Origin of the sequence: Pseudomonas sp. PICF141 (genome assembly GCF_002286815.1) — a bacterium.
Lineage (GTDB): Bacteria > Pseudomonadota > Gammaproteobacteria > Pseudomonadales > Pseudomonadaceae > Aquipseudomonas.
The window spans coordinates 172589-230259 of sequence record NZ_MUNM01000037.1; the positions used below are offsets into that span (position 1 = coordinate 172589).

A 57671-nucleotide genomic window follows, 5' to 3' on the forward strand; every position below is an offset into this window, starting at 1 on the left:
TCCGATGCAGCCGGCGCAGGCACTGTTCGCCGGCTTCTCACCGCGCTCGGGCCAGGGCGACCTGCGTGAGTTCGTCGACATCATCAACGCCGCCAAAAAAGACCTGCTGTTCGTCACGGCGTTCGCCTTGCCAGACGAAGTGCTCAACGCCTTGCTCGGCCTGCCTCACGACGACATCTTGCGTTATGGCTTGCAAAACACCGTCAGCCGCATCACCGGTTTCCACGCTGATCGCACCGCTCAATTTGCCGCCACTGCGCTGCTCAATACCGGCCTGGAAGGCTGGCTCAAGGAAAACATGAAAGGCCAGAAGGGCAGACTGCTGGTGCACACCAAAGTCATCGTCGTCGACTTTACCAGTGACACACCGACGATCATCAGCGGCAGCCACAACTTGAGTGAGGCGGCCAGCAACGGCAATGATGAGAACTACCTGATCATCCGTGGCGACACCGACCTGGCCGATCGTTATGGGCTGGAACTGCTGCGCTTTTACGAGCATTACCGGTTCCGCTACTTCGCAAAAAAACTGGCCCTCAAGCAGGTCCGACCGTTGGCTGCGGACGACAGCTGGACCGATGATTATTACCTCGAAGGCGATCTGCGCATGTTGTCGCGGTTGCGTTTTGCCGGACGATAAACAGCCTGGCGGGCTCCCTGTAGGAGCGGGGCTCACGATAGCGGCAGATCAGTCAACATAGATGTTGAATGTAAGGCCCTCATCGCGAGCAGGCTCGCTCCCACAGTTGACCGGGGTGTCCAGATAGACTCGTTCTAATGTGGGAGCGAGCCCTGCTCGCGACAGCAATCTGTCAGCCGCCTCAAACATGACTCGACAGCCGTACATTCAACAGCTCCCGTGCCCGAGGTGCAGTGCGTAAAGTGCTGAGGGTTTTCTGCAACCATGGCAAGTCGTGGCGGGGTTTGCGGGTAATCGGTGGTTTGGGCCTGAGCTTGCCGATGTGCTTTTTGAAATTTTCTTCCAGGGTTTGCCGGGTGCCAATACCCTTGAGTTTCTTCAGCAGTCTCCCTTCCTTGTAGAACAACACAGTCGGTGTGCCGGTGACATCCGGATGCCTGGGGGACTCGCTCGTGTTCAGCATGTAGACCTGCGCGTGATCCCTGTACTGCTCGGCAATGGTGCGGAAAACCGGCTCGGCCATTTCGCAGGCGGGACAGTGTTGGTTGCCGAAATACAGGATCACCGGGCGCCAGGTTTTCAGGGCTTTGCGATAGGCCGGAGCCAGCGTTGATGGGTGAGTCATCGAACTCATTGAAATCTCCTTTTCAAAGACTATCGAAGGCCTGTTGACGTTAAAGGAGGCAAGCAGGTGGGTCTACTATCAGAAATTACAGGTGGGGTTCTGCTTCATTTTGAACCGCAATGGCTTCCATCGACAGCGTCGCTGACACGTTTACCCATTGCTTCGCCGTCCCGGTCAAGGACCCGAACGGCGTGGCCATTGCGACTTTGTGCATCGTTGCTCCACGGGTCGATGCGAAGAACAATTACAACGACTATCGTCGAGTATTGATCAACAGCGCCAAAGCCTGGCCCGGCGTATCAACGAATAACGGTGGCTGCCTGCGGCCGCGAGAGTGAGGGGATCGACCATGTATTCCGCCAAACATACAGCTGCCGTGGAGAAGGGCTTTGCCCACACCGGTGCCAATCTTGTGCGCGACGTCAGCCTGCCAGCGTTGGTGCTGCACCGTGACGCGCTGGAGCACAACATTCGCTGGATGCAGGATTTTGTCAGCAACAGCGGCGCGGAACTGGCGCCCCACGGCAAAACCAGCATGACCCCAGCGCTGTTTCGCCGCCAACTGGACGCCGGTGCCTGGGGCATCACCCTGGCCAGCGCCACGCAAACCCGCGCGGCGTACGCCCATGGTGTGCATCGGGTGCTGATGGCCAACCAATTGGTCGGCACGCCGAACATGGCGCTGATCGCCGATCTGTTGGCAGACCCGACCTTCGATTTCTATTGCATGGTCGATCATCCGGATAATGTCGCGGACCTCGGCGGCTATTTCGCTTCGCGCGGTCTGCGCTTGAACGTGATGATCGAGTACGGCGTGGTCGGCGGTCGTTGCGGTTGCCGTACCGAAGCCGAAGTGCTGGCGCTGGCCAAGGCGATTGCGGCGCAACCGGCATTGGCGCTGACCGGCATCGAGGGTTACGAAGGGGTGATCCACGGCGATCACGCCGTAAGTAGCATCCGTGCGTTCGCTGATTCTTTGGTACGCCTGGCGGTGCAATTGCAGGACAGCGGCGCGTTCGCCATTGCCAAGCCGATCATCACGGCGTCGGGTTCGGCCTGGTACGACTTGATCGCTGAATCCTTCGAAGCGCAGAACGCCGGCGGACGTTTCCTCAGCGTGCTGCGTCCTGGCTGCTACGTGGCCCACGACCATGGCATCTACAAGGAAGCGCAATGCTGCGTGCTCGATCGTCGCAGCGACCTGCACGAAGGTTTGCGCCCGGCGCTGGAAGTCTGGGCCCATGTGCAGTCGTTGCCCGAACCGGGTTTTGCGGTGATCGCCCTGGGCAAACGCGACGTCGCCTATGACGCCGGTTTGCCGGTGCCGTTGCGGCGTTACAAGGCCGGTGTGGTGCCAGCAATCGGCGAAGATGTGAGCGCCTGCAAGGTGACCGCGGTGATGGACCAGCACGCGTTCATGACCGTGGCGCCGGGGGTTGAGTTGCGGGTGGGCGATATCATTTCGTTCGGTACTTCGCACCCGTGCCTGACATTCGACAAATGGCGCATCGGGTGTCTGGTCGATGAACAGTTGAATGTCATCGAAACCATGGAAACCTGTTTTTAAGGTTCCAGACCGAGGTGCGGTGATCGCGAGCAGGCTCGCACCCACCTGATTCGCTGTGACGGTGAGTCATTTGAAGTGCCGGCGCAGAAGGTCGAACGGGTAGTGGACACTACGGCGGCGGGGGATTCGTTCAGCGCAGCGTATTTGGCGTGTCGGCTCAAGGGGGGCAGCCCGGTCGAGGCTGCCGAGGCGGGGCATCGGTTGGCGAGTCGGGTGATTCAAGTGCCAGGGGCGCTGATCCCGAGATAAGCGGTGGATGGCCGTTTGCCGCGCAACCGGATCGCGGGCAAGCCCGCTCCCACAGGTTTTTTGGTGTGGCTGCAATCGGTGGCAATTCACAATCCCTGTGGGAGCGGGCTTGCCCGCGATGAGGCCCTAAAGCCAACTCATCAATCCCGGTAAAACACCTGCACCAGGTGATAACCGAACTTGCTCTTGATCGGCCCATGCACCACCCGCAGTGGTTTTTTGAAGATCACCGCATCGATCGCACCGACCATCTGCCCGGGCCGTACTTCGCCCAGGTCGCCGCCGCGTTTGCCGGACGGGCACGTGGAGTATTTCTTGGCCAGCACATCGAAGGCTTCGCCCTTGGCGATGCGTTGTTTGAGCTGCTCGGCTTCTTCCGAGGTTTTCACCAGAATATGGCGGGCTTGGGCTTTCATTGGCAGTACCTTGCAACGGTGGTGGCTATGTTGGTGCCAGCGTGGGGCGCGCGATTATGCCTTAACTCAGTCCGCTTGGCCGATCATCGTGCGAATCTTGTTGGCCAACAGGTCCATTGAAAAAGGTTTGGCCACCATGTCCATGCCTTCCTCCAGGAAACCCTGGCGTTCGGCGGCTTTCTCCGCATAACCGGTCATGAACAGCACCTTCAGGCCCGGACGATGCTGACGCGCGATTTCCGCCAGTTGCCGACCGTTCATGCCCGGCAACCCGACATCGGTCACCAGCAGATCGACCCGCAGGTCGGATTCCAGCAAGGGCAGGGCGGCCTTCGCGTCTTCGGCTTCATGGGCGTGATAACCCAGTTCATTGAGCAGGTCGAGCACCAGCATACGCACCGCCGGATCGTCTTCCACCAACACCACCGTTTCACCGGCCACCGCTGCTGGAGTTTCGCCAGTGAGCGGCTCCAGAGCATGCTCCGACACCGCGACGTGCAGGCGTGGCAAATACAGGTGAACGCTGGTGCCCTGGCCCGGCAAACTGTGAAGGCTGACATGCCCGCCCGACTGTTGGGCGAAACCATAGATCATCGACAGCCCCAGGCCGGTGCCCTGGCCGATGGGTTTAGTGGTGAAGAACGGGTCGAAGGCCTTGGCCAACACTGAGGGTGTCATGCCGGCGCCGTTGTCACTGACGGCAATCATCAGGTAATCCCCGGCCCTGACCGGTTCCAAAGGGGGGACATCACGCCCGTCAAGATGAACGTTGGCGGTTTCGATCAGCAGCTCGCCACCTTCGGGCATCGCATCCCGGGCGTTGATCACGAGGTTGAGCAAGGCGTTTTCCAGTTGGCTGACGTCGGTGCTGACGGGCCAGACTTCATCGGCCAGCTTTATTTTTAGCTCGATAGAATCGCCCTTGGTGCGGCGGAACAAATCTTCCAGGGAATGCACCAGCTGATTGGCATTGAGCGGCTTGCGATCCAGCGACTGACGCCGGGAGAACGCCAGCAGGCGATGGGTCAGGGCAGCGGCGCGGTGAGCCGAGGACACCGCGGCTTCGGTAAAGCGACCGATCTCGGCGGCGCGCCCGTCGGCGATGTAGCGTTGCATCAGATCGAGGCTGCCGATGATGCCGGTGAGCATGTTGTTGAAGTCATGGGCGATGCCACCGGTGAGCTGTCCCACCGCTTCCATTTTCTGCGCATGGCGCAAGGCGTCTTCGGCGCGCTCGCGTTCGAGCATCTCGTTCTGCAACCGCTGGTTGGCTTCGGCCAATTGCTGAGTGCGAGCGCTGACGCGTTCTTCAAGGGTTTCGTTGAGGTTGCGCAGGGCTTCTTCGGTCTGTTTGCGCTCGGTTTCGTCGATCACGAAGATGTAAAAACCGTTGACCGCACCGTCCGCGCCATGACGTGGCAGGTAGTTCATCAGGGCCTGGCGGGTGCTGCCATCGCGGTGCGCGGCGCTGATGCTGAAACTGCAGGCCTTGCCTTTCAGCGCCTCGGCAATGTATTCGGCGCGCAGGGCATAGGCTTCGTCGCCCAGCACTTCACGCACGGTACGGCCGTAAAGCTCTTGGGGCGTCAGGCCGTACCATTCCAGGTAGGCGGCATTGTTGAGGCGAAAGCGCTCCTCACTGTCGACGTAACTGATCAGGATCGGCATGGCGTTGATGATCAGTTGCAGCTCGGTCTGGCTCTGGCGCAAGGCCTGCTCGATGTGTTTGCGTTCGGTCAGGTCGAGTGCCGCGCCGAGGAAACGAATCGGTCGGCCATGATGATCCTTGTAGCAACGACCCCGGGCAAACACCCAGCGCAATTGGCCGTCGGCTTGCAGCAAGCGATATTCCTCGGCGTACTCGCTGCCATGGGTAATGCAGTGCTTGATGCTGCGGGCAATCATCGCCCGATCTTCCGGATGCACGCCGTGGAGGTATTCGCTGATCGGCAATTGGCTCGCCAGGTTTGCGTCAACGCCATGCAGTTGGGCGAAGTGGGCATCGGCGATGAAACGGTCTTCGCCGATGTCCCAGTCCCAGGTGCCGACGGCATCGGTGGCGGCCAGTGCCAGTTGCAGACGCTGCTCGGTTTCGTGCTGGGCCTTGAGGCTGGCGGCGGAGCGTTGTTCAAGTTCCAGGGCGATGCGGCGGCGTTCGTTGGTTTCGATGGCCGTGACCAGAATACCGGCGACTTCGGCACTTTCATTGCGAATGGGGCTGTAGGTCAAATCCAGCCAGAAGTCGGAATCTCGCCCATCGCGCTGCAAGGTAAAGCGTTGTTCGCTGTAGGTCCGCACCTGGCCTTGTAGGACGGCGCTGTAAATCGGGTCGGTGAAGTCTTTCAGTTCTGGCCAGATCAGGTGCGTTGGTTGTCCGAAAGCGTGTGGGTGCTTGCTGCCGGCGAGGAACGCGAAGCCATCGTTGTAGATCTGGGTGAGCTGCGGGCCCCACAGCAACAGCATCGGCATTGGCGAGTGAATCACAATGTCCACGGCGGTGCGCAGGCTCTGCGGCCAGTGATCGGCGGCGCCCAGCGGGTTGTTTGTCCAGTCCAGTCGGGCAATCAGGGCCTGGGCGTCGCTGGCGGTCGGTGGTGCGTTCATTACATTGTCCTGCGTGTCAGTCGGTGTGGCGGCGTCTACTATCCTTGCAGGGCGGTAGACGCGGGATGACCCGTAGGGGGTCATGTTTTCAATTGAATGCTTCGCGGGTGTTTTTTGCCATGGAAATCGATGCACTGTTGCAAATGCTGTCCAGCCGCAATGGCTCCGATCTTTACCTGTCCACGGGCGCGCCACCCAGCGCGAAATTTGACGGTGTGCTCAAAGCCCTGGCCGAACAACCGTTCAAGCCCGGGGAAATTGCGGCCATTGCCGCGTCCATCATGGACGCCGAACAGCGCCTGGAGTTCGATCGCGAACTGGAAATGAACCTGGCGGTTTCCCTGGCCGGGGTCGGGCGCTTTCGGCTCAATATCTTCAAGCAGCGTAATGATGTGTCGATCGTGGCGCGCAACATCAAACTCGACATTCCACGTTTCGAAGACCTCAAGCTGCCTCCAGTACTGCTCGACACCATCATGCTCAAACAGGGCTTGATCCTATTCGTCGGCTCGACCGGTTCGGGCAAATCGACCTCGCTGGCGGCGCTGATCGATTACCGCAACCGTCACAGCAGCGGCCATATCATCACCATCGAAGACCCGGTCGAGTTTGTTCATCGGCACAAGAAGTCGATCATTAACCAGCGTGAGGTCGGCGTCGATACCCGCAGTTTTCATGCGGCGTTGAAAAACACCCTGCGCCAGGCGCCGGACGTGGTGCTGATCGGCGAGATCCGCGATCGAGAGACTATGGAGCACGCGCTGGCGTTTGCCGATACCGGTCATCTGGTGATTTCCACGTTGCATGCCCACAACGCCAATCAGGCGCTGGACCGCGTAATCAACTTTTTTCCGGAGGAGCGCAGGACGCAACTGCTTCATGACCTGGGCAATAACCTCAAGGCCTTTGTTTCCCAGCGATTGGTACGTACCCGCGACGGGCAGCGCCGGGCGGCGGTGGAAGTGATGCTGGGAACGCCGACCATCGGCGACCTGATCCGGCGCAACGAACTTGGCGAGCTCAAGGGGATTATGGAGAAATCGTCAGAAGCGGGAATGCAGACCTTCGATGGTGCGCTGTTCGGTCTGTTTGCCGAGGGCGCGATTGATGAGGCAGAGGCGTTGAAACATGCGGACTCGGTGAACAACTTGCGTCTGCGCCTGAAAATGCACGCCGAGGCTACGCCTGGGCCCCATACACCGCCAGGTGAGTGGAATTTGATGGACTGAAGAGGTGCCGACACTGATCAAAATGTTCAAACAGGCTCGTGTGGCGAGGGGGCTTGTCGGAATGCCGCACCCTATCTGCTGGCTTTGGGAGCGCTTCGCACTCCAACGGGGGCAAGCCCCCTCGCCACATAAGCCGCACAGTGGATCTACGGTTCAATCATTCAATTCAGGGCGGTCGCGAAACTGCTCCAATGCCTCGGGATTGGCTAGTGCATCGGTGTTCTTCACCTTCTGGCCATGCACTACATTCCTCACCGCCAGTTCGACCACTTTGCCGCTGATGGTCCGCGGAATATCGGTCACCGCAACAATCTTCGCCGGCACATGCCGTGGCGTGGTGTTGGCGCGTATGACCTGGCGAATCTGTTGCTGCAGCGTTTCATCCAGCTCGACACCGTCGCGCAACTTCACGAACAGCACCACCCGCACGTCATCCTGCCATTGCTGGCCGATGGCGACGCTGTCCAGCACCTGCGGGACTTTCTCCACCTGACGATAGATTTCCGCTGTGCCGATGCGCACGCCACCGGGGTTGAGCACGGCATCGGAACGCCCGTGGATCAACAGGCCACCGTGGGGCAGTTGTTCGGCGTAATCGCCTTGGGCCCAGACGCCGGGGAACAGGCTGAAATAGGACTTTCGCAACTTCTCCCCGTCAGGGTCATGCCATAAACCGATGGGCATCGCCGGAAAATGTCGGGTGCACACCAGCTCGCCTTTTTCCCCGACCACTGGCGTACCGGCGTCGTTCCAGACTTCGACCGCCATGCCCAGGCCCTTGCACTGTATTTCGCCACGGCGCACCGGCAGGACCGGATTGCCAATCACAAAGCACGAAACGATGTCGGTGCCGCCGGACATTGAAGACAGACACAAATCGGACTTGAACGCGCGGTAGACGTAATCGAAGCTTTGCGGCGACAACGCGGAACCGGTGGACAGCACGGTTCTCAGGCTGCTCAGGTCATGGCTGTCGCAGGGCTTCAGGCCAATGCTTTGCAATGCGGTGAGGAACTTGGGGCTGGTGCCGAAGACGTTGATGCGTTCGTCGTCGATCAGGTCGATCAAACGCTCCGGGCCTGGATGAAACGGCGAGCCGTCGTACAGCACCACGGCGCTGTCGACGGCCAGGGCCGAGACCAGCCAGTTCCACATCATCCAGCCGCACGTGGTGTAGTAGAACAAACGGTCGCCGGCGCCGAGATCGGTATGCAGCCCATGTTCCTTGACGTGTTGCAGCAGTACGCCGCCGGTGCTGTGAATAATGCACTTCGGCACGCCGGTGGTGCCGCTGGAATAAAGGATGTACAGCGGATGAGCGAAGGGCACGGGAACGAATTGCGGCTCGCCGCCCGGGTCGTAGAAATCGTCCCAGAGCGTCACATTGGCCTGGCTGTGGAAGTCTGCGATGCGCGCCTGGGGCCGTGCATAAGGCACAACGATCAACTGCTGCAAGGACGGCAGTTGCCCGAGGATTTCATTGACCTTGGCGGTCTGGTCAATCTCTTTGCCGGCGTAGCGATAACCGGCGCAGGTGATCAGCACCTTTGGTTCGATCTGGCCGAAGCGGTCGATCACCCCATGCGTACCGAAATCTGGCGAGGAACAAGACCAGATCGCCCCCAGACTGGTGGTGGCAAGCATCGCCACCAATGTTTGCCAGGTGTTCGGCATGCACGCGGCCACGCGATCGCCCAGGCCGACGCCGGCGGCTTTCAGGCCGTTTTGGAAACCGGCGACCAGGCTTGCCAGTTCGGCCCAGGTCAGCTGTTCCCGTTGGCCGTTTTCGCCGATGGCCACCACCGCCACGGCATCGTCGCGACGGCGCAGCAGGTGTTCGGCGAAGTTCAGCGTGGCGCCGGGGAACCACTGGGCGCTGGGCATTTGTGCGCCCTCAATCAGCACCGCGTCTGGCTGATCGTGAAAACGGATGTCGAAGAAATCGACGATGGCCTGCCAGAACGCTTCCCGCTGATCGATGCTCCATTGGTGCAGGGCAGGGTAGTCGGCGATCTTGAGGTTGTGTCGCTGATTGATCGAGCGCCGAAAGGCCTCCATGCGGGACTTGCCGATGCGCTCGGTGCCGGGTTGCCAGAGGATGTCGGACATGGCTTGGCCTCTCTCGTTCCCACGCTCTGCGTGGGAATGCCTCAATGGACGCTCCGCGTCCGCTTTGGGACGCAGAGCGTCCCGGGCTGCATTCCCACGCAGAGCGTGGGAACGATCAGTGTCAGGGGGGCTAGCGGCGGCTTACTGCGCCAGCCACCCACCATCAATATTCCACGCGGCCCCACGCACCTGGCTACCGGCTTCGCTGCATAAAAACAGCACCAACTCGCCCAGCTGCGGCGGCGTCACGAATTCCAGCGACGGCTGCTTCTCGGCCAGCAAATCATGTTGCGCCTGCTGCGGGTCGATCCCGGTCGCGGCGCGATCATCGATCTGCTTCTGCACCAGCGGCGTCAGCACCCAACCCGGGCAGATGGCGTTGCAGGTGACATTCGTCGTTGCGGTTTCCAGACCGACCACCTTGGTCAAGCCGATCACACCATGCTTGGCCGCGACGTACGCCGCCTTGCCCACCGAACCGACCTGGCCATGCACGGACGCGATGTTGATGATCCGCCCCCAGCCCTTGCTGCGCATCCCTGGCAAGCTCAAACGGGTGCTGTGAAACACCGACGACAGGTTGATCGCCATAATCGAGTCCCAGCGCTCCACCGGAAAATCTTCCACCGACGCCACGTGCTGGATGCCCGCATTGTTGACCAGGATATCCACGCCGCCGAACTCACGCTCGGCGTATTCGATCATGTCAGCGATTTGCGCCGGGTCGCTGACGTCGGCGGGGTGATGGCCGACCTTGCCGCCGCTTTTATTATTGAGCTGTTCCACCTCGGCGATCACCCTGGACGCATCGCCGAAACCGTTGAGGATCAGGTTGGCGCCGGCCTTGGCCAGGCTCAGGGCGATCCCCAGGCCGATGCCGCTGGTGGAACCGGTGACCAGTGCGGTCTTGCCCGAAAGAGTCGTCATGAATACCTCACACAATGCCAGTGGCGTAGAAAGTACCGATCACCACAAAAACAGCGAGTGTCTTGATCAGCGTAATACAGAAAATGTCTTTGTAGGCCTCGCGGTGGGTCAAACCGGTGACCGCCAGCAACGTAATCACTGCGCCGTTGTGCGGCAGGGTGTCCATGCCGCCACTGGCCATCGCGGCGACCCGGTGCAGCACTTCCAATGGAATGTTGGCAGCGTGGGCGGCGCTGATGAACGTCTCGGACATCGCCGCCAACGCAATACTCATGCCGCCCGACGCCGAACCGGTGATGCCGGCCAGCAGGGTCACGGTAACCGCTTCGTTGACCAGCGGGTCGGGAATGCTCTTGAGCCAGCCGGACAGCACCAGAAAACCTGGCAGCGAGGCGATCACTGCACCGAAACCGTATTCGGACGCGGTGTTCATGGCTGCCAGCAGTGCGCCGCTGACCGCACTTTTACTGCCTTCGGCCAACTTTCTGCGAATCGTCTGAAAGCTGAACACCAGCACCATGACGATGCCCACCAGCAAGGCCGCTTGCACCGCCCAGATCGCCGTCAACTTGGCGATGTCGGTGGTCACGGGGGTTGCCATGCCTGGCAGTGCGACGCTGTGGGTTTTGCCGTACCACAGCGGAATCCAGCGGGTGAACAGCAGGTTCATCAGCCCCACCATCAACAGCGGCGACAAGGCGATCCATGGGTTGGGCAGCTTGATGTCCGGCGCGGTTTCCGGTTCGTTGCGCAGTGCTGAGCCATACCCTTCACCGCTGCGTTGAGCTTTATTGCGCTGACTCTGCAGGAACAGCATGCCGGCGCAGAACACGAAAATCGTGCCGATCACACCCAGCCACGGTGCGGCCCAGGCGGTGGTGTTGAAGAAGGTGCTGGGGATGATGTTCTGGATCTGCGGCGTGCCGGGCAGGGCATCCATGGTGAAGGAGAATGCGCCAAGGGCGATGGTCGCCGGGATCAGGCGCTTGGGAATATTGCTCTGACGGAACATCTCGGCGGCGAACGGATAAACCGCAAACACCACCACAAACAGCGATACGCCGCCATAAGTGAGCAGGGCGCAGACCAATACGATCACCAGCATGGCTTGGCGAGTGCCAAGCACGCGAATGGCCGCCGCGACGATGGAGCGCGAGTAACCCGACAACTCGATCAGCTTGCCGAACACGGCGCCGAGCAGGAACACCGGGAAATACAGTTTGACGAAGCCGACCATTTTTTCCATGAACACCCCGGTGAAGACGGGGGCAACGGCGGAAGGGTCGGTGAGCAGGACGGCGCCGAGGGCGGCGATCGGAGCAAAGAGGATAACGCTGTAGCCACGGTAAGCAGCCACCATCAGCAGCGTGAGAGCTGCCAAGGCAATGATCACACTCATGGTGTGTCTCCTTCGATTGTTATTTTTGTAGGGTGGATCTTTTGTAGGAGAGGGCTTTAGCGAGTTTCGTGCCAGAAGATAAGTTATTGAAATTTAAGTAAATTATTTGTTGGTGAGACAGTTGCGTGGGTTTTTGTCTCTGTATTGAGATTTTTGGTGGCTGGGCTGATGCTTCCGCGGACAAGCCTCGCTCCTACAGGATTGGGGATATTCGCGCCATTGCGTTACCTGTAGGAGCGAGGCTTGCCCGCGAAGAGGCCTGTCTACCAATGGAGATCAGTGTCTCTTTATGGAGACTCGGCAATCCCCAACGCCACCATCTTCTTGTACAACGTCGATCGCCCCATCCCCAAACGCGCCGCCGCTTCAATAACCTTCCCATCGCATTGCGCGAGGGCAGATTCAATCAACTGTCGATCAAACCGTTCGCGAGCCTCACTGAAGGTTTCATGGGCGACCGGTTCGATGGCCAAGGGCGCCACACGCTGCACCGGGATAAAACTGCCAATCGCCGCGCGGATATCCGCCACGTTCAGCATCAAATCATCACTGAGCAACGCCGCGCGCTCCAGCACATTGCGCAGTTCGCGGATATTCCCCGGCCAGGCATGTTGGCCCAACAAATCCAGGGCTTCGCGGTCCAGTTCGTGCTGACTGCGCAACTCTTCGAGAATCGCTTCACTGAGGGCCGGCACGTCGTCGAGGCGATCGCGCAGGGGCGGGACCTGAATCGGCAGCACATTCAGGCGGTAATACAAATCGGCACGAAACTCACCGCGTTTGATCGCCGCTTCCAGGTCGGTGGAGGTCGCCGCGATTACCCGCACATCGCTCTGAATCACTTCATTGGAACCCACGGGCTCGAATTCCTTTTCCTGCAACACCCGTAGCAATTTGCTTTGCAGCGGCAGCGGCATGTCGCCGATCTCATCGAGAAACAGCGTGCCGCCCTGAGCAATTTGCAATTTGCCGGTGCGGCCCTTGCGATCGGCACCGGTGAATGCGCCGGGGGCGGTGCCAAAGAACTCGGCTTCCAGCAGCGACTCAGGGATCGCCGCGCTGTTGATGCTGACGAAGGCTTTGTGTGCCCGAGGAGAGGCGCCGTGAATCGCCTGGGCCAGCAACTCTTTGCCGGTACCGGTTTCACCCAGCAGCAACACCGGTGACTCGGTGCTGGCGCTACGCCGGGCGCGGCGTTTGACTTCCAGGCTGGCGGCGCTGGTGCCGATGAAATGGGCGAAGTTGTATTTGGTCTGCCGTGCCCGCAGCAGCGAGCGGGTGGAGGCGAGTTCTTCCTGCATGCTCAGGTAGCGCTTGAGCATCGGCGACAGGCTGCGCAACTCATCAAACAGGGCAAAGCCGATGGCGCCAATCACTGCGCCGGCATCGTCATGAATCGGCAGACGCATCACCACCAGCGGTTCCTTGGGGGTGTCTTGCATGTCCAGCAGGATGGGCCGTCCGGTGCGCACCACCTCTCGCAACAGGCTGCCAGGGATCACGCTTTCACAGGCCCGGCCAATCGCACCTGCGGCCGACTCGAGACCGAAACGCCGGGCATAACGCTCGTTCATCCAGACGATGTTCGCATCGCGGTCGACAATCACCGTGCCTTCGCTCGATTGCTCGATGATTTCGAACAGCGAGCGGATCGCCAGGGTACGAACGCGCTGGTAGTCCTTGAGGCTTTCGGTGGTGTTCATCGGGCTTCACTGTCCAGGATGTGTGGTGTTTGTTCGGGTGCCTTCGCGGGCAAGCCTCGCTCCTACGATCACCTCGACCTGTAGGAGCGAGGCTTGCCCGCGAAGGCCGCGGTCCAACGACATGACGCAGATTATGCCCACCCCGGACGCGCCGCCGCCAACAGCTCTTTGGTATACGGATGCTGCGGCGAGTCGAACACCGTGTGGCTGGCGCCGCTTTCCACCACTTTGCCATCCTTGATCACGATCATGTCGTGGGCCAGTGCGCGTATCACCGCCAGGTCATGACTGATGAACAGGTAGGTCAGGCCGTATTTTTCCTGAAGCTGACGGAGCAGGGCGACCACTTGTTTTTGCACCGTGCGGTCCAGCGCCGAGGTCGGCTCGTCGAGCAGGATCAGCGCTGGTTTCAGCACCAGTGCGCGGGCAATGGCAATGCGTTGGCGTTGGCCGCCGGAGAATTCGTGAGGGTAGCGATGACGACTTTGCGGGTCGAGGCCGACTTCTTCCAGCACCCGGATCACCTGGGCTTCGCATTCGTGCGGGGTGGATTGGCTATGAACTTCAAGGCCTTCACTGATGATCTGCGCCACGGACATTCGTGGGCTGAGGCTGCCGAAGGGGTCCTGGAACACGACCTGCATTTTTTTGCGCCACGGCCGTAGCTGCTTTTGCGTCAGGCCATCAAGGGCCTCGCCCTGAAAGCGAATGCTGCCTTGCGAATCGAGCAAGCGCAGGATCGCCTGACCGAGGGTGGATTTGCCCGAACCGGATTCACCGACGATGCCCAGCGTCTTGCCATGCTGAACATTCAGACTGATGCCATCCACCGCGCATAGATAGGTTTTACGCTGGAACAGGCCGCCACCGATGGTGAACCGTACGTGCAGATTATCCACTTCCAGCACGTTTTCACGTTCGCCCCGGGGCAGCGCTTCACCTTCCGGCTCGGCGTTCAGCAGCATGCAGCTGTAAGGGTGTTTCGGTTCGGTGAACAGCGTTTCGCAAGGTGCCTGCTCGACGATTTCCCCGGTGTGCATCACGCACACCCGCTGGGCCATGCTGCGCACCAGATTGAGGTCGTGGCTGATCAGCAGCAGCGACATGCCAAGCCGCTGCTGCAGGGATTTGAGCAGCGACAGGATCTTGCGCTGCACCGTCACATCCAGCGCGGTGGTCGGCTCGTCGGCGATCAGCAATTGCGGCTCGCAAGCCAGGGCCATGGCGATCATCACTCGTTGCCGTTGACCGCCAGACAATTGATGGGGATACGCCTTGAGCCGTTCTTCGGGCTTCTGGATGCCTACCAGTTGCAGCAACTCCAGAATCCTTGCTTGCGCCGCTTTGCCACCCAACCCTCGGTGCAGCAGCAGGGTTTCGCCGATCTGTTTTTCAACGCTGTGCAGCGGGTTTAGTGAGCTCATCGGCTCCTGGAAAATCATCGCAATCCGGTTGCCGCGCAGCTCGCGCAAGGTCTTGATATCGGCGCCGATCAACTCCTGACCTCGATAGCGAATGCTGCCGGTGGTTGTCGTGCCGTTTTCAGGCAGCAGTTGCAGGATCGAGTGGGCAGTCACCGACTTGCCGCAACCCGACTCGCCGACCAGCGCCAGGCACTCGCCGGGGCGGATGTCCAGGCACAGATTGCGTACCACGGTCTGGCCATTGAAGGCCACGTTGAGGTCACGGATTTCGATCAGGTTGTCGCTCATATCAATAATCCGCTTCAAGACCGAGGATCAAAGGCATCACGTAATGCCTCCCCGATAAACACCAATAAAGAAAGAATCAGCGCCAGGGTGAAAAACGCCGTCAGCCCCAGCCACGGCGCTTGCAGGTTCTGCTTGCCTTGACTGATCAATTCGCCCAGCGATGCACTGCCGGCCGGCATGCCGAAGCCGAGAAAGTCCAGTGCCGTGAGGGTGGAAATCGCCCCGGTCAAAATGAACGGCAAATAACTCAGGGTCGCATTCATCGCGTTGGGCAGGATGTGCCGCACGATCACTTTGCGGTCGGTCAGGCCCAGTGCACGGGCGGCCTTGACGTATTCCAGGTTGCGCCCGCGCAGGAATTCGGCGCGCACCACATCCACCAAAGCCAGCCAGGAAAACAGCGCCATGATCCCCAGCAGCCACCAGAAATTCGGCTCGACGAAGCCGGACAGAATGATCAACAGGTACAGCACCGGCAGCCCCGACCAGACCTCCTGCAAGCGCTGGCCCAGCAGGTCGACCCAGCCACCGTAATAGCCTTGCAGCGCCCCGGCGGTGATGCCGATCAAGGCGCTGATGAAGGTCAGCGCCAACGCGAACAGAATCGACACCCGCGCCCCGAAAATCACCCGGGCCAATACGTCGCGGGCCTGATCGTCAGTGCCCAGCCAGTTGACCTTCGACGGCGGGCTCGGCGCCGGTTGGTTGAGGTCGTAATTGGGCGTGTCGTCGCTGAACGGGATCGGAGGAAACCGCATCCAGCCGCCGTCCTTATGAATCAGCTTCTGTACGTAATCGCTGCGGAAATCGGCCTGGAACGGCAGTTGCCCACCAAACTCCTGCTCGGTGTGGCGTTTGAACGCCGGAAAGTACAGCGAGCCCTGATAACTGACCACCAGCGGTTGGTCGTTGGCGATCAGCTCGCCGCCCAGGGTCAGCAGAAACAGGCCGACAAACAACCACAGCGACCACCAGCCACGGCGGTTTTTCTTGAAACGCTCGAAACGGCGACGGCCCAGCGGCGAGAGCGTGAACATCAGGCATTCCTCGCGGCGAAGTCGATGCGCGGGTCGACCAGGGTGTAGCACAGGTCGCCGATGAGTTTTATCAGCAGGCCGAACAAGGTAAAGATGAACAGCGAGCCGAAGACCACCGGATAGTCCCGTGACACCGCCGCTTCGTAACTCATGCGACCCAGGCCATCGAGGGAGAAAATCACCTCGATCAGCAGCGAGCCGGCAAAAAATACGCTGATGAACGCCTGTGGAATCCCCGACACTACCAGCAGCATGGCGTTGCGAAACACATGGCCGTAAAGCACCTGGCGCTCGCTCAAACCCTTGGCGCGGGCGGTGACGACGTATTGGCGGGTGATTTCATTGAGGAAGGAGTTCTTGGTGAGGATCGTCAGGGTGGCGAAACCGCCCACCACCAGCGCCGTCACCGGCAGCACCAGGTGCCAGAAGTAATCGGCGATTTTGCCCAGGGTCGACAGCGACTCGAAGTTGTCCGAGACCAGCCCGCGCACCGGGAACCAGTTCAATGAGGTACCGCCGGCGAACACCACGATCAGGAACATCGCGAACAGGAAGGCCGGCATTGCATAACCGATGATGATCGCGGTGCTGCTCCAGATATCGAAATGGCTGCCATGGTGCACGGCTTTGCGGATGCCCAGGGGAATCGATACCAGATAAGTGATCAGCGTGGCCCAAAGCCCGAGGGAAATGGTCACCGGCATTTTTTCCAGAATCAGGTCAGTAACCGTGGCACCGCGAAAAAAGCTCTTGCCGAAGTCGAGGTGGGCGTAGCTCTTGAGCATCAGCCACAGACGCTCCGGGGCCGGTTTGTCGAAGCCATATTGCTTTTCAATCTCTTTGATCAGCTGCGGGTCGAGCCCTCGGCTGGCCCGTGAGCTGCCGTGCATGGTTTCGCTGGAACCGCCACCGACACTCGCAGCGCCAATGCCCTGCAATTGCGCGATGGCCTGTTCCACCGGGCCACCGGGCGCGGCCTGGACGATGACAAAATTGACCAGAAGAATGATCACCAGCGTCGGAATGATCAGCAGCAAGCGCCGCAGTATGTAAGCCCACATCAACGCGGCCCTCCGGGTTGGCCGCGTCTGATCAGTTCGGCGGTCATCTGTTCATTGGTCAGGGGCGTGGTGCTCACTTCCCACCAACTCTCGATAGCTTCGTCATTGCTTGCCTGCACAGAGGGGATGCCAAAGCGGTTCCACCACACGGTCGAGCTGCCTGGCGGGTAATAATTGGGAATCCAATAGAAGTTCCATTGCAGGACACGGTCCAGGGCATGGGCGTAGCGCAGCATGTCAGCCTGGGTAGTGGCGCGGACCAGGCCGTTGACCAGCGTATCGACCGCCGGGTTCTTCAGCACCATGTAGTTGTTGGAACCGGGATCGTTGGCGGCCGCCGAGCCAAAGTAGTTGTACAACTCGTTGCCCGGCGATGTGGTAACCGGGTAGCCGGTGACGATCATGTCGTAGTCCCGGGACATCAGGCGGTTGACGTACTGGGAGGCGTCGATGCGGCGAATATTCAGGTCGATGCCGATTTGTTTCAGGGTACGCTTATAAGGCAGCAGTAAACGCTCCATGCCGTTCTGGCTGATCAGGAAGGTGAAGCTCAGCGGCTGATCTTGGGCGTTGACCAGTTGATCGCCATCGGGTTTCCACCCGGCTTGTTGGAGCAACCCCAGGGCTTGCAACTGTTTGTCGCGAATCAGGCCGCTGCCGTCGGTTTTCGGCGCTTCGAAGACCTGGGTGAAGACTTCATCGGGGATCTGCCCGCGCAGCGGTTCGAGAATGGCGAGTTCGCCAGCATCGGGCAGTTTTCGGGCAGCGAGGTTGGTGTTGGAAAAGAAGCTCTGCTGGCGGATGTACATCTCGCGCATCATCTGCCGGTTGGTCCACTCGAAATCCCAGAGCATGGCCAGCGCCTGGCGCACTCGACGGTCCTGGAACATCGGGTTTTGCAGGTTGAACACAAAACCCTGGGCCGCTTGCGGTGCCTCTTTGGCCAAGTGCGCCTTTTGCAGACGGCCGTCGCTCAGGGCCGGGCTCTCATAGCCGATGGAGTAGGCGGTGGCGGAGAATTCGCGGTTGTAGTCGTAGGCACCACCTCGCAGGACCTGGCGGGCGACATCGGTATCCCCGAAATACTCGATGCTGAAATGATCGAAATTGTAGAGGCCGCGGCTGACCGGTAAATCCTTGGCCCACCAATCGGCGTTACGCTCGAAGGTGATGCTGCGCCCGGAGTCGACCTTGCTCACGCGGTACGGCCCGCTGCCCAATGGCAGCTCGTAACCACCGCCGTTGGCAAAGTCGCGGGTTTTCCACCAATGTTCGGGAAGCACCGGCAAGGTTGCAAGGTCGAGGGGCAGGGTACGGTTTTCGTTGCTCTTGAAGTCAAACCGAATGGTGAGTGGCGACTCTATTTCGACGCCTTTGACGTCGGCGAATTGCGTGCGATAGCGCAGGCTGCCCTGAGTCATCAGCAGGTCGAAGGTATAGCCCACGTCTTTGGCGGTAATCGGCTTGCCGTCGGCGAAACGGGCCTTCGGGTTCAGGTAGAAACGCAGAGACAAGCCATCGTCCGAGCGTTCTATCTGCTGCGCCACCAGGCCGTACACGGTATAGGGTTCGTCCAGCGAGCGCTGGGCCAGGGGCGAGTAGATCAAGCCGTCGATTTGCGTGACCCCGATGCCCTTGTCGATGTACGGCAGGATATGGTCGAAATGACCGATTTCCACCGCTGAGCGACGCATCGTTCCGCCCTTGGGCGCTTGCGGGTTGGTGTAGGCGAAATGGCTGAAGCCAGCAGGATATTTCGCCGGTTCACCGTACACGGTCAACGCATGTTGCGGTGCAGCATTCACACCCGCGGCACTTAATAGCAGCGCCACGGCAGTGAACAACAAAGTGGGGAAAGCCAGTCGCATTGTCAGCCTTGGAGCCGGGGAGTGGAAAATCACAATTTGTACGCTAGCGGCGCGTCCCTCGCCAGCCGTATCACGTAACGAAAACACAACGGCCCGCCAAAAGGCGGGCCGTTATGGAGCAAACTCAAAGCGTTAATCAGTCCTGACGACTGGTCACTTCCAGCAGGTGGTAACCAAACTGGGTCTTGACCGGGCCTTGCACGACGTTGATCGGTGCGCTGAAGACCACGGTGTCGAATTCCTTGACCATCTGGCCCGGGCCGAACGAACCCAGGTCACCGCCCTGGCGGCTGGAAGGGCAGGATGAGTTGGCTTTGGCGACTTCGGCGAAATCGGCGCCAGCCTCGATCTGGGCCTTGAGTTCGTTGCACTTTTCTTCGCTGGAAACCAGGATGTGACGGGCAGTGGCTTTTGCCATGGGAAAATACTCCATTCAATGTTTAATAAAATGCGGAGCCTACCGGATTCAGTGGGCTATTTCTTCCTCAAAGTTCCGTCTGTTTCATGCAGCGTTTTATAGGCCGGCATTTCGCAAGCGTTCGGCATGTTGCACGTACAAGGAGATCGGGTCGATACCCCGGCGCACCTGACCGGTTGTCTGGCCGAGGCTGTCCAGATGATCCAGCGAATAATCCGAACGGATCACTTTGCCCAGATGGGAACTGAATCGACCGACCATGCCGTCATTCTGCTCGGCTTCGGTGGTGAAATAGTGAGAGAAGGCCCGCAGAAACCCATGCAGCGGATTGAGTGCGTGGAGTCCCTCATCGAGGGTGTTTCCCTGCAAAGTGCCGCTCCAGGAATAGTAGCGCACGCCATTGACCTGATCGCGCCCCTTGCCGCCCCAGGTTTTCGGCAACCCTTGTGGGTACTTGTCATTGAAGGTGCCGACGCCTTCGGTGGTCAATGCATTGAGCGCGGCAACGGCGTTTTGCGGCAGATGCCGATTGCCACTGAGCAATGACAGGAAATCGGCGAACAGCGTGGCCACCGCTGCGGCAACGTGCTCCGGCAGGCGCCCGGGGATCAACGCCTTACGCAGGAAGTCGGCCAGTTCCGAGCCATGATTCGGCCCGCTGACCGAGGTCACCGAGGCGACCACCTCGGGTGCTTGCGCCCCCGCATACCGTACTGCCAGTGCCCCCTGACTGTGACCGATCAGGTTGACTTTGCTTGCACCGGTTCCCCGTAGTACCCGATCGATCTGCGCTAACAGTTGCTCGCCGCGGGTTTCATTGTTGTGGGTCGCCGACAGATGCGGGATGAAGACCCTGGCGCCGGCGCTCCTGAGGGCCAGTTTGACGTCATGGAACAGTTCCAGGTTGCCGATGCGATCGAAGCCGAAAAGCCCGTGAACCAGCAGGATCGGATAGTGAGTGGTTGCATTCCGTAGCATGTGGATTCCTTTTTCGCAGTAGATCAGGTGTGTGCTCGAGGGGGCACTCTAAAGCACACCAGCTGCTCGGCGATGTATGAAAAAGCCGCTGTAACCCGATGAAAACGGAATAGAAAAAGTACGAAAGTTCAGATGAACACGAGGCCTTGGTCGGAATATCCGGACATCTTTTTGACGATGGTTGATCGCTTCCTCGCAATGACCTACTTGTGAGACGTCGTTTTTCCGCGCAAACCGACGCCTTTGCCCTGCATCACTAATCAGCGTCGTGGGGTTCAATAGGCTTCGTTCGATGCTGGCCTTCAAGGCGGCATCTATTCCAAGGACCGGAGCGTATGAATGACTATTTATGAAGCGGCAAACGTGAACGTTGTAGAGCAATGCATGGCGCCACCACGGCTGGAGCAGGCGGAAAATGCCATGCTGGATCCATCCGAAAGGAAAGCCATTGTCACTGTTGCGCCCTATCAGGCCATGGCCTGCGGCGACAAGCTGGTCTTGTCCTGGTCAGGTATCGATGCCGAGGGTCAGGGGTATCGGCATGAAGTAACGCGGTTTGTCAGCGAAGCCCAGGTGGACAGGATCATTGTCTTTAAGGTGTCGGACGTACACATCGCCGCACTGGACGGCGGATCGCTCGAGGTTTACTACACCTTGTACAGTGCGCTTCATCGTAAGCCTTTGGAGTCCAGGCGTTTACAGTTGAATGTCGGTGATGTCCGGCCGGATTTGCTGCCTGTGATTGTGAACGATGCGGTGGGCGGCGCACTCGATCCCGACAGGGTCGCCGAGGGCGCGCGCGTTACGATCAGGCCGTATTCCCGGATGGCGGCTGGAGATCGGGTCTTGCTGTCCTGGGCTGGCGGTACGCCACAATCGAGCTTCAAAGACGCATTGAAAATCGAGTCTTTTGCAGTGGGTGGCGAACTGTCGTTTTGGGTCAGCCCCGAATCGATTGCCCCTGACCTTGGTGCAACCGTTACGATCAGCTATTGCGTCGAGCAAGAAGGCCAAGCGCCTCGCTTCTCGGAGCCTGCACAGTTATTGATCGGCCCTCTGGAGCGAGGACCGCTGTTGCCGCCCTCGGTGCTGGAGGCTGATGAGGGGTGGCTGGATCTGCAAGATGCAATCGATGGTGTCACCGTCGTGATCGACAATGCCCAGGCAGAAGAGGGTGAACTGGTTTATCTGAAATGTGACGGGGAGCATTTCAATCATCGCGATGATCGTGAGATCTCCAAAGAAATGGCCGGTCAACCGCTGGTATTTATCGTTCCTTACAGGTTTTGGCGCGAGCATCGGGACTTGACGGTCCGGGTAGCCTATTCGGTCGAACGTCTCGATGATGTGAGCCAACAGTCCGAAGTCACGTTGGTACACGTGCAGTCGTAACCGGTTCAAGGCAACCGCCATCCCGTTTTCGCTTGGAGAACTGGATGGCGGCAACGACTGGTCATTTCGATTGTTGGGTACAACGCTGCGCACGAAGTTGCTCGGCTGCCTGCTGCAACAACCGTTCTGTCCCGGTCCAGCCGAGGCAGCCATCCGTTACCGACACCCCGTAACGCAGCGATGGGCTCAGCGCTTGGCAACCTTCGAACAGATGGCTTTCGATCATCATGCCAATCAACGATCGATCACCCTGCAAGCGCTGTTCAAGCACGTCGTTGAATACCGCTGGCTGACGCAATGGGTCTTTGCCGCTGTTGGCGTGGCTGCAGTCGACCATGATCCGCGCCGGAATCTTGAGCCGGGTCAAATCGCTGTGCACTTGAGCGATGCTGTCACGGTCGTAGTTCGGCCCGCGATGGCCGCCACGCAATACCAAGTGGGTGTCTGGGTTGCCCTGTGTCTGGATAATTGCAGGGTGCCCTTGGCTATCGACGCCGAAATGACGATGCGGATGGGCGGCCGAGCGCATGGCGTCGCTGGCGACAGCCACACCGCCGTCGGTGCCATTCTTGAACCCTACCGGCATGCTCAGGCCGCTGGCCATTTCCCGGTGGATCTGTGATTCGGTGGTGCGGGCGCCAATGGCGACCCAGCTCAGCAGGTCGTCGAAGTAGCCGGCGGCCATCGGTTGCAGCAGCTCGGTGGCAACGGGTAAACCCAACTGGAGCATTTCGCGCATCAATTCCCGGGACAGCGTCAAACCGCCGGCCATGTCGTCGCTGCCATCCAGGTGCGGGTCGTAGGCCAGGCCTTTCCATCCCACCGTGGTGCGCGGCTTTTCGACGTAGGCGCGCATCACTAGCAGCATCTCGTCGCTGACTTCGGCGGCCAGGCGGGCAAGGTGAGTGGCGTATTCGAGGGCGGAACGGGGATCGTGAATCGAGCACGGACCGACGATGACCAGCAGACGGGAGTCTTCACCGTTGAGGATCGCGCGAACCGCTTGGCGGTGGGCGGCGACTTGCCGGGTCAGGGCGTTACTGAGGGGTAATTGCTGTTTGAGCTGCAATGAGCTGGGCAGACGCAACGTCAGCGCTTCATTGGCGGGGTTCAGAGTGGACAGCGGCAGAGCAGAGACGGACGAGTTCATATTCGGGCTTCCTGGGCTGGCGGCGGGTTCGTTCCCGCGTGCTCGGCCCTATTGGGGTGTTCGACAATTGGCCGGATTGGCTGCGTGTGTGTGCTTGCCACCTGTGGGTGACCGATCGGAGGCGGCAGGCTGTCCCGAGCGGAGGCTGGTAAATCGCCAGGCGGAAAAACTGTCGTAACGGTAATAAGTGGCGTAGTTCATGTCGTGAATCCTCAAATTGTCGGGTGTGACGCAAAAATGTTCAGGGCTGAAAAAACAAAACCCCCGGTCGGGAGGCCGACCGGGGGTTGAGAATTCTCTGGTGGCGACCCGTTTGAAGTGGGCGCCGTGTGGGTATCAGGCGCGCCAGTGGCTAAACCAATACCCAAAATAAAAGCTGACCGAAGTACAAACGTCATTCGCCCGGGCAGCCGCAACCGAGCGCGGGGCGCTGGCGGTACGAAGCTGTGAGAGGGCGTTGAGCATGGTCTGTCTCCGATGAATGCGCCGAGCTTACTAGAGGCTGGTACGCGGATTCAATCAGAAAATGCTATCGATGATCATGGGCTTGTCTATCGCTTGAGTACATCGGTGGGTGCTGATCAAAAAAACGGTTACGCTCCTGATACAGCATCGATCGATGACGGTCTAACGACTATCATGGCGGGGTTACGCAGAAGCCTGATGGTTATTGCTCGCCGCAATGCTGACGGCTGGAAAGAGCAAATCGTGGCTGTGGCGGAGGCTTGAATGGGTTTCGAATTGCGTCCGGCAACGTCCAGGGACCTGGACTTTGCCCGTGACCTGACTTGTCGAAATATGCTTCGTTACTACATTCAACATCAGCTGTTGTGGCTGGACGAGGCCTTTGATGTCGCCTGGGAGGGGCGGGAAAACTGGTTGATCGTGCGTGATGACACACTGATGGGTTATGTCAGCCTGAGCCGTGACGCCAACGCCTTGTATATCCGCGAATTGCATGTATCAGCAGCGTACCAGGGGCAGGGCGCCGGTTCCTGGGCGATCGATCAAGTATTCGCCATGGCATGCAAGGAACGACGTCCGGCATTGCGTCTGACGGTCTTTGAAAATAATCCGGCAAAAAAGCTTTACGAAAGAAAAGGCCTGAAGGTGGTCGGCAAAGACCAGTGTTTCCTGAGAATGCAGCGTGATATCAATGGACTGCATCGCTGAAACACACTGGTGGCAAGCCTCGCAAGAAGATTTGACACTTTTTATATGCTGCTTTCCGCTAGGTCTGCCAGTTGCTTTTTGCTAAGGTGTCCGACAACCAATAAGACCAATTCGCGAGGTGTCTGCTTGATTAGGGTGCTAGTAGTCGATGACCATGATCTCGTTCGTACAGGCATTACACGAATGCTGGCTGACATCGATGGCCTGCAAGTAGTCGGCCAGGCTGAGTCAGGGGAGGAATCCCTGCTTAAAGCGCGCGAGTTGAAACCTGATGTAGTGCTGATGGACGTCAAGATGCCCGGGATCGGCGGTCTTGAAGCCACGCGCAAGTTATTGCGCAGTCATCCGGACATCAAGGTCGTCGCGGTCACCGTGTGTGAAGAAGATCCGTTTCCTACCCGGCTGTTGCAGGCCGGTGCCGCAGGTTACCTGACCAAGGGCGCCGGATTACCGGAAATGGTCCAGGCCATTCGCCTGGTGTTTGCCGGGCAACGCTATATCAGCCCGCAGATTGCCCAGCAACTGGCGATCAAGTCGTTCCAGCCAACCAATGATTCGCCCTTCGACGCCTTGTCGGAGCGGGAAATCCAGATTGCGTTGATGATTGTCGGTTGTCAGAAGGTGCAGATCATTTCCGACAAACTGTGTCTGTCGCCAAAAACAGTGAATACCTACCGTTACCGTATTTTCGAGAAGCTTTCGATCAGCAGCGATGTCGAATTGACGCTGTTGGCGGTTCGTCACGGCATGGTTGATGCCAGCCTCTGAAAATGACTGAAATCTTCGATCCAAGTGCTTTTCTGTCGACGGTCAGTGGTCGGCCGGGCGTCTATCGCATGCTCGATAGCGAGGCGCGCCTGCTGTATGTCGGCAAAGCGAAAAATCTCAAGAAGCGTTTGGCGAGCTATTTCCGCAAAACAGGTCTTGCCCCCAAGACCGCTGCGCTGGTAGGCCGTATCGCCCAGGTCGAAACCACCATCACGGCCAACGAAACCGAAGCCTTGCTGCTTGAGCAGACGCTGATCAAGGAATGGCGTCCGCCGTACAACATCCTGCTGCGCGACGACAAATCCTACCCTTATGTCTTTCTTTCGGATGGCCAGTTCCCACGCTTGAGCATTCATCGCGGGGCGAAAAAGGCCAAGGGCAAATATTTCGGTCCTTATCCCAGCGCCGGGGCGATTCGCGAAAGCCTGAGCCTGCTGCAAAAGGCGTTTTTTGTTCGTCAGTGTGAAGACAGCTTCTACAAGAACCGGGCGCGTCCTTGTCTGCAATACCAGATCAAACGCTGCAAGGCGCCGTGTGTGGGGCTGGTGGAACCCGAGGTGTATGCCGAAGACGTACGCCATTCGGTGATGTTTCTTGAAGGACGCAGCAACGCTCTGGCGGACGAGTTGTCTGCGGCCATGGAGGAAGCGGCGGTCAATCTCGAATTCGAGCGCGCCGCCGAATTGCGTGATCAGATCTCATTGCTGCGTCGGGTCCAGGACCAGCAAAGCATGGAAGGCGGAACAGGCGATGTCGATGTGATCGCGGCGTTCGTCAACCCAGGCGGCGCCTGCGTACACTTGATCAGCGTGCGCGGTGGTCGGGTGTTGGGGAGTAAGAACTTCTTTCCGCAGGTGGGTATTGAGGAAGACGTTTCTGAAGTCATGGCAGCGTTTCTTGGCCAATACTTCATCAGCAGTCCTGAGCGGGACTTGCCAAGCGAGCTGATCGTCAACGTGGTTCACGAAGATTTTCCGACCCTGATCGCAGCCATCGAAGCGCTGCGCGGTCGTGAATTGACCATCAGCCATCGAGTCCGCGGCACCCGGGCGCGCTGGCAGCAATTGGCAGTCACCAATGCCGAACAAGCGTTGGGCGCACGTCTGGCTAACCGCCAACACGTTTCGGCACGTTTCGATGCCTTGGCCGAAGTGCTGAAACTGGACGAGCCACCGCAACGTCTTGAGTGCTATGACATCAGCCATTCCAGCGGCGAGGCCACTGTGGCGTCCTGCGTGGTGTTCGGCCCGGAAGGCCCGATCAAGTCCGACTACCGCCGCTACAACATCGAAGGGGTTACGCCGGGCGATGACTATGCCGCGATGCACCAGGCCTTGACCCGACGCTTCAGTAAACTGAAGGAGGGCGAGGGCAAGTTGCCAGACATCCTGCTGGTCGACGGCGGTAAAGGCCAGCTGTCAATGGCTCGTGATGTGCTTAACGAACTGGCTGTACCCGACCTGATTTTGCTGGGTGTTGCCAAGGGCGCAACGCGCAAGGCCGGTTTTGAAACCCTGTACCTCAATGACGCGGCGCATGAATTCACCTTGCGTGGCGATTCCCCCGCGCTGCATTTGATCCAGCAGATCCGCGACGAAGCCCACCGTTTCGCCATTACGGGGCACCGCGCACGTCGTGGCAAAACTCGCCGCACGTCTACACTTGAGGGCGTTGCCGGTGTCGGACCGACGCGTCGGCGCGATTTGTTAAAACATTTTGGTGGATTGCAGGAGCTGTCTCGTGCCAGCATCGAAGAGATCGCCAAAGCACCCGGAATCAGCAAAAAGCTCGCAGAGTTGATTTATGCAAATCTGCACAGCGAGTAGAATGCCCAACTCACCTCGTAGCCAGTTGTGCCGATGAATATCCCTAATCTGATTACCGTTCTACGCGTTCTGCTCATCCCGATCTTCATTTTGCTGTTTTACTTGCCTTACCACTGGAGCTATCTGGCGTCTGCCTCGGTTTTCGCCTTTGCCGCCGCGACCGACTGGCTCGACGGGTATCTGGCCCGTCGTCTGGAACAAAGCACACCGTTCGGGGCCTTCCTCGATCCTGTTGCAGACAAGTTGATGGTCGCCGTTGCACTGGTTCTGCTGGTGCAAGAACATGGCAACCTGTGGCTCACACTGCCGGCCGCCGTTATCATCGGTCGCGAAATTGTTGTCTCGGCGCTGCGCGAGTGGATGGCCGAACTCGGTGCCCGTGCCCATGTAGCGGTGTCGAACCTGGGCAAATGGAAAACCGCCGCGCAGATGCTGGCGCTGGTGATCCTGCTGGCCAACCCTTCGGACTTCAGCTTCTGGGTCCTGATGGGTTACGCCTTGTTGCTGGTGTCCGCCGGCCTGACGTTGTGGTCCATGGTCCAATACTTGCGGGCTGCCTGGCCGCATCTGAAGACGGACGTGGAAAAGAAATAAACTTTTTTTGAATCAAGGGGTTGACGGGGGATGTGGATTCTATAGAATGCGCCTCACCAAGACGCGGGAATAGCTCAGTTGGTAGAGCACGACCTTGCCAAGGTCGGGGTCGCGAGTTCGAGTCTCGTTTCCCGCTCCAAATATTGCTCCATGGAGTTCCACTGAATTCCATGGAGAAAGAAAAAAGGACCTTAGGGTCCTTTTTTTGTTTGTGTTGTATTCCGCTAACGTCTACTGCGTTCCAGCAGCATCCAGTGGTTTTAAGTCCATTTTCCTTTCTATTTTTCGGCGTTTCTTAGGTCAAGACTTCTTCGCGAGGAAGCAACGGCCTGAAACTTACTGTCATCAATGGCCACCAAGTCGCCTACTATCGAACGAGATGATCCTCGGGGATCAACTCTTCCAGCGAAACCGGAAACAGACTGCTCTGGTTCCGAGACTCGCCTTGGATGTAAGCCATTACGAAAAATGCTCCGTATCTTTCGACACGGAGCATTTTCTTTGAGCGCCCCTCGCAGATTGCTAGGTTTTCACACAGTCTGCGAGGCCTCTTTTTTCATTAATGCGGTCAGGGTTTGTGCGCAAGCGGGTTCGCCGTCCTGAGCTCGGGCTCGGTCAGCGGTGTCGAACGGACAATCACACTGATGATAGTTAACGCCGCAATCACCAACCCCGGCGAGGTCGCCAGCAACACCCCTGTGGTACCGGCCCCGGCCGCCAGAATCTGCCCTGCGGCCAAGGGCCCGGCCACCGACCCCAGGCGCCCGATGGCCACCGCTGCGCCGACGCCGGTGGCACGCACCGAGGTCGGGTACGACGGCGGTGCCAGGGCGTAAAGCACCAGTTGCGCAGCCATCACAAACAACCCCGCGGCAAACCCGGCGATGGCCATTGGAACGATGCCCACCGACAGGCCGACCCCGGCCAGCGCCGCCAGTAACCCGGCGTATACAAACATCACCACCTTGATGCCGTTACAGCGGTCCAGCAGCAGCCCGCCGAGCAGGGAACCGAGGGCGCCGCCGATATTGAACAGCATCTGCACCAGGCTTGCCTCGGGTTTGCTGAAACCCTGTTCCAGCAGCAGCGATGGCAGCCAGTTGAGCAACATGTACATCACGGTCAGGGTGAAGAAATAGCTTAGCCACAACGCCAGGGTGACACGGCCCCGGCCTTCGCCGAACAGCGCCTGGCCGGTTGAGGTGCGCGCCACGTTGGCGGTGCCTTGTTGCTGGCGAAAGGCACAGGACTCGGGCAGTAGCAAGATCATCAATGGCACCACCAGCAAGGGCGCGAGACCGCCGATGATGAAGGTCGTTTGCCAATGCTCGGTGAAGAGCATGGCGACCACCGCCGCCAGTGCGCCACCCAACGGCACGCCGGCATACATGATGCTGATGGCGGTACCACGGCGTTGTTCACCCACGGCTTCGGCGCACAGGGCGATCAGGTTGGGCAGGGCGGCGCCCAGGCCCAGTCCCGTCATGAAGCGCGCCAGCAGTAGGGCGGAGAAAGTGCTGACATAGGCAGTGCTGAGGGAGAACACGCCGAACAGCAGCACGGCGCCGATGAGGATTTTTTTGCGGCCGATGCGATCGGCGATCCAGCCGCCGAAGAAGGCGCCCGGCAGCAAACCGATGATGCCAGCACTGAATACCCAGCCCATCAGTTTCGGGTCCAAGGCAAAGGTCTGGCGCAGGCCAGCAGCGGCAGTGCCGGCTGCTTGCAGGTCGAAGCCTTCGATCAGTGCAACGATAAAACACAGGGCGATGGTCAGCGTCGTGCGACGTGATGGGATGTCCATGGCGAACCTCATTATTGTTTTTGTTGGGGCTGACGGGTGAATGCGAGCCTGATTGCAGCGATAACAGGCTGAAATTAAGATTAACAAAGATAACTAAAAAATGAACAGTCAAGTTTTTCGGCTTAAAAATGTAATTAATTTCATGTAAATCAATGTGATGTCATACAGATGATGATGAGTTTAAAAAATAGATAATAATATTAATGTTCGGTTATCGGTCATTGTGGGTTGACGCCACCCTCAAGCGTTTCCATTCTCTGACCGGAGATCCTTGGGGCAACCCCCGACGATCCCGTTCAAAAAACAACAACAATAAGTGGACATCGAACATGCCAAATCTCCCTCGGGGCGCCCTTGCGGCGACCTCAGTCTTACCTGTTTGCGCACGTCGTCTGGCCTTGTTGGGTTTGAGTGTGATTGCCACTCCGGCGCTGGCCGAAGGCTTTATCGATGACAGTCACGGCACCTTGACCCTGCGCAATTACTACCTGGATCGGGACTACAAGGACGACGGTGCGAAAACCGCAGCCCGGGAGTGGGCCCAGGGTTTCATCATGAATGTGGAATCGGGATTTACCCCGGGGACCGTCGGCTTCGGCCTCGACACCCGCGGCTTGATGGGGGTCAAGCTGGACTCGTCGCCGGACCGCAGCGGCACCGAGTTGCTGCCGGTGTCCAGCAGCGACAAGCGCGCGGCGGACGAATATTCGCGCCTGGCCATGACCGCCAAGATGCGTTTTGCCCAGACCACGGTGAAGACCGGTGATGTGTCGATCTTCCTGCCGTTCGCTTTCGCCAGCCCGTCGCGACTGTTGCCGCAGACTTTTCGCGGTACCACCCTCAGTTCCAAGGACATCGACGGACTGACCCTCAACACCGGCTACATCGATCGCATCAACAAGCGTGATTCCACGGACTATCAGCCGATGAGCATCGCCTCGCCGAACCGGCGTTTCAACGGCGCGGCCACTTCATCGCACATGGCCTATGTTGGCGGCGATTATCAGGTAAACAAGGACCTCAGTCTGCGTGCCTATCACGCCGAAGTGGCGGACCTGTACCAGCAGAACACCCTGGCCTTGCTGCACAATATGCAGGTGGGCGAGGGCACGCTGACCACCGATCTGCGCAGTTTTTTCAGCGACGAAGATGGCAGCGCCAAGGCCGGCAAGGTGGACAACCGCAACTTGTCGGCGCTGTTCGGCTATCGCTTCGGCGGTCATCGCCTGAGCCTGGGCTATATGCACGCCAGTGGCGACACAGCAACGCCTTATGTGTCGGGTACCGAGTTGATGGGCATGAGTGAGCTGACCATGAGTTCGGACTTCCTCAATGCCAAGGAGCGGACCTGGCAAGCGATGTACGACTATGACTTCACTGCCGTCGGGGTGCCCGGACTGAAGAGCCGGCTACGTTATGTGCGCGGTGACCACATCGAGCTGACGGCGCTGAATGCCGACGATCGCAAGGAGCGAGAATTCCAGATGGAACTGGGGTATGTCATCCAGAGTGGCCCGCTGAAGAACGTCGGGCTGATGGCGCGTAAGTCGATCTATCGCAATGACTTCCCCGCTGGCGCAGCGTTTCGCGATGAAAACCAGACCCGCTTTCTGGTGCTCTACACCGTGCCGATCTGGTAAGTCGTTTTACCTGCCAAGTAGCCGGCCGTTCCCCAGGAACGCGCCGGCGTTGGCGTTTCAGGCCTGGTAGACCTTTTTCAACAACCTGAGCAGTTCTTCGCGCTCCTGGCTGTCGAGGTTGGACGTTGCATCCAGGTCGCTCTCGGCCGCGATCAGTTTCAGCTCCTTGAGCAGGGCTTCACCGGTCTTGCTGAGAAAAATCCCGTAGGAGCGCTTGTCCGGTTTGCAGCGCACCCGCACCGCCAGTGCCCGGCTTTCCAGTTTGTTCAGCAGCGGCACCACTTGCGGTGGCTCGATGGTCAAGGCCTTGGCCAGGTCGGCCTGCATCAGCCCGGGATTCTGGTCGATGATCGCCAGGGCCGAGAACTGCGCCGGTCGCAAGTCATGGACCGAGAGCCGGCCAATGAGGTTCTGGAACAGTTTCAGCTGCGCCCGGCGCATGGCGTATCCGATCAGATCGTCCAGGGCGGAATCCAGCGGCGCCTGGGTTTCGGCGCTGTCGGCAGGGGCCTCGGGGGCGGCGGCAATCTTGGAAGACTTGGCCATTGCAGGGTGAATCCTCAGGCTGGCGGTTAAGAAGACTATCTAGTTTGCCGAGATTGGTCGGGGATAGCCACGACCTCTTTCAGATATCTGGGCGTTGCGCTTGTTTTCGGGACAAAAAATATTCGGTTAATTTCATTAATAGTTAATTGACATAACTAATATTGGGGTTTAGTTTTTACCCATCGTCAAGCCAAGAACAAGAGAGCATCGCCATGAGCAATTACGAAGGTCGCTGGACAACGGTCAAAGTGGAAATCGAGGAAGGCATTGCCTGGGTCATCCTCAACCGCCCGGAAAAACGCAACGCCATGAGCCCGACCCTGAACCGCGAGATGATCGACGTTCTGGAAACCCTGGAGCAGGATCCAGACGCCGGTGTACTGGTGCTGACGGGGGCGGGTGAAGCCTGGACCGCGGGCATGGACCTCAAGGAGTACTTCCGCGAAGTGGACGCCGGTCCGGAAATTCTTCAGGAAAAAATCCGCCGCGAAGCCTCTCAATGGCAATGGAAACTGCTGCGCATGTACGCCAAGCCGACCATCGCCATGGTCAACGGCTGGTGCTTCGGTGGCGGTTTCAGCCCGCTGGTGGCCTGCGATTTGGCGATCTGCGCCGATGAAGCGACTTTCGGCCTCTCGGAAATCAACTGGGGCATCCCACCAGGCAACCTGGTGAGCAAAGCCATGGCCGACACCGTGGGTCATCGTCAGTCGCTGTACTACATCATGACCGGCAAGACCTTCGGCGGGCAGAAAGCCGCGGAGATGGGCCTGGTCAACGAAAGCGTACCCTTGGCGCAACTGCGTGAAGTGACGATCGAGCTGGCGCGTAACCTGCTGGAAAAAAACCCGGTGGTGCTGCGGGCGGCCAAGCACGGCTTCAAGCGTTGCCGCGAACTCACTTGGGAGCAGAACGAAGACTACCTGTACGCCAAGCTCGATCAGTCGCGCCTGCTGGATACCGAAGGTGGCCGCGAGCAGGGCATGAAGCAGTTCCTCGACGACAAGAGCATCAAGCCCGGTTTGCAGGCTTACAAACGCTGAACCCCGCGTTGAGATCAAGGCGAGCTGGCCGGGCGATCGAGCGTCCGCCAGCTGTTCGCCCCGGCGCCCAAGGCGCTACTGTGAACCCTCGACTGTATTCCCGATAAAGACAATAAAGAGGAATCACCATGCTGGACGTGCCCCTGCTGATTGGCGGCCAGTCGTGCCCCGCCCAAGACGGTCGAACCTTCGAACGGCGTAATCCGGTGACCGGCGAAATCGTGTCGCGGGTTGCCGCTGCCACCCTGGAAGATGCCGACGCCGCGGTGGCTGCGGCCAAAGCGGCATTCCCCACCTGGGCGGCCCTGGCCCCCAATGAACGACGCACCCGGTTGCTGCGTGCGGCCGAGCAGTTGCAGGCCCGCAGTGCGGAATTCATCGCCGCCGCCGGCGAGACCGGTGCCATGGCCAACTGGTACGGTTTCAATGTGCAGCTGGCGTCGAACATGCTGCGTGAAGCGGCATCCATGACCACCCAGATCACCGGCGAAGTCATTCCCTCCGATGTACCCGGCAGCTTCGCCATGGCCCTGCGTCAACCGTGCGGCGTGGTGCTGGGCATCGCGCCCTGGAACGCCCCAGTCATCCTCGCTACCCGCGCTATCGCCATGCCGTTGGCCTGCGGCAACACCGTGGTGCTCAAGGCGTCGGAATTGAGCCCGGCGGTGCACCGGCTGATCGGCCAGGTGTTGCAGGACGCCGGCCTCGGTGACGGCGTAGTGAACGTCATCAGCAACGCGCCCCAGGATGCCGCGGCGATTGTCGAGCGGTTGATCGCCAACCCGGCGGTGCGACGGGTCAACTTCACCGGCTCGACCCATGTCGGGCGCATCGTTGGTGAATTGTCGGCGCGTCATCTCAAACCGGCGTTGCTGGAACTGGGCGGCAAGGCGCCGTTCCTGGTGCTGGAGGATGCCGACCTGGATGCAGCTGTGGAGGCCGCAGCCTTCGGTGCCTTCTTCAATCAGGGGCAGATTTGCATGTCCACCGAGCGCCTGATCGTCGATGCCAAGGTGGCCGATGCCTTTGTCGCCAAACTGGCGGCGAAGATCGCCACCTTGCCCGCCGGTAACCCCAACGCCGAAGGTTCGGTGCTGGGTTCCCTGGTGGACAGCAACGCTGGCGAACGGATCAAACTGCTGATCGACGATGCCCTCGACAAGGGGGCAACCCTGGTCACCGGAGGCCAGCTTGAGGGCAGCATTCTGCAGCCGACCTTGCTCGATGGCGTCACCGATGCCATGCGCCTGTATCGCGAAGAGTCCTTCGGCCCGGTGGCGGTGGTGCTGCGCGGTGAGGGCGACGAAGATCTGCTGCGCCTGGCCAACGATTCCGAATTCGGCCTGTCGGCGGCGATATTCAGTCGCGACACCGGCCGCGCGTTGGCCCTGTCCCAGCGGGTCGAGTCGGGTATCTGCCATATCAACGGCCCGACCGTGCACGATGAGGCGCAGATGCCTTTCGGCGGGGTCAAGTCCAGCGGTTATGGCAGTTTTGGCGGCAAGGCGTCCATCGAGCACTTCACCCAATTGCGCTGGGTGACCTTGCAGAATGGCCCGCGGCATTACCCGATCTGAGCATCCGCCGCACCGTCGGGCGACGAATGCTTGAGGGCAATCGCTGCCCGCGTGCAGGCAGACATAACAATAAAGAGGCTGCAGCCACGCATTTGTGCGAGCCGGTGGTATGCCTTGATGGAGAGCAAGCACGTGAGTTCCGAATTCAGATCGCCACCCCAGACCGAAGCCAACACGCCGCGCTATCGCCAGGTGTCCATCGGCAATCCTGCGATCGAGGTCAGCGAAGAGCAAGGCATCCTGCATATGCGCTCCCTGGAACCCTTGGCCAAGTTGCCCGTACGTTTGCTCGACCGCCTGGTGCATTGGGCCCGGGTGCGCCCGCAACAGACCTTTATCGCGGCTCGTCAGGAAGGCGGTGATTGGCGCCGGGTGAGTTACGCCGAGATGCTGACCAGCGTCCGCGCCATTGCCCAAAGCCTGCTTTGTTATGGCTTGTCGGCCGAGCGACCGCTGGCGATCCTCTCGGGCAACGACATCGAGCATTTGCAGATTGCACTAGGCGCGATGTACGCCGGCATTCCCTATAGCCCGATTTCCCCGGCCTATTCGTTGTTGTCCCAGGATTTCGCCAAGCTGCGGCATGTCTGTGACCTGCTGCAACCGGGCCTGGTGTTCGTCAGCGACGCCGCGACCTATCAGCGGGCAATCGATGCGGTGCTGCCGGCCGAAACGCCGCTGATCACCGTGCGCGGTCAAATTCCTGGTCGCAATCAGGCGAGCTTTGCCAGCCTGCTGGAACAACCCGGCAGTGCCGAGGCCGATTGTGCTTTCACGGCTACCGGGCCGGACAGCATCGCCAAATTTCTGTTTACCTCAGGTTCGACCAAATTGCCCAAGGCGGTGGTCACCACCCAGCGCATGCTCTGCGCCAACCAGCAGATGTTGTTGCAAACCTTCCCGGTGTTCGGCGAAGAACCTCCGGTGCTGGTGGACTGGCTGCCGTGGAATCACACCTTCGGCGGCAGCCACAACGTCGGCATCGTGCTGTACAACGGTGGCACTTTTTACCTGGACGACGGCAAGCCGACCGTACAGGGTTTTGCTGAAACATTGCGCAACCTCAAGGAAATATCGCCCACCGCCTACCTGACCGTGCCCAAGGGCTGGGAAGAACTGGTCAACGCCCTGGAGCAGGATGGCGAGTTGCGCGAGCGTTTCTTCTCGCGCATGAAGCTGTTCTTTTTCGCTGCCGCCGGTTTGTCGCAACGGGTCTGGGATCGCCTGGACCGGGTCGCCGAACAGCATTGTGGCGAACGCATTCGCATGATGGCCGGACTCGGCATGACCGAGGCGGCCCCGTCCTGCACGTTCACCACCGGGCCACTGTCCATGGCCGGCTACATTGGCCTGCCGGCTCCCGGTTGCGAAGTGCGGCTGGTACCGGTGGACGGCAAGCTGGAAGGACGTTTTCGCGGGCCGCATATCATGCCGGGCTACTGGCGTGCGCCGCAGCAGACCGCCGAGGTGTTCGACGAACATGGCTTCTACTGTTCCGGCGATGCGCTGAAACTGGCTGACGCCCGTGATCCGCAACTGGGACTGATGTTCGACGGGCGCATTGCCGAGGACTTCAAACTCAGTTCCGGCGTGTTTGTCAGCGTCGGCCCGCTGCGCAATCGCGCGGTGCTCGAAGGTTCTCCTTATGTTCAGGACCTGGTGGTGGCCGCGCCGGACCGCGAGTGCCTGGGGGCGCTGGTCTTTCCCCGGTTGTTTGAATGCCGACGTCTGGCCGGTTTGAGTGTCCACGCCAGCGATGCCGAGGTTCTGGCCAGCGCGCCGGTGCGTCAGTGGTTCAGCGATTGGCTGCAACGGCTCAACCGTGACGCCACCGGGAATGCCAGCCGTCTGGAATGGATCGCGCTGCTCGACGAACCCGCCTCCATCGACCGCGGTGAAATCACCGACAAGGGCTCGATCAACCAGCGCGCGGTGTTGCAGTGGCGCGCCGACAAGGTCGAGGCGCTGTATCGCGGCGAAGAACCTTCCATCTTGCGTGCCGGACCTTTGCCGTGAGCGGTGCGGGGCAGTATTCGAGCTTTGGTGATGTCGCCATTTACGAAGCCCTGCGCACGCCTTGGGTCGACCTCGGCGGGGCCTTGGCTCAAGTCTCGCCGATCGATCTGGGGATCAAGGTCGGGCGCGAGGTATTGGCCCGCGCCGCTGTCGATCCGTCCTCGGTGGACAGCGTGCTCGCCGGCTCCGTGGCTCAGGCCAGTTTCGATGCTTACCTGCTGCCTCGACATATCGGCCTTTACAGTGGCGTGCCGCAAGAGACTCCGGCGCTGGGGGTGCAGCGCATCTGCGCCACCGGTTTCGAACTCTTGCGGCAGGCCGCCAGGCAGCTGGATGACGGCGTGCAGCTGGCCCTGTGTGTGGCGGCCGAATCGATGTCGCGCAACCCGATTGCCGCCTACACCCACCGCTGTGGTTTCCGGCTCGGTGCCGAGGTGGCGTTCAAGGACTTTCTCTGGGAAGCCCTTTACGATCCGGCCCCAGGCGTAGACATGATCACCACCGCCGACAACCTGGCCCGGCGGCATGGCCTGAGCCGTGAAGAGGTGGATCGCTACGCGCTCGGCAGTCATCAACTGGCGTTGCAGGCGCAAACCGATGGTTGGTTCGAACCGGAATTGGTGGCGGTCGACAATGAGTGTTTTGATCTGGCCGGCTATCAGCCACGAAGAATTCAGTTGCCACGGGGCGTGGACCGCGTGACGTGCGACAGCCATCCACGGCCTACAGATCTGGACGCCTTGCGCCGATTGCGGGCGGTGCATGCCGGAGGTGTGCAAACGGCCGGCAACAGTTGCGCGGTGGTCGATGGCGCGGCGGCCGCGCTGGTGGGGCGAGCTTCTGCGGCGCGGCGTCCGGTGTTGGCTCATTTGCTGGCCAGTTCCGAGGTGGGCGTGGCACCGGAGTTCATGGGCATAGGGCCGGTGCCAGCCATCCAGTTGCTGCTGCAACGCCGCGGGCTGGCTCTTGGCGACATCGGCTTGCTGGAAATCAACGAAGCCCAGGCGGCGCAGGTGCTGGCCGTAGCGCAGGTGCTGGAACTGGACGGCGACCGGCTCAACCGGCGGGGCGGCTCAATCGCCCTGGGGCATCCCTTGGCCGCCAGTGGATTGCGTCTGGTGCTGACCTTGGCCAGGCAACTGCGCGAGGGCAATCTGCGTTATGGCATTGCCGCCGCCTGTGTCGGCGGCGGGCAGGGCATGGCGCTGCTGATCGAGAACCCGGCCTATCAAGGCTGAGGCAGGAACACCGCGGCTTCTGCCCAAGCCTGGCGTCACTATCTTGCGTTACTATGCAGGCCCACCTTTCTGGAAGTTGCCTGGATGAGTAAGCCCGGTCAAACGGTGCTGGTCGCATTGCGCAAGATGATCGCCTCGGGCGAGCTGGCGGCGGGCGAGCGGTTGATGGAAATCCCCACGGCGCAGCTGTTTGGCGTCTCGCGGATGCCGGTGCGCATGGCGTTCCGCACGCTGGAGCAGGAAGGCTTGCTGGTGCGCTTTGGCGGGCGTGGGTTTCAGGTGCGTTCGGTCAGCCCCGATGACATTGCCGGTGCGGTCGAAGTGCGGGGCGTACTCGAAGGCCTGGCGGCGCGCCAGACCGCCGAGCGCGGGCTCTCGGACGAAGCCCGGGCGACCCTCGAACAATGCCTGGTGCAGGGTGATCAGCTGTTCGACAAAGGGTACGTGACCATAGAAGATTTGGAGGTCTATCACGACCTCAACATGCGTTTTCACGAGGTGATCGTCGAAGGCAGCCACAACCCGGCGATCGCCGACGCCTTGGCACGCAACGATCATTTACCCTTCGCTTCGGTGACCGCCCTGGCTGTGGACCGCAACGACATGGTCCGGGAATACCGACGCTTCAACTATGCCCACATGCAACACCATTCGGTGTTCGATGCCTTGGTCAATCGCCAGGGCGCGCGTGCCGAATCGATCATGCGCGAACACGCCAATGCCACGTTGCGCTATGCCGAGGTCTTCGGCTCAGCGAAGGCTGACGAGCGGATGAAGGTCATTCTCCGCTCGGAATAAGCGCGGTTCATCAGATATCCAGCACCAGCAGCGGCGTTTTCGAGCGCGAGCAGCAAGGGGTGAACTGGTCGTTGCAAGCCTGTTCATCCTCGGTGAGGAACAGGTCGCGATGTTCCGGCACGCCCTCCAGAACCCGAGTCAGGCAAGTGCCACAAATGCCCTGTTCGCAGGAAATGGCGATCTCGATGCCCTGGTCTTGTAGCACTTGCACCACGCTCTTGTCGGCCGGCACCTCGAAGACCTGACCGCTGCTGGCGACTTTGATCGAGAAACTGCCATCGGCGCCAGTGTCGACGGGCACAGCGGCGAAGTACTCGCGGTGCAGGCATTGCTCGTGCCAGCCCTGCTTCTTGGCCGTGTCCAACACGTGCTGCATGAAGCCGCCGGGGCCACACACATATAAATGAACGTCGCTCTGAGGCGTGGCCAGAACCTTGGCCGCGTCCAGCGCGGTGTCGGGTTCCTGATCGAAATGCAGGAATACCCTGTGGGCAAAAGGCGAGTGCTGCAGGCGTTCGACAAAGGCTGCACGGTCCCGTGATCGGGCACAGTAATGCAGCTCGAAATCCGCGCCGCTGTGGGCCAGTCGCTCGGCCATGCACAGGATCGGCGTGATTCCGATACCGCCCGCAAACAGCAGACTGCGCCTGGCCTCATGGACCAGCGGGAACAGGTTGCGCGGTTCACTGATCGGCAGGCGCGTGCCGGGGTGGATCTGCTCGTGCATGGCCAGTGAACCACCGCGAGAGGCCGGATCCTTGAGCACGCCAATCAGGTAGCGATGGCGTTCTTCGGGGTGGTTGCACAGGGAATATTGCCGGATCAAGCCGCCGGGCAGGTGCACATCGATATGCGCACCGGCGCTGAAGGTCGGTAGCGGTCGATCATCGACACTGGCCAGCTCGTAGCTGCAGATGTCTTGGGCTTCGTTGTTGCGCGATACCACCAGCACTTCGATCATGCCATTGACTCCTGCGTGGCCCGTTCCTTGGCAATCAGGCGCTCCAGAACACGGCGTGACTGCACGCCGCCGGCGTCAATATTGAGCTTGAGCAAGTTGCGCTGGGGATGGCTGAGCAGGTTCTGTTGCTGGCGTTCGAGCATCTCCAGGTCCTCGCTGAAAATCTTGCCCTGACCCTCGCGAATGCTCGCGGTCAAGGCTTCATCCTGCGGGTTGAAATTGCGCGCCATGCCCCAGAAGTACCAGATCGAGGTTTCGGTTTGCGGCGTGATGAAGTCGACGACGATACTCGACGCCTTGAACTGTTGGGGGGCGTGATAACCACCTTTTCCGGCATGGGCCACACCGACTTCGATCAGCACATGACTGGGCGGGGTGAAGCGGCAGATCTGCCAGCGGTCCACTGGTACATCGTCGGCCAGATTGTTGCCGCGCAGGGCCATGCGCCAGAAGGGCGGGGCCATGATGTTTTCCATGTGGCGGGCAGTGACCACCTCGTCGCCGTCGACCGTGGTCACCGGCGGCGCTTCGTCGATTTCCTTTTGGCCGATGCTGGACGCATGAACGTAGGTTTCGTGAGTCAGGTCCATCAGGTTGTCGATCATCAGGCGATAGTCGCACTGGATGTGGAACAGGCCGCCGCCATAGGCCCACTCGTCGCTGACCGCCCATTCCAGATGATGGATCAGCGCCGGGTCGGCCAACGCCTGATCGCCGGGCCAGACCCAGATAAATCCGTAACGCTCGACCACAGCAAATGTCTTGTTGCACGGGAAGCCGCGAACCCGCTGCCCGGGCATTTCCACGGTCTTGCCGTCGCACCCCATCACCAGTCCGTGATAGCCGCACACCAGATTGCCGTTTTCCACGTAGCCCAAGGACAGCGGCGCGCCGCGATGCGGGCAGAAGTCCTCGACAGCCGCCACCTTGCCTTCGTGGCTGCGGTAAAAAACCATCTTTTCACCGCAGATCTGACGGCCCAATGGCTTGCCAGCGATTTCATCGGGCGTGCAGGCGACGTACCAAGTGTTCTTGGGGTACATGGAGATTCTCCAAGGTTGTTTGTTGTTATTTAGTGGATCCATTAGCGGTGATTTTCGGCGGTATTGTCAAATTAAATCTGCTTTTAAAGATTTAATGGATCCATTGACGGTTTGTTAGCGCTCCCGGATCAGTTGCGGCGGGAATCTCTGAAATCCCGCACCATCCGGTCGCCAGGAAATTGAGTGCACGCTAAGATCGCCTGCAAACGCTTCGACGCCATCGAGGCACTTTCACGGGGCTCTGTAGTGAACATCGACACCCGCATCAAATTCCGTCACCTCGTGTGCTTTCTTGAAATGGCTCGTCAGGGCAGCCTGGCGCGGGCGGCGGATACCTTGGCAGTGAGTCAGCCAGCGATGTCGAAGACGCTCAAGGAGCTGGAGGAGCTGCTGGCGGCAAGCCTGTTTATACGCAGTAAAAGTGGTGTCAACCTGACCGAAGCCGGGGTTGCCTTTTTGCGTTATGCCGGGCCTTCGGTGCAGGCGCTGCGTGATGGGGTGAATACCTTGCGCGGTGGCGAATACGCGGCGGGCAAGGTTCGACTCGGCGTGTTGTCGACAGTGGAAAGCTTGCTGGTGCCTGAGGTTGTACGGCGCTTGCACGAGCGCCATTCGGCACTGGTGGTAAGTGTGGTGACCGGGCCAAGCGCCTATTTGTTGTCGCAGTTGCGGGTGGGCGACGTGGACCTGGTGGTCGGTCGTATGACCGAAAGCCCGGAGATTCAGGGATTGACCTTCGAGCATCTTTACAGTGAATCCATGACGCTGGTGGTGCGCCCTGATCATCCCTTGCTGGCCGAGCCACTGGAGCGTAGCGCCCTGGAAGATTTCCCGCTGGTGCTGCCACTGGCAGGGACGACGATTCGCAAATATGCCGACAGCCTGTTCGTGCAATGCGGCATCAGCCAGTCGCGGCAGCGTCTGGAAACCTTGTCTGTGGCCCTGAGCCGTCGTTATGTGTTGTCCAGCGAGGCGATCTGGATCGCGCCACTGGATGCAGTGCGCCTGGATCTGGCAAGCGGCGAACTGTTTGAGATCAATCTGGGGCAGCGCGAGCCGGGTGGTTCGGTGGGGATTTCCAGTAACGCCAGCTTGCCCTTGTCACTGGCGGCCCAGTGGTGTGTCGAGGTGCTGCGCGAGGTAGGGCAGGCGTATCGCGAAGGGTTTTATCCATAACCGTTTGGTTATGTATTGAAGGGGACTTTTCAATATTCCCCAGCCTTCTGTTGTTTGAAACTGCGCAGGCAGTGCTCCATAAATCAAACAACAGGAGATCGACATGTCTGATGCAGACAGCAGTCGTTTCGTTATTCGTGACCGTAATTGGCACCCCAAAGCCCTGACCCCTGATTACAAAACCTCTGTCGCCCGTTCTCCACGCCAAGCCTTGGTGAGCATTCCCCAGTCGGCCAGCGAAACCAGTGGCCCTGATTTCTCTCACCTGAAGATGGGGCGGTTCGATAACGACTTGCTGCTAAATTTCAACAACGGCGGTTTGCCGGTGGGCGAGCGCATCATCGTTTCCGGCCGGGTCTGTGATCAATATGGCAAGCCAATCCCACATACCCTGGTGGAGATGTGGCAGGCCAACGCCGGTGGTCGCTACCGGCACAAGAATGATCGCTACCTGGCACCGCTGGACCCGAATTTCGGCGGTGTCGGCCGGGCTCTGACTGACCGCGATGGCTACTACAGCTTCCGCACCATCAAGCCGGGTCCTTACCCATGGCGTAACGGCCCGAATGAGTGGCGTCCGGCGCACATCCACTTCTCTATCAGTGGGCCATCGATCGCCACGCGCCTGATCACCCAGCTGTATTTCGAAGGCGATCCGCTGATCCCGATGTGCCCGATCGTCAAGTCGATCGCCAATCCAGAGGCGGTACAGAGCCTGATCGCCCGGCTCGACATGGGTAATGCCAATCCGATGGATTGTCTGGCCTATCGCTTCGACATCGTGCTGCGCGGCCAACGCAAGACCCACTTCGAAAACTGCTGAGGAGTCCGTCCATGCCTATCGAACTGCTACCCGAAACCCCTTCGCAAACAGCCGGCCCTTACGTACATATCGGTCTGGCCCTGGCGGCTGCCGGCAACCCGACACGGCCGGAGGAAATCTGGAATCAGATGGCCAAGCCGGGTGCCGAGGGCGAACAGATTTTGCTGATCGGTCATGTCTATGACGGCAACGGTCACCTGGTGCGAGACTCATTTCTGGAGTTTTGGCAGGCCAATCATGAAGGGGTTTACGACTCGGTCTTCGACTCGGAAAAAACCTTCAACAGCTTTGGCCGAACCGCCACCACCTTCGATGCAGGAGAGTGGACACTCAATACCATCAAGCCTGGCGTGGTGAAGAATGCCGCCGGGGTGCCGATGGCGCCGCACATCAATGTGTCGCTGTTTGCCCGCGGGATCAATATTCACCTGCAAACCCGGCTGTACTTTGCCGATGAGCCACAAGCCAACGCGAAGTGCCCGGTGCTTAATCTGATCGAGCAACCGCAGCGTCGAGAAACGCTGATAGCGCAACGTTGCGAGGTGGATGGCAAGGCGGCTTATCGTTTTGACATACGTATTCAGGGGGAGGGTGAAACGGTGTTCTTCGATTTTTAAATCCGCTTAGTGCCGAGTCAGTGAGTTCAACGAGCCAAGCATGCAGACAACAAAAAGCCGCTGCCACCCTCACAGGGCGGCAGCGGCTTTTCAGGTGTTACGGGGTTACTGGCTATCAGGCAGCGCGTAAGCGATCACATAATCGCCGCGATCGGGCGACTGACGCGCACCACCTGCGGTGATGACAACGTACTGCTTGCCTGTTTTCGGCGACACATACGTCATCGGGCCACCCTGGCTACCCACGGGTAGCCGGGCTTTCCAGGCCTCTTTTCCGTTGGCGGAGTTGAAGGCGCGCAGGTAGTAGTCCTGTGTACCGGCGATGAACACCAGGCCGCCCTGGGTGGAGAGCGTACCACCCAGCGTCGGCATGCCGATCGGCAACGGCAGATGCATCTTGATACCCAATGGGCCAGTATCCTGGACGGTGCCAACCGGCACTTGCCACGCGATTTTCTGGGTTTTCATGTCGATCGCGGTCAGTGTGCCAAAGGGCGGTGCCTGGCAAGGGATACCGGCGACCGACAGGAAGCGGTTCTTGTTCACTGCATACGGGGTGCCTTTGAGCGGTACCGCGCCCATGCCGGTGTTCAGTGCTTCACCACCGGAAGAAGCCTTGGCATCTTTCTTCGCCGCAACCATCTGGATCCACAGGCCCAGACGCATGTCGTTGACGAAGATAAAACCGTGTACCGGGTCAGTTGAGATACCGCCCCAGTTCATCCCTCCCAGCGAACCCGGGAAGCTCAGCGAGATATCGGTGCCTGGTGCGGTGTACAGCCCGTCGTAACGCATTTTCTTGAACGAGATACGGCAGAGCAGTTGATCGAACGGCGTCGCCCCCCACATGTCCGACTCGGTCAGCGTCTGTGCGCCGATCTCTGGCATGCCCACCGATTTCGGCTGAGTCAGCGAGTAAGGTTCGTTCGGGATGTTCGACGTTTTGACCGGAACCTCTTCCACCTTGGTCAGCGGTTTGCCGGTGGCGCGGTCAAGCACGAAGATCTGCCCGGCTTTGGTGCCGATCACGACGGCGGGCACCTTGCTGCCGTCAGCTTTGGTGAAGTCGATCAGGCTTGGCTGCATGGGCAGGTCGAAGTCCCACAGGTCGTTGTGGACGGTTTGGTAGATCCACTTTTCTTCGCCGGTTGTTGCGTTCAGTGCAAGAACGGAAGCGCCGTACTTGTGGTTCAGTGCCGTACGTTCCACACCGTAGATGTCGGTGGACGAACTACCCATCGGCAAGAACACGGTGTTCATCGCCGGGTCGTAAGACATCGGTGCCCAACTGTTGGGGGTGCTGCGCACGTACGTGCTGCCGGCAGCCGGAGCTTGCTTGTCTTCGGTGTTGCCCGGGTCGAATGCCCAGCGCATCTCGCCGGTGACGACGTCGAAACCACGGATCACGCCACCTGGCATGTCGGTCTGGACGTTGTCGGCGACACGGCCGCCTACGACTACGGTGGTCCCGGCCATCAGCGGTGCCGACGACAGCTGGTAATAGGAGTCAGGGACGTCGCCGAGACCGGCTTTCAGATCAACCTGGCCATTGTTACCGAAGCCCTGGCAGAACTCCCCTGTGTCGGCGTCCATTGCGATCAGGCGCGCATCGATGGTGTTGGTCAGCAGACGGCGCTGGCAGTTGGCGTCGGCCGGTATCGACACTGGCTTTACAGGTGTGCTGCCGTCAGCAGGCTGGGCGAGCGCGGCGGTAGCGTCGAAGTAGGCGATACCGCGGCAACGTTGCCAAACACGGGTCTTGGCGTTGATCTCATTTTTCCACAGCTGTTTACCGGTGTCGGCATCCAGTGCGATGAGGTTGTTGTGCGGGGTGCAGATGAACACCTTGTCGCCAACCTGCAGCGGAGTCATCTGATCTTCGGCGCCATTGCCGTCGCTGATCGCGATGTCCCCGGTATTGTAGGTCCATGCCGGCACCAGCTTCGAGACGTTGCTACGGTTGATCTGGTCCAGAGCGGCGAAGCGGCCGCCACCTTCGTCGTTACCGTAGTGTTCCCAGTTTTTCTGGGCCTTGGCAGGGTCGACCGTTGTCAGGCCTGGGCTGTCACCGGTCGGCGAGACAGGGGCATGGGGGACGAACATACCGGCTCCACCTGCCACCACGGCGATTGCCAGCACACCGCTCAGAGCGTAGCCACTGCGACCGCTGGCCAGGCTATTGGCCTTGCGCAGGTGGGGGTAGATCAGTGCCACAAACAGGCTCAGCACGCCCAAGGCGAACAAGCGAGAGATCAGTGGCCAGAAGTTCAGTCCGACATCGGCCAGCGCCCAAATCACGGTAAGCACCATCACCGCCGCGAACAGCCAGGCACCCTGCAGACGCTGCTTGAACAGCAGTATGGCAGACACGATCAAACCGAAACCGGCGAGCAGGAAGTACCAGCTACCGCCAAGCGTGGCGAGGTAGCCACCACCTGCTGCGAAGAATAATCCAAATACCAGCACGCCGAAGGCGACGACCCAGATGGGCCAGCGACTGATGGATGCCGAAGGTCGAAACTTAGTCATGTTGCATGATCCTACTGGCGCATGAACGTTTGTGGGGAGGGTTAAGAGTAGTGAAGGCAAGTTTGAAAATAGTTGTTAACTATTTGGTTAATTGCGCAAAGATATCAAAAAAAGCGAGCCCTGCGACAAATTGTCATTTACCGGAAAGGAGAAACACTGTTGCGGCGATGGTAACAATCGAGAGGGATGACTCTAAATATGCGGGGCGAGCTTGCGAAGATTGCCTTCAGCCAGGTGTGATTGGCCTACCGCAACGAGCGATAGGCAATGGGGTCCGTCTGCAGGTCCCGCACCGGGATCTCCCAAATGATTTGCTTGGGTGGCGTTTCTTTGTAGGCCCGGGATGGAAATTACCGACGTCGGTCGGGAAGTGCTGGCCCATGCCACCCGAATCATGGAGGAAATGGAATCGATCAGAAGCTCGGTTGCCGGTGGCCGATCGTCTTTTCGTGGAACGGTGGTCATCGGTACGACGCCGACGGTTGCCGAGATTGTCACCGTACCGTTGGTGCGCAAGATCCGCGAGGCGCATCCCAATCTGGCTGTCCGTTTTTCCTCGGCCTACAGCGGGTATCTGCTGGATTGGGTGCAGCGCGGTGAATTGGAACTGGCCATTTCCTATGATCCGCAACCCCTGCATACGCTCAGGATTGTGCCGGTGATGATGGAAAACCTGCTGCTGGTCGGCCCCGCCAGCGCCAACCTGCGCATCGACACGCCGGTAACCTTTGCCTCCCTGGCCGAGCAGCAACTGGTATTGCCAAGTGCCCGACATGGCCTTCGGGTCATTCTGGATAACTGTGCCAGAGAAGCCGGAATCAAGCTCAAGACCAGCGTTGAAGCCGACTCGTTCGGTGCAATGATCGATCTGGTCCGCAATGGCTTCGGTATGACGGCGTTGCCACTGGCGTCGATTTACGCCCAAGTCGAAGCCGGGGTGCTGTGTGCGGCGCCGCTGATCGATCCGGTGCCCATGCGCAAACTGGTTCAGGTTTTTCCGGCGGACAGGCGCGTCAGCCCGGCTGCTAAATTCGTCGGAGACGCCTTCATCGAAATTGCTGCCGACCTGGTCAATCGCAAGATCTGGGCTGGACACCTGCTTTGAGCCATCGGCCAATCGGTTAGCCCCTGCCCTTAGTTGCGCAACTGCTCACGACTTCTGCTTTTTCTCACCACTGATGACACTGTCTTAAACCATCAAATGCAACAGCATTTTTATATTGGGGATGCTGCAAGTACTGGTCTGGGGAGGTTCGTTCTTCCTGATGGCCATCATGGCCGATCCGATCATGAGAGAGACCGGCCGGGCCAGCCAATGGGTGTATGGCGCGCTGTCACTTGGCGGCATTGACCAGCCGGCTTATTGCTCGCTATGGCGATCGCCCCATCCTCGCCAGTAGCGGCCTGGGCGTCGCCATCGGGCTGTTTCTGATGGCCAGCTCGACCTCATTGCCGATGTTTCTTTTGTGCAGCCCTCAGGCCTCGACGGCGTTACTCCAGCCTTGCACAAAATCCAGGAAGCCATCCTGCGACCGATTCAGCTCAGCGGACATACACTCCACGTCACCGGCAGCATGGGGTTGGCCACCTATCCCGCCGACGGCAGCGATACCGACACGTTGCTCAGCAACGCGGACGCCGCCATGTACCGGGAGATTTTCAGTCAGGTCAATAATCGGCGTAGAGGCAGTTGCCCCTGCGGTGACTCAATAGTACCGTCGCGGGTCGGAATCGATCAGGCTGGCCAGTTTGGTCAAGGCGAAGCGCAGTTCGTCCTGGCTCGTGGGTGACATCAATACCAGCCGCACACAACGGGTAATCCCGGAGCGTTCAGCCTGGAACTGGGTGCCACTGAGTACAAGCACACCATTGGCTCGGGCGAGCATGGTGAACTCGTCACTGGTCCATGGCTCGGGCAGCGTCAACCAGACGTGGTACGAATAGGGTTGGGTCTTGAGCTCGAAATTGGCAAAGATTTCCTGGGCAATCGCTTGCCGCCCGGCGGCTTCGTTGCGCTGGATACGGATCAGTTTTTTGTCCAGGCCTTCGGTGATCACGTTGCTGGCCAGTTGCGCTGTCAACGGCGACGGCATCCAGACGCTGCTGCGCACCATCGAGGTCAGGCGTGACAGCAGTTTCGGCGGGCTATAGATGTAACCGACACGCAGCGCCGGCATGACCGACTTCGACAGGCTGGTCAGGTACACCGAACGGTCTGGTGCAAACGCCGACAGCGGCTTGATCGATGGATCGGTGGCGAGGAAGCCATAAATGTCATCGTCGAGGATGATGAAGTCGAACTCTTCGGCCAATGCCGCGATTTGGGCCCGGCGCTTTTGCGACATGATCGCCGCCGTCGGGTTCTGGCAGGTTGCCACGCACACCAGCATCGCCGGTTTCTCTCGCTCGCACAGTTCGCGCAACGCTTCGGGAATGATCCCTTCGTCGTCCATCGGTACGCCACGCAGGCGGCGCTCAAGGCCATGGGCCAGGGAAATAATGCCGGGGTAGCAAAGTGCTTCGCAGAGCACGAGGTCACCGGCGTTGGTCAGAGCGCTCATCGCGACCATCAAGCCATGCTGGGCCCCGGCGGTGATCACCACTTGCTGCCATTGCGCATCAGGCAACGAATGGCGCAACCACTGCGCGCCCGCCTCGCGATGCGCCGGGTGACCGCCGTCCGGTGCGTAATCCAGGGCTCGGGCAAAATCGGTGCTCTTGGCCATCCCCACCAGGGCGCCGCGCAACCAGTACTCCAGGGTTTCGCTGTAAGGCTTGATGATCGAAAGATCGAGTAACTCGGATTGCCCCAGATTCAGCGGCGCGGCGCTGTTGCTCGCCGGCAGTTCCAGCTGCTTCTGGTTGAGCACATAAGTACCACGCCCCACTTCCCCCTGCACCAGACGACGCCGATGGGCTTCGCTATAAGCCCGGCTGATGGTACCCGGCGTGACATTCAGAGTAGTGGCCAGCTCCCGCAGGGTCGGTAGGCGATCGCCTTCATTCAACACGCCGTTGCTGATATCGCGCGCCAACGCATCGGCAATCGACAAGTACATCGGCTGGCTGAACTCGCTTAGCTGGGGAACCCACATGGATGATTACTGCCCATCGTAGAAATGATGAATATCCGAGCATATCACATGGAGGTTAGGCAACTAATAAATCGACCCAATCGATAAATTGATTCGATTGATTTGGTGATTGAGTCGATTTTCATTATTCGAAAAAGATATTTTTCACGAAATTAATTTTCTTATAAATCAATTAAATAAACGGACAATCATCGAAAAACAGGCACTGATAGCAAAAAAACATCTCGTAACAACCCTGCCGTCTATTGAATCAACTCAATTCATTCAAATACACTCATATCGAATCGAGTCAATCGACTCAATCCACCCCGGTCACTGCGCGACTCTGCCGCGCCAAGTCGAGACATCATGGACACACTCAGAAAGGATCTATCCCTGTCAGCCGTCATTGCGGGCTTTATTGCCGTAATCATTTCCTACGCCGGCCCCTTGATCATCGTGTTTCAGGCAGCCAAGGAAGCGCACCTGCCCAACGACGTGGTGTCTTCGTGGATCTGGGCCATTTCCATTGGCAGCGGTATTACCGGCCTGTTCCTGAGCTGGCGCCTGCGAGTTCCGGTGATCACCGCGTGGTCGACGCCGGGCGCGGCGTTGCTGGTGTCAATGCTGCCCACTGTTACTCTGCCTCAAGCCATCGGCGCCTATCTGGTGGCATCGGTGATCATTGCCGTAGTCGGTTTGTCCGGGGCGTTCGACAAACTGATGAGTCGCCTGCCCAAAGCCATCGCCGCCGCCATGCTCGCTGGCATTTTGTTCCGCTTCGGTGCCGAGCTGTTCACTTCGATCAAGCTACAACCGGAACTGGTGCTGGCGATGATCGCGGCCTACCTGATCTTCAAACGCTTTTCGCCGCGCTACGCGATTCTGTCGGTACTGATTGTCGGCTGTGCTGTGGCCGCCTCGTTCGGTGAACTGAACAGCAACTCGATCACCATCGCCGTGGCCCATCCGGTCTTCATTACCCCCGAATGGAGCTGGCACGCGATCATCAATATTGGCCTGCCACTGGCATTGGTGACCCTGACCGGCCAGTACGTGCCGGGCATGGCGGTATTGCGCACCTCGGGTTACAACACCCCGGCGCGCTCGATCATTTCGGTCACCGCGATCGGCTCGATCCTGATGGCGCCGTTCGGCTCCCATGGCTTTAACCTGGCAGCTATTACAGCGGCGATCTGCACCGGCCGCGAAGCTCACGAAGACCGCGACAAACGCTACATCGCCGGGATCGCCTGCGGGGTGTTCTACATTCTGATGGGCACTTTCGGCGCGACCCTGGCCTCGGTATTTTCCGCCCTGCCCAAAGAGTTGATTGCCTCCCTTGCCGGCCTGGCCTTGTTCGGTGCAATCAGCGCCGGGCTGACCGGTGCCATGGCGGACGAGAAACAACGGGAAGCGGCATTGATTACCTTCCTGGTGACGGCCTCGGGCATGAGCTTCCTCGGTTTGGCCGCTGCGTTCTGGGGTTTGATCTTCGGCCTTGCGGCGCACTTCGTACTGACCTACACCCGGGAAAGCAAAGCCGCTGCCCTGGCTGAGGGCAGCCGATCATGACTGCTCGTTACGACTTCATTGTGGTGGGTGGCGGCATCGCCGGTGTGTCCGCAGCGTATGAACTGGCGGCCCACGGCAGCGTCTGCCTGCTCGAACAGGAACGGCAACTGGCCTACCACACCACCGGCCGTTCGGCGGCTATCTCGATGGAAAGCTACGGCAATCAGCAGATCCGCTCGCTGACCTGTGCCTCTCGGCAGTTTTTCGAGAACCCGCCCGAGGGCCTGGCGGAGCATCCGCTGTGGGCGCCACGGGGCGCGTTGATCGTGGCCCAGGCCGCGCGGGTGGACAAACTGACGAAGCGCTTTACCGCGGTGCTCGGGCAAGTGCCAACGGCTATGTTTCTCGACGATAAACAGGTGTTGGAACTGGTGCCGTACCTGGCCGAAACTGCCTGGAGCGCCGGGATCTACGAGCCCAGCGCCTTCGATCTTGACGTGCATGGCATTCATGGCGCCTACCTCGGTGGCCTGCGTGCCCGTGGCGGTGTGGTCAAACGAGAGACCGAGGTGCTGCGCGGTGAACACCGCTCCGGGCACTGGACCTTGCATACCCGGAACGATCAGCGACTGGAGGCCGCCATCGTGGTCAACGCCGCTGGTGCCTGGGCCGACGAATTCGCTGAACGCTGCGGTGTGCCCAAGGTCGGCGTGCGACCGTTACGGCGCACGATTCTGGCGGTCGATCCGACGTGCACCACACGCGGTGGCGAGTTCATCTGCGTCAGTGACTCGAGCATCGTCGCCGCCGCATCTCGATTGGCTGCCAGCACCGGCGTGTTTCCCGAAGCCGGTGCCGCCAGTGCCTACGCAGGCCTGCTCAAGTACGCCGAAGAACACCCCGATACCGCGCAGACCGCCGTGATCCTGATCACCGGCAGCGGTCTGAAAGACACCTCCATTTTTCTATCCGACTCAACCAGAGGCCAGTCGCGGGTGCCGTCGCATCACGTGACTGCACCGCTGGCCGAAGCGCTTACCTAAGGAATCACACCATGAGCCTGCAAAATTTCGACCCCGCCATTGCCCGCCTGATCGACCGCGAACGCAATCGCCAGGAAACACATCTGGAGCTGATCGCTTCAGAAAACTATGTCAGCGAAGAAGTACTCCAGGCCCAGGGGTCGGTGCTCACCAACAAGTACGCCGAAGGCTATCCGGGCAAGCGCTATTACGGCGGTTGCAAGGTGGTCGACGAGATCGAAAACCTGGCTGTCGAACGCGCACGCAAACTGTTCGACTGCGAATACGTTAACGTCCAGCCGCACTCCGGATCTCAGGCCAACCAGGCGGTTTTTCTGGCGGTGCTCGAACCCGGCGACACGATTCTGGGGATGTCCCTGGCCCACGGTGGGCACCTGACTCACGGCTCCTCGGTGAATTTTTCCGGCAAGTTTTACCGGGCGTTTTCCTACGGGCTGGAGAAAGAAACCGAAACCCTCGACTACGCCGAAATGGAAGCGCTGGCCCGGGAACACCGGCCGAAAATGATCATCGCCGGGGCCTCGGCGTATTCCCGGACCATCGACTTCCAGCGATTTCGCAACATCTGCGATGAGATAGGCGCTTACCTGATGGTCGACATGGCGCACTATGCCGGGCTCATCGCGGCGGGCGCGTACCCGTCGCCGGTCGGCATTGCTGACTTCATCACCTCCACCACCCACAAAACCTTGCGGGGCCCACGCGGCGGTTTGATCCTGGCCAAGGCGAAATACGCTGCACTACTCGATAAGACGATTTTCCCGGTGTACCAGGGCGGGCCGCTGATGCACGTCATCGCCGCGAAGGCCGTGGCGTTCAACGAAGCCTTGAGTGACGGGTTCAAGCATTACCAGCAACGGGTGATCAGCAACGCCAGGATCATGGCCGACATTCTCACCCGCCGGGGTTTGCGGGTGGTGTCCGGTGGCACCGATTGCCATATGTTCCTGCTTGATCTGCGTTCGATGAACATCACCGGCAAAGATGCCGAAGCGCTGCTGGAAAGTGCTCATATCACGCTGAACAAAAATGCGATCCCTGACGATCCGCAAAAACCGGCGATCACCAGTGGCATTCGCATCGGCACGTCGGCGTTGACCACCCGCGGTTTCGGTGAAGCGGAATGCGCGGAAGTGGCGAACCTGATCGCCGACCTGCTGGAACAACCGAATAACGCGGCGCTGCTGGATAACATCCGGTGCCGGGTGATGCATTTGTGTGAATGTTTTCCGGTGTATCTGCTGGTTTGATTGCTGGAGGCAATTAATCCGTCTGCTTTTGGCCCGGAGCGTGTAAAAAGCGCTCATGGGTGCCTTGATCGCCGCACTACGTCTGGGAGGCCTGAGGGTGTCGACAATGCGCGCGCAGCGTTGGAAATCAGATACTGCGGCATGCTCAGTGTTCTCCCTCGCGGGGATACCTCCAGGCTCAACCCCTCGACGTAGCGCTCCAGATCCCCTTCACAGCGGTTCGACCGAATGCGATTGGCCTACCGCAACGAGCGATAGGCAATAGGGTCGATGTAAGCCGACTGCAGGTCCCGCTCCGGGATCTCCCAGATGATTTGCTTTGGCGGCGTTTCTTTGTAGGCCGGGTTGTTGAGGTAGCTGTTTGCCGCCCCAGAGAACGCTCCGCCGTCTTTGGCAAAGTTACCCACGGGGGCGCCCAGTGCCTGCTGCAGAAACCCTGCGAAGTTGGAGTTGCGCGAGAATGAGGTGCCGATGAGCGCGGTGTTGGGCAGGTCGGCATCGCCAAAGAGGTCGGCCTCAGTATCAGGGCTGTCGGCTGATGCAACGGGAAGTTCGTGGGTGCTGGTATGGGCGACCATTTCGGGTGCGGGTTGCCAGTCGAGCGGCAGCCAGTCGATGCCTGCCAGATGGACCAGATCGCCAGGTCGCACCGCGAGCGGGGCATGACTTTCTTTGAACGACCTGCGTGGCGTTGCGCTGATGCCCAGGGTCTTCAGGCGCTGGGTGATGGCGTCGGCCGCCGCCTTTGCGCCGGATTCGCTCCAGTGCGTATCGGTACGTAACCAGGCACTGGCCCCCAGTGGCGTCAGCGCACCGGTGAGGTCCAGATTCGATACGCCAGCCACCTCCAGTTTCGCGATCCAGGCCTGGATGCGCCCTTCGAGAACGGCGGGACGGTGCAGTGCGCAACGCTGCCCGGAAGCGATGCGGCTTTTGTCTGGGACGATGACCACCAGCAGGTTGATGTCGCGTTGGGAGAGCTGCTGCTTCAAATCAATCACCGCCTGGACTTTGGCGTCGGCATTGCGCTGCGCTTGATCATTGACCTTGAGCTCATCGGCCAAAAACAACCAGTCAGGACAACCCGAGCGAACCCTCGGCCCGGTGTCACCGAGGAGCAGCCAACTGGCACCGCGCTCCAGCTCGGCGAAGGTCGTGGGGAGTTGAGCGTTCGACAGTTCCTTGGCGATTCGATGCGTGATATCGCCGTCAAGCATCTGCGGGGGCAGCATGTTATCGGGTAGCGAGATCTGCCCTGAAACGATCAGACGGCCAGAGGACAGCAGCCCCACGAACAGGAATACCAGCAGCGCCACGCCTGTCAACCGACTGCTGCGTATTGCCAGATCATCTGATTGAGTGGGCATAGGAATCTCCACAGTATTGAAACACGGTGTAGCGCTGTGCCCGTAGCAGCTGCCGAGCCCGCGAGGCTGCGTTCGACTGCGAAGCGGTCGTTAATTTCTTCCACGCAAACGGTGTGCGCAGGATTTGCGAGGATTTCGACCTCGAACGCAGCCTCGCGGGCTCGGCAGCTGCTACGGGGGCTGGGGTGTGTGTTGGGGGCGTCATCAGAATTGGAAGTACAGGAAGGGGACGGTTTCGCGGCTGGCGATCAGTGCGAACGACAGCATGAAACCGGCGATGGGCCAAAGGGCGGCGGTGAAGAGAAAAAAGCCGCCCAGTTGTTTCTCACAGTAAGGGCGCAGCAGCGGTGCGACGATTCCCATCACACCCAGCAAGCCCGCAAGGCCGTGTACCGGGCGCAGGGTCACGGACAGTTCATCACCGAGGGCGATGCCCTGCAGGCCGAACTGTCCGGCATACAGGTTCAGCGCGCTATGAAAGTCGGGGGCGCGGAACAGCGTCCAGGCCAGGCAGACAAACAGCAGTGTCAGCCCATGGGAAAGCACCGGTGGTACCGGGGGCAGGGTAGAGCGGTTCCAGGCACGATTCACGCACAACGCAATGCCATGGGCGCTGCCCCACAGCAGATAATTCCAGCTATCGCCACCGTGCCAGAGGCCGGCGATGGCCATGATCAGGAACAGGTTGCGATAGGTTTTCCAAATGCCATGGCGATTGCCGCCCAGCGAAATATACAGATAGTCCCGTAACCAACTGGACAGCGACAGGTGCCAACGACGCCAGAAGTCCTGGACGCTGTTTGCCAGATAGGGACGGTCGAAGTTCTCGGGAAAGTGAAAACCCAGCATCAGCCCCAGCCCGATCGCCATGGCACTGTAGCCGGCGAAGTCGAAGAACAGCTGCAGGGAATAGGCAAGGCAGCCAATCCAGGCGTCGGAGAAGCTGGGGTTTGGCAAACTGAACGCCACATCGACCACCGGCGACAGAGTGTCGGCCACCAGCACCTTCATGCTCATCCCGACCATGAACCGGCGCGCGCCCAGTGAAAAATTCTGCAGGTTGAAGTAACGCTGATTCAGCTCACGCCGAACCCAGTCATAGCGAATGATGGGGCCGGCGACCGAGTGGCCGAACATCGAGATATAGGTGGCGTAATCAATGAAGCTGCGTTCCACCGGCACGGTGCGGCGGTGTACATCCACCAGATAGGAAATCGCCTGCAATACGATAAACGATAGCCCGGCCGGCATGATGACCCGCTGCCAGTCCAGCGGCATGGCGCCATGCCAGTTGACGACATCGATCAACGTGCCGGCGACGATGTTGGCGTACTTGTACCAGCACAGCACTGCCGTGTTGAGCACGATCAGCATCACCAGTAGCCGCACGCGGCCCTTGCCTTTTTCCCGCAAGGCGTCAATCAGCAAGCCGCCGGCCCATGCTGTGATCGTCAGCACCACATGCACGGCGAGGAACCGGGGGCTCAACCAGCCATAAAACAGCCAGCTGCCGATCAGTAACGTGGCGTTGCGCCAGGCGGCCGGGCCCACTGCATACGTGCACAAGAACAGCGGCAGGAACAACGTCAGAAACTCGAGAGAGGCAAAAACCATGTTGGTGGCGCGATCCGATCAGTGGGCCAGGACGTCAGTCGCGAGCAACAGGTGCGGACCCTTTGCGCCAGGTAGCAGCACAACGCTGTAGCGCTCGCCGGCCTTGAGCTGGCCCAAGTCAAGCGGGGCGCCGACGTTGGTTTGAGCGCAGACCAATTGAACCGACAGGCTCACCGGATTGATCGCTCGACGTTGCACGCTGCCGTCAGCCACCTCCTTGAACAGGTCGGCGTTCTTGCCCGCCGCGCGCAAACCGGCGTGGGCGCACGCTGGGTCGGCGCTGATAAACGCCAGCGAGGCTCTCAGGCTATTGAAGTCGTCGGGTTGCTCGCGGATGACAACCTGGCGGATACCTTGAGCGTTGTCTGGCAAAGCGATCACGCTGGCGAATTCGCCTGCTGCCACCTGAATGTCCAGCGGCTGGCTTTTGCCGTTGCGTTCCAGGGTGCCCTTGATCGGCTGGTTGGCGGGGACGGGCAGGTAGTCGGACACGGCATTCGAACCCTCGAGTCTTAGGCTGGCCTGTGAGCCTTCGGCCAGCAGCTGCAACGGTTGGTCAGCCGCGTTGATAAAGCGCAGGAAGGCCGAGTCCTGATCCGGGCCTGTCGGGTACAGGGCAATGTCGGCGGCCTGGGCGTGCAGGCTCAGCATCAAGGGCGCGAACAGCGCCCAGCCACATGCGGATCGGCTCATTTACCGGCTCCTGTGCTGCTGACGGTGTTAGCGGGCAGTTTGGCCAACGCACCGCCAATCGCAGTACCCCATGCTTGATAACCGGCGACGGTGAAGTGTTGCCCATCGGTGGTGATCCACTGCCCGGGTTTGGAGAGCGTCAGCGAATCGATGTAGGTGCAAGGCGCCACGTTCGCGGCCAAAAACTGCGACATCAACTGGGTGCGGGCATCATTCTTCTGGTACATGCCACCGGCTTTGCCCCAGGCCGGGCCCACCCAGGCGCAACGGGTCCCGGTGGCTGCAATGGCCTTGGCCAGGCCGGTGACGCTTTGCCATGCCCAGGCCTTCGGAAACACCGGCTTGTCATAGGACGCCATGGTGTCGCCGATGACCAGTACCACCAGGTCGGGTTTGTCGGCGGCGATCAGGTCCTGGATCGGTGTGGTGGTTGCCTCGCGCCCTTTGATCACGATTTTGTCGTTGCCTTTGCGCTCGGCGCCGCAGTCGACCTTTTTGCTGATCAGCCAATCGCTGGCGCTGGCACCGCAGGCACCGATGGAATGAACCAGGGCGCCTTGGCGAGTCAGGTTGTCGTGCAGCGGCTCCAGCAAATGGTCCGCGAGGCTCATATGGCTCTCCCCAAGAACAAGGAGGGACAGGCCGGCAAGGGCAGAAGTGGGCATCGAAAGCTCCAGAATGATCAGTTGGAATAAGGCGAGGTGTACGGGCTGACCGGCAGGCTCATGGGGCCGCTGATGTCTTCGAACTGGTAGCGCAAAGACAGGGCGCCGCTGAGTTGTTGGTAGTCGTGGGCGTTGTCCAGGCCCAGATTGGCGCCCAGCAGGAAGTTCGAAGCGACCTTGTATTCAGCCGCCGCAGCGACGCTGTAGCCGATCCCGGTTTTGTTTTGCCCTTCGTAGCGCAGCCCCGAGGCCGCTTGAAGGGCTTTGTCGTTGGGGAAATAGTCGGCGCTGTCCTGCTCGAAATGCTGCACGCCGACCGAGCCTTTGACTTGATACGTCAAGCGCCCGGTGCGTTGTGCCCAGGTCACTGGCACGCCCAGGGCGAAGAACGTCTGCGGGCTGAAATAGCCGCCGTGGCCATAGGTGAAATAGTCCTGATTGTTGGCGTAGCTGATGCCGGTCATGCTCAGGCCGACGGTCAGCTTGCTGTCCGTTGCATTTTGCAGGTACCAGTAGACACCGCTGCCCAGCTCACTGCGGCTGTTGGACTCGACATGGTTGCCCAATAGCTGGTGCCAGGAGGCGTAGCCATAGGCGCCGACTTCGTTGTCGTCAAAGCTCAACTGGCCACGCCCGCCATTGGCGGTCACGCCGCCCCAGGACTGCCCGCTGCGTTTGTCCGTGGTGCCGGCAAACGAGGTGACGCTGTCAGTCACCGGACGCCGGGAAACGCTCACGCCGTAACGGACATTAGAGGAGTCGCTCACGGGGCGATCAATGCTGATGCCGCCAGTGGCGGTGGTGTATTTGAAGCCGAGCGGGGTGGTGCCCAGATCAGCTTTGAACCCATCCGCGGGCTGTTGAATAGCGACGGAAAGGCCGACACCCTCGGCTTTTTGCGAGCCGACGCCGTCGCTCTGCGCACCGCTACCAAAGCGCGACAGTGCATCGCCGCTGACACTGCCGGCGTTCAGCGAGACGGGCGTCACGCGCAGGGCGACGCGGCTTTCATCCAGCGGGATATTGATTTCCAACGGTGTTTCAATATCGGTCAGTTTGCTCAACCCCGACTCACTGTTGTTGCTGCGAATGCTCACGCCCTGGGTGACGTAGGCGCTGCGCTCCTGAAGGATTTTATTCAGCGCCAGTTGCGCGGGGCTGATGTCCTCGCTCACCAGTGCGGCGCGTGGCAAC

46 protein-coding genes, 1 tRNA gene and 5 pseudogenes (2 of these 52 running past the window's edge) are annotated in these 57671 nt (G+C 59.8%); 27 read left to right on the top strand and 25 right to left on the bottom strand.

Annotated features, from left to right (window positions below; all coding sequences use genetic code 11):
* Positions 1 to 640: the 3' portion of a phospholipase D-like domain-containing protein gene (locus BZL43_RS08750; RefSeq protein WP_095631939.1), read on the top strand. Its footprint begins 1007 nt before the window's first position; only the last 640 of its 1647 coding nucleotides appear in the window; its start codon lies beyond the left edge, outside the window; the stop codon is at positions 638 to 640.
* Positions 641 to 821: 181 nt separating this feature from the next.
* Here BZL43_RS08750 and BZL43_RS08755 read toward each other — a convergent pair whose 3' ends face one another.
* Entirely contained in the window at positions 822 to 1274 is a 453-nt protein-coding gene (locus BZL43_RS08755; RefSeq protein WP_095631940.1) for a co-chaperone YbbN, read from the bottom strand.
* A gap of 116 nt (positions 1275 to 1390) precedes the next feature.
* Here BZL43_RS08755 and BZL43_RS08760 point away from each other — a divergent pair.
* The 3 genes and pseudogenes from BZL43_RS08760 to BZL43_RS08770 all read left to right on the top strand — a co-directional run.
* Positions 1391 to 1575, top strand: a pseudogene (locus BZL43_RS08760) (IclR family transcriptional regulator); the annotation flags it as partial.
* 39 nt (positions 1576 to 1614) lie between these two features.
* Positions 1615 to 2832 carry an amino acid deaminase gene (locus tag BZL43_RS08765; protein WP_095631941.1) on the top strand — a complete coding sequence of 406 codons (1218 nt, stop codon included), beginning with the start codon at positions 1615 to 1617 and terminating at the stop codon, positions 2830 to 2832.
* 33 nt (positions 2833 to 2865) lie between these two features.
* Positions 2866 to 3081, top strand: a pseudogene (locus BZL43_RS08770) (PfkB family carbohydrate kinase); the annotation flags it as partial.
* A 140-nt stretch (positions 3082 to 3221) separates the two neighbouring features.
* Here BZL43_RS08770 and BZL43_RS08775 read toward each other — a convergent pair.
* Positions 3222 to 3497 (bottom strand): peptidylprolyl isomerase, encoded by a 276-nt coding sequence (locus BZL43_RS08775; RefSeq protein ID WP_007933743.1) that lies wholly within the window; start codon positions 3495 to 3497, stop codon positions 3222 to 3224.
* A 66-nt stretch (positions 3498 to 3563) separates the two neighbouring features.
* Positions 3564 to 6101 (bottom strand): PAS domain S-box protein, encoded by a 2538-nt coding sequence (locus tag BZL43_RS08780; protein WP_095631942.1) that lies wholly within the window; start codon positions 6099 to 6101, stop codon positions 3564 to 3566.
* Between the two features lie 119 nt (positions 6102 to 6220).
* Between BZL43_RS08780 and BZL43_RS08785 the strand changes: the two genes are divergently transcribed.
* On the top strand, positions 6221 to 7330 hold the full coding sequence (locus BZL43_RS08785) for a PilT/PilU family type 4a pilus ATPase (RefSeq protein WP_095632019.1): 1110 nt from the start codon (positions 6221 to 6223) through the stop codon (positions 7328 to 7330).
* 153 nt (positions 7331 to 7483) lie between these two features.
* Here BZL43_RS08785 and BZL43_RS08790 read toward each other — a convergent pair whose 3' ends face one another.
* The 10 genes from BZL43_RS08790 to BZL43_RS08835 all read right to left on the bottom strand — a co-directional run bounded on the left by BZL43_RS08790 (position 7484) and on the right by BZL43_RS08835 (position 20542).
* Positions 7484 to 9439 carry an acetoacetate--CoA ligase gene (locus BZL43_RS08790; RefSeq protein ID WP_095631943.1) on the bottom strand — a complete coding sequence of 652 codons (1956 nt, stop codon included), beginning with the start codon at positions 9437 to 9439 and terminating at the stop codon, positions 7484 to 7486.
* A 141-nt stretch (positions 9440 to 9580) separates the two neighbouring features.
* Complete coding sequence (locus tag BZL43_RS08795; protein ID WP_095631944.1) at positions 9581 to 10366, bottom strand: 3-hydroxybutyrate dehydrogenase; 786 nt, start codon at positions 10364 to 10366, stop codon at positions 9581 to 9583.
* A gap of 7 nt (positions 10367 to 10373) precedes the next feature.
* The gene (locus BZL43_RS08800; protein WP_095631945.1) at positions 10374 to 11765 is read right to left on the bottom strand and encodes a GntP family permease; all 1392 of its coding nucleotides are present in this window, start codon (positions 11763 to 11765) and stop codon (positions 10374 to 10376) included.
* Between the two features lie 287 nt (positions 11766 to 12052).
* A complete protein-coding gene (locus BZL43_RS08805) occupies positions 12053 to 13468 on the bottom strand; it encodes a sigma-54-dependent Fis family transcriptional regulator (protein WP_095631946.1) in 1416 nt (471 codons plus the stop codon).
* 131 nt (positions 13469 to 13599) lie between these two features.
* Entirely contained in the window at positions 13600 to 15180 is a 1581-nt protein-coding gene (locus BZL43_RS08810) for an ABC transporter ATP-binding protein (protein WP_095631947.1), read from the bottom strand.
* A 14-nt stretch (positions 15181 to 15194) separates the two neighbouring features.
* The gene (locus BZL43_RS08815) at positions 15195 to 16217 is read right to left on the bottom strand and encodes an ABC transporter permease (protein ID WP_168185074.1); all 1023 of its coding nucleotides are present in this window, start codon (positions 16215 to 16217) and stop codon (positions 15195 to 15197) included.
* Positions 16217 to 17278, bottom strand: a complete 1062-nt coding sequence (locus tag BZL43_RS08820; protein ID WP_095631948.1) for a microcin C ABC transporter permease YejB — start codon at positions 17276 to 17278, stop codon at positions 16217 to 16219. The genes BZL43_RS08815 and BZL43_RS08820 overlap by 1 nt, the downstream gene beginning before the upstream one ends.
* On the bottom strand, positions 17278 to 19146 hold the full coding sequence (locus BZL43_RS08825) for an extracellular solute-binding protein (RefSeq protein ID WP_095631949.1): 1869 nt from the start codon (positions 19144 to 19146) through the stop codon (positions 17278 to 17280). Before BZL43_RS08825 ends, BZL43_RS08820 begins: the two co-directional genes overlap by 1 nt.
* A 136-nt stretch (positions 19147 to 19282) precedes the next feature.
* Positions 19283 to 19564: a peptidylprolyl isomerase gene (locus tag BZL43_RS08830; protein WP_007898306.1), complete on the bottom strand. Its 282-nt coding sequence runs from the start codon at positions 19562 to 19564 to the stop codon at positions 19283 to 19285.
* 96 nt (positions 19565 to 19660) lie between these two features.
* On the bottom strand, positions 19661 to 20542 hold the full coding sequence (locus tag BZL43_RS08835) for a triacylglycerol lipase (protein WP_095631950.1): 882 nt from the start codon (positions 20540 to 20542) through the stop codon (positions 19661 to 19663).
* Between the two features lie 339 nt (positions 20543 to 20881).
* On the opposite strand from BZL43_RS08835, the gene BZL43_RS08840 reads away from it, so the two are divergent.
* A complete protein-coding gene (locus BZL43_RS08840; RefSeq protein WP_095631951.1) occupies positions 20882 to 21934 on the top strand; it encodes a hypothetical protein in 1053 nt (350 codons plus the stop codon).
* Between the two features lie 61 nt (positions 21935 to 21995).
* Here the strand turns inward: BZL43_RS08840 and BZL43_RS08845 are convergent, their stop codons facing one another.
* Complete coding sequence (locus BZL43_RS08845; RefSeq protein ID WP_095631952.1) at positions 21996 to 23084, bottom strand: 3-deoxy-7-phosphoheptulonate synthase; 1089 nt, start codon at positions 23082 to 23084, stop codon at positions 21996 to 21998.
* A 477-nt stretch (positions 23085 to 23561) separates the two neighbouring features.
* Here BZL43_RS08845 and BZL43_RS08850 point away from each other — a divergent pair, with 477 nt between their 5' ends.
* The 6 genes from BZL43_RS08850 (at position 23562) to BZL43_RS08875 (ending at position 27584) form a co-directional block, all read left to right on the top strand.
* Positions 23562 to 23813, top strand: a complete 252-nt coding sequence (locus BZL43_RS08850) for a hypothetical protein (protein ID WP_095631953.1) — start codon at positions 23562 to 23564, stop codon at positions 23811 to 23813.
* The gene (locus tag BZL43_RS08855; RefSeq protein ID WP_095631954.1) at positions 23814 to 24257 is read left to right on the top strand and encodes an N-acetyltransferase; all 444 of its coding nucleotides are present in this window, start codon (positions 23814 to 23816) and stop codon (positions 24255 to 24257) included. It abuts the gene before it with no gap.
* A 126-nt stretch (positions 24258 to 24383) separates the two neighbouring features.
* Complete coding sequence (uvrY, locus tag BZL43_RS08860; RefSeq protein WP_008015884.1) at positions 24384 to 25025, top strand: UvrY/SirA/GacA family response regulator transcription factor; 642 nt, start codon at positions 24384 to 24386, stop codon at positions 25023 to 25025.
* 2 nt (positions 25026 to 25027) lie between these two features.
* Positions 25028 to 26851 carry an excinuclease ABC subunit UvrC gene (gene uvrC, locus BZL43_RS08865; RefSeq protein WP_095631955.1) on the top strand — a complete coding sequence of 608 codons (1824 nt, stop codon included), beginning with the start codon at positions 25028 to 25030 and terminating at the stop codon, positions 26849 to 26851.
* A 33-nt stretch (positions 26852 to 26884) separates the two neighbouring features.
* Positions 26885 to 27445 carry a CDP-diacylglycerol--glycerol-3-phosphate 3-phosphatidyltransferase gene (gene pgsA, locus BZL43_RS08870; protein WP_008066866.1) on the top strand — a complete coding sequence of 187 codons (561 nt, stop codon included), beginning with the start codon at positions 26885 to 26887 and terminating at the stop codon, positions 27443 to 27445.
* 63 nt (positions 27446 to 27508) lie between these two features.
* Positions 27509 to 27584 (top strand) — tRNA-Gly (locus BZL43_RS08875).
* Between the two features lie 429 nt (positions 27585 to 28013).
* On the opposite strand, the gene mhpT is transcribed toward BZL43_RS08875, so the two are convergent.
* Positions 28014 to 29249, bottom strand: coding sequence for a 3-(3-hydroxy-phenyl)propionate transporter MhpT (gene mhpT / locus BZL43_RS08880; RefSeq protein WP_095631956.1), 1236 nt, complete (start codon positions 29247 to 29249; stop codon positions 28014 to 28016).
* A gap of 329 nt (positions 29250 to 29578) precedes the next feature.
* Between mhpT and BZL43_RS08885 the strand changes: the two genes are divergently transcribed.
* Entirely contained in the window at positions 29579 to 30889 is a 1311-nt protein-coding gene (locus BZL43_RS08885; protein ID WP_095631957.1) for an OprD family porin, read from the top strand.
* A 57-nt stretch (positions 30890 to 30946) separates the two neighbouring features.
* Here the strand turns inward: BZL43_RS08885 and BZL43_RS08890 are convergent, their stop codons facing one another.
* Positions 30947 to 31435, bottom strand: a complete 489-nt coding sequence (locus BZL43_RS08890; protein WP_095631958.1) for a MarR family winged helix-turn-helix transcriptional regulator — start codon at positions 31433 to 31435, stop codon at positions 30947 to 30949.
* 212 nt (positions 31436 to 31647) lie between these two features.
* Between BZL43_RS08890 and BZL43_RS08895 the strand changes: the two genes are divergently transcribed.
* The 5 genes from BZL43_RS08895 (at position 31648) to BZL43_RS08915 (ending at position 38107) form a co-directional block, all read left to right on the top strand.
* Positions 31648 to 32478: a p-hydroxycinnamoyl CoA hydratase/lyase gene (locus BZL43_RS08895; protein WP_007895816.1), complete on the top strand. Its 831-nt coding sequence runs from the start codon at positions 31648 to 31650 to the stop codon at positions 32476 to 32478.
* A 128-nt stretch (positions 32479 to 32606) separates the two neighbouring features.
* Positions 32607 to 34055: an aldehyde dehydrogenase gene (locus BZL43_RS08900; protein ID WP_095631959.1), complete on the top strand. Its 1449-nt coding sequence runs from the start codon at positions 32607 to 32609 to the stop codon at positions 34053 to 34055.
* A gap of 132 nt (positions 34056 to 34187) precedes the next feature.
* Positions 34188 to 36071 (top strand): feruloyl-CoA synthase, encoded by a 1884-nt coding sequence (locus BZL43_RS08905; protein ID WP_095631960.1) that lies wholly within the window; start codon positions 34188 to 34190, stop codon positions 36069 to 36071.
* Positions 36068 to 37309 (top strand): thiolase family protein, encoded by a 1242-nt coding sequence (locus tag BZL43_RS08910; RefSeq protein ID WP_095631961.1) that lies wholly within the window; start codon positions 36068 to 36070, stop codon positions 37307 to 37309. The genes BZL43_RS08905 and BZL43_RS08910 overlap by 4 nt, the downstream gene beginning before the upstream one ends.
* An 84-nt stretch (positions 37310 to 37393) precedes the next feature.
* Positions 37394 to 38107, top strand: coding sequence for a GntR family transcriptional regulator (locus BZL43_RS08915; RefSeq protein WP_008073742.1), 714 nt, complete (start codon positions 37394 to 37396; stop codon positions 38105 to 38107).
* Positions 38108 to 38117: 10 nt separating this feature from the next.
* Here BZL43_RS08915 and BZL43_RS08920 read toward each other — a convergent pair whose 3' ends face one another.
* Both BZL43_RS08920 and BZL43_RS08925 read right to left on the bottom strand, forming a co-directional pair.
* Positions 38118 to 39068 (bottom strand): PDR/VanB family oxidoreductase, encoded by a 951-nt coding sequence (locus BZL43_RS08920; protein WP_095631962.1) that lies wholly within the window; start codon positions 39066 to 39068, stop codon positions 38118 to 38120.
* On the bottom strand, positions 39065 to 40111 hold the full coding sequence (locus BZL43_RS08925) for an aromatic ring-hydroxylating dioxygenase subunit alpha (protein ID WP_095631963.1): 1047 nt from the start codon (positions 40109 to 40111) through the stop codon (positions 39065 to 39067). The genes BZL43_RS08920 and BZL43_RS08925 overlap by 4 nt, the downstream gene beginning before the upstream one ends.
* 246 nt (positions 40112 to 40357) lie before the next feature.
* Here BZL43_RS08925 and pcaQ point away from each other — a divergent pair, with 246 nt between their 5' ends.
* The 3 genes from pcaQ to pcaG all read left to right on the top strand — a co-directional run bounded on the left by pcaQ (position 40358) and on the right by pcaG (position 42727).
* Positions 40358 to 41287: a pca operon transcription factor PcaQ gene (pcaQ, locus tag BZL43_RS08930; protein ID WP_095632021.1), complete on the top strand. Its 930-nt coding sequence runs from the start codon at positions 40358 to 40360 to the stop codon at positions 41285 to 41287.
* Between the two features lie 103 nt (positions 41288 to 41390).
* A complete protein-coding gene (pcaH, locus tag BZL43_RS08935; RefSeq protein ID WP_008073748.1) occupies positions 41391 to 42110 on the top strand; it encodes a protocatechuate 3,4-dioxygenase subunit beta in 720 nt (239 codons plus the stop codon).
* 11 nt (positions 42111 to 42121) lie between these two features.
* Positions 42122 to 42727, top strand: a complete 606-nt coding sequence (pcaG, locus tag BZL43_RS08940; RefSeq protein ID WP_095631964.1) for a protocatechuate 3,4-dioxygenase subunit alpha — start codon at positions 42122 to 42124, stop codon at positions 42725 to 42727.
* 105 nt (positions 42728 to 42832) lie between these two features.
* Here the strand turns inward: pcaG and BZL43_RS08945 are convergent, their stop codons facing one another.
* Positions 42833 to 45256: a glucose/quinate/shikimate family membrane-bound PQQ-dependent dehydrogenase gene (locus tag BZL43_RS08945; RefSeq protein ID WP_095631965.1), complete on the bottom strand. Its 2424-nt coding sequence runs from the start codon at positions 45254 to 45256 to the stop codon at positions 42833 to 42835.
* A gap of 340 nt (positions 45257 to 45596) precedes the next feature.
* On the opposite strand from BZL43_RS08945, the pseudogene BZL43_RS08950 reads away from it, so the two are divergent.
* The 3 pseudogenes from BZL43_RS08950 to BZL43_RS08960 form a co-directional block, all read left to right on the top strand.
* Positions 45597 to 46361, top strand: a pseudogene (locus BZL43_RS08950) (LysR substrate-binding domain-containing protein); the annotation flags it as partial.
* A 121-nt stretch (positions 46362 to 46482) separates the two neighbouring features.
* Positions 46483 to 46723: pseudogene (locus BZL43_RS08955) on the top strand (MFS transporter); the annotation flags it as partial.
* Positions 46714 to 46905: pseudogene (locus BZL43_RS08960) on the top strand (diguanylate cyclase domain-containing protein); the annotation flags it as partial. The pseudogenes BZL43_RS08955 and BZL43_RS08960, both read left to right, overlap by 10 nt.
* Before the next feature lie 57 nt (positions 46906 to 46962).
* Here BZL43_RS08960 and BZL43_RS08965 read toward each other — a convergent pair.
* Entirely contained in the window at positions 46963 to 48351 is a 1389-nt protein-coding gene (locus tag BZL43_RS08965; protein WP_095631966.1) for a PLP-dependent aminotransferase family protein, read from the bottom strand.
* Between the two features lie 348 nt (positions 48352 to 48699).
* Between BZL43_RS08965 and BZL43_RS08970 the strand changes: the two genes are divergently transcribed.
* Genes BZL43_RS08970 through glyA form a run of 3 tightly spaced genes read left to right on the top strand, consistent with a single transcriptional unit; the run spans position 48700 to position 52138 of the window.
* Positions 48700 to 49905, top strand: a complete 1206-nt coding sequence (locus tag BZL43_RS08970) for a benzoate/H(+) symporter BenE family transporter (RefSeq protein WP_095631967.1) — start codon at positions 48700 to 48702, stop codon at positions 49903 to 49905.
* Positions 49902 to 50888: an FAD-dependent oxidoreductase gene (locus tag BZL43_RS08975; RefSeq protein ID WP_256582820.1), complete on the top strand. Its 987-nt coding sequence runs from the start codon at positions 49902 to 49904 to the stop codon at positions 50886 to 50888. Before BZL43_RS08970 ends, BZL43_RS08975 begins: the two co-directional genes overlap by 4 nt.
* Positions 50889 to 50899: 11 nt before the next feature.
* Positions 50900 to 52138 carry a serine hydroxymethyltransferase gene (gene glyA / locus BZL43_RS08980; RefSeq protein ID WP_095631968.1) on the top strand — a complete coding sequence of 413 codons (1239 nt, stop codon included), beginning with the start codon at positions 50900 to 50902 and terminating at the stop codon, positions 52136 to 52138.
* 239 nt (positions 52139 to 52377) lie between these two features.
* Here glyA and BZL43_RS08985 read toward each other — a convergent pair whose 3' ends face one another.
* From BZL43_RS08985 to BZL43_RS09005, 5 genes are all read right to left on the bottom strand, one after another.
* The gene (locus BZL43_RS08985; protein ID WP_095631969.1) at positions 52378 to 53505 is read right to left on the bottom strand and encodes a cell division protein FtsQ; all 1128 of its coding nucleotides are present in this window, start codon (positions 53503 to 53505) and stop codon (positions 52378 to 52380) included.
* A gap of 204 nt (positions 53506 to 53709) precedes the next feature.
* Positions 53710 to 55119 (bottom strand): MBOAT family protein, encoded by a 1410-nt coding sequence (locus BZL43_RS08990; RefSeq protein WP_095631970.1) that lies wholly within the window; start codon positions 55117 to 55119, stop codon positions 53710 to 53712.
* Between the two features lie 18 nt (positions 55120 to 55137).
* Entirely contained in the window at positions 55138 to 55812 is a 675-nt protein-coding gene (locus BZL43_RS08995; protein ID WP_095631971.1) for an alginate O-acetyltransferase AlgF, read from the bottom strand.
* On the bottom strand, positions 55809 to 56477 hold the full coding sequence (locus tag BZL43_RS09000) for an SGNH/GDSL hydrolase family protein (RefSeq protein ID WP_095631972.1): 669 nt from the start codon (positions 56475 to 56477) through the stop codon (positions 55809 to 55811). Before BZL43_RS09000 ends, BZL43_RS08995 begins: the two co-directional genes overlap by 4 nt.
* Positions 56478 to 56494: 17 nt before the next feature.
* On the bottom strand, positions 56495 to 57671 hold the final stretch of the coding sequence (locus tag BZL43_RS09005; RefSeq protein ID WP_095631973.1) for a cellulose biosynthesis protein BcsC. 2687 nt of this gene lie beyond the right edge of the window; 1177 of the gene's 3864 nt are visible here — the last part of the coding sequence; its start codon lies off the right edge, out of view — the gene reads right to left on this strand; its stop codon occupies positions 56495 to 56497.

Coding starts and splice junctions, on each gene's coding strand:
- BZL43_RS08755 (WP_095631940.1), bottom strand. CDS start 1,274: ATGAGTTCGATGACTCACCCATCAACGCTGGCTCCGGCCTATCGCAAA.
- BZL43_RS08765 (WP_095631941.1), top strand. CDS start 1,615: ATGTATTCCGCCAAACATACAGCTGCCGTGGAGAAGGGCTTTGCCCAC.
- BZL43_RS08775 (WP_007933743.1), bottom strand. CDS start 3,497: ATGAAAGCCCAAGCCCGCCATATTCTGGTGAAAACCTCGGAAGAAGCC.
- BZL43_RS08780 (WP_095631942.1), bottom strand. CDS start 6,101: ATGAACGCACCACCGACCGCCAGCGACGCCCAGGCCCTGATTGCCCGA.
- BZL43_RS08785 (WP_095632019.1), top strand. CDS start 6,221: ATGGAAATCGATGCACTGTTGCAAATGCTGTCCAGCCGCAATGGCTCC.
- BZL43_RS08790 (WP_095631943.1), bottom strand. CDS start 9,439: ATGTCCGACATCCTCTGGCAACCCGGCACCGAGCGCATCGGCAAGTCC.
- BZL43_RS08795 (WP_095631944.1), bottom strand. CDS start 10,366: ATGACGACTCTTTCGGGCAAGACCGCACTGGTCACCGGTTCCACCAGC.
- BZL43_RS08800 (WP_095631945.1), bottom strand. CDS start 11,765: ATGAGTGTGATCATTGCCTTGGCAGCTCTCACGCTGCTGATGGTGGCT.
- BZL43_RS08805 (WP_095631946.1), bottom strand. CDS start 13,468: ATGAACACCACCGAAAGCCTCAAGGACTACCAGCGCGTTCGTACCCTG.
- BZL43_RS08810 (WP_095631947.1), bottom strand. CDS start 15,180: ATGAGCGACAACCTGATCGAAATCCGTGACCTCAACGTGGCCTTCAAT.
- BZL43_RS08815 (WP_168185074.1), bottom strand. CDS start 16,217: ATGTTCACGCTCTCGCCGCTGGGCCGTCGCCGTTTCGAGCGTTTCAAG.
- BZL43_RS08820 (WP_095631948.1), bottom strand. CDS start 17,278: ATGTGGGCTTACATACTGCGGCGCTTGCTGCTGATCATTCCGACGCTG.
- BZL43_RS08825 (WP_095631949.1), bottom strand. CDS start 19,146: ATGCGACTGGCTTTCCCCACTTTGTTGTTCACTGCCGTGGCGCTGCTA.
- BZL43_RS08830 (WP_007898306.1), bottom strand. CDS start 19,564: ATGGCAAAAGCCACTGCCCGTCACATCCTGGTTTCCAGCGAAGAAAAG.
- BZL43_RS08835 (WP_095631950.1), bottom strand. CDS start 20,542: ATGCTACGGAATGCAACCACTCACTATCCGATCCTGCTGGTTCACGGG.
- BZL43_RS08840 (WP_095631951.1), top strand. CDS start 20,882: ATGACTATTTATGAAGCGGCAAACGTGAACGTTGTAGAGCAATGCATG.
- BZL43_RS08845 (WP_095631952.1), bottom strand. CDS start 23,084: ATGAACTCGTCCGTCTCTGCTCTGCCGCTGTCCACTCTGAACCCCGCC.
- BZL43_RS08850 (WP_095631953.1), top strand. CDS start 23,562: ATGAATGCGCCGAGCTTACTAGAGGCTGGTACGCGGATTCAATCAGAA.
- BZL43_RS08855 (WP_095631954.1), top strand. CDS start 23,814: ATGGGTTTCGAATTGCGTCCGGCAACGTCCAGGGACCTGGACTTTGCC.
- uvrC (WP_095631955.1), top strand. CDS start 25,028: ATGACTGAAATCTTCGATCCAAGTGCTTTTCTGTCGACGGTCAGTGGT.
- pgsA (WP_008066866.1), top strand. CDS start 26,885: ATGAATATCCCTAATCTGATTACCGTTCTACGCGTTCTGCTCATCCCG.
- mhpT (WP_095631956.1), bottom strand. CDS start 29,249: ATGGACATCCCATCACGTCGCACGACGCTGACCATCGCCCTGTGTTTT.
- BZL43_RS08885 (WP_095631957.1), top strand. CDS start 29,579: ATGCCAAATCTCCCTCGGGGCGCCCTTGCGGCGACCTCAGTCTTACCT.
- BZL43_RS08890 (WP_095631958.1), bottom strand. CDS start 31,435: ATGGCCAAGTCTTCCAAGATTGCCGCCGCCCCCGAGGCCCCTGCCGAC.
- BZL43_RS08895 (WP_007895816.1), top strand. CDS start 31,648: ATGAGCAATTACGAAGGTCGCTGGACAACGGTCAAAGTGGAAATCGAG.
- BZL43_RS08900 (WP_095631959.1), top strand. CDS start 32,607: ATGCTGGACGTGCCCCTGCTGATTGGCGGCCAGTCGTGCCCCGCCCAA.
- BZL43_RS08915 (WP_008073742.1), top strand. CDS start 37,394: ATGAGTAAGCCCGGTCAAACGGTGCTGGTCGCATTGCGCAAGATGATC.
- BZL43_RS08920 (WP_095631962.1), bottom strand. CDS start 39,068: ATGATCGAAGTGCTGGTGGTATCGCGCAACAACGAAGCCCAAGACATC.
- BZL43_RS08925 (WP_095631963.1), bottom strand. CDS start 40,111: ATGTACCCCAAGAACACTTGGTACGTCGCCTGCACGCCCGATGAAATC.
- pcaH (WP_008073748.1), top strand. CDS start 41,391: ATGTCTGATGCAGACAGCAGTCGTTTCGTTATTCGTGACCGTAATTGG.
- pcaG (WP_095631964.1), top strand. CDS start 42,122: ATGCCTATCGAACTGCTACCCGAAACCCCTTCGCAAACAGCCGGCCCT.
- BZL43_RS08945 (WP_095631965.1), bottom strand. CDS start 45,256: ATGACTAAGTTTCGACCTTCGGCATCCATCAGTCGCTGGCCCATCTGG.
- BZL43_RS08965 (WP_095631966.1), bottom strand. CDS start 48,351: ATGTGGGTTCCCCAGCTAAGCGAGTTCAGCCAGCCGATGTACTTGTCG.
- BZL43_RS08970 (WP_095631967.1), top strand. CDS start 48,700: ATGGACACACTCAGAAAGGATCTATCCCTGTCAGCCGTCATTGCGGGC.
- BZL43_RS08975 (WP_256582820.1), top strand. CDS start 49,902: ATGACTGCTCGTTACGACTTCATTGTGGTGGGTGGCGGCATCGCCGGT.
- glyA (WP_095631968.1), top strand. CDS start 50,900: ATGAGCCTGCAAAATTTCGACCCCGCCATTGCCCGCCTGATCGACCGC.
- BZL43_RS08985 (WP_095631969.1), bottom strand. CDS start 53,505: ATGCCCACTCAATCAGATGATCTGGCAATACGCAGCAGTCGGTTGACA.
- BZL43_RS08990 (WP_095631970.1), bottom strand. CDS start 55,119: ATGGTTTTTGCCTCTCTCGAGTTTCTGACGTTGTTCCTGCCGCTGTTC.
- BZL43_RS08995 (WP_095631971.1), bottom strand. CDS start 55,812: ATGAGCCGATCCGCATGTGGCTGGGCGCTGTTCGCGCCCTTGATGCTG.
- BZL43_RS09000 (WP_095631972.1), bottom strand. CDS start 56,477: ATGCCCACTTCTGCCCTTGCCGGCCTGTCCCTCCTTGTTCTTGGGGAG.